The 43,895-nt window shown below is 64.8% G+C and carries 40 protein-coding genes, 3 tRNA genes and 1 pseudogene; 11 read left to right on the top strand and 33 right to left on the bottom strand.

Annotated elements, in window-relative coordinates:
* From QE494_RS12175 to QE494_RS12160, 4 genes and pseudogenes are all read right to left on the bottom strand, one after another.
* A pseudogene (locus QE494_RS12175) lies at nucleotides 1–210 on the bottom strand (RDD family protein); the annotation flags it as partial.
* 14 nt (nucleotides 211–224) lie between these two features.
* Entirely contained in the window at nucleotides 225–830 is a 606-nt protein-coding gene (locus QE494_RS12170) for a DUF3106 domain-containing protein (RefSeq protein WP_300043657.1), read from the bottom strand.
* A 128-nt stretch (nucleotides 831–958) separates the two neighbouring features.
* A complete protein-coding gene (locus QE494_RS12165) occupies nucleotides 959–1,408 on the bottom strand; it encodes a DUF3619 family protein (RefSeq protein WP_300043652.1) in 450 nt (149 codons plus the stop codon).
* Entirely contained in the window at nucleotides 1,405–1,974 is a 570-nt protein-coding gene (locus QE494_RS12160) for an RNA polymerase sigma factor (RefSeq protein ID WP_300043651.1), read from the bottom strand. Before QE494_RS12160 ends, QE494_RS12165 begins: the two co-directional genes overlap by 4 nt.
* 319 nt (nucleotides 1,975–2,293) lie before the next feature.
* Here QE494_RS12160 and QE494_RS12155 point away from each other — a divergent pair, with 319 nt between their 5' ends.
* The 6 genes from QE494_RS12155 (at nucleotide 2,294) to QE494_RS12130 (ending at nucleotide 9,677) form a co-directional block, all read left to right on the top strand.
* Nucleotides 2,294–4,066, top strand: a complete 1,773-nt coding sequence (locus QE494_RS12155; protein WP_300043650.1) for an acetolactate synthase 3 catalytic subunit — start codon at nucleotides 2,294–2,296, stop codon at nucleotides 4,064–4,066.
* 100 nt (nucleotides 4,067–4,166) lie between these two features.
* Nucleotides 4,167–4,658, top strand: coding sequence for an acetolactate synthase small subunit (gene ilvN, locus QE494_RS12150; RefSeq protein ID WP_300043649.1), 492 nt, complete (start codon nucleotides 4,167–4,169; stop codon nucleotides 4,656–4,658).
* 47 nt (nucleotides 4,659–4,705) lie between these two features.
* On the top strand, nucleotides 4,706–5,722 hold the full coding sequence (gene ilvC, locus QE494_RS12145) for a ketol-acid reductoisomerase (RefSeq protein WP_336619438.1): 1,017 nt from the start codon (nucleotides 4,706–4,708) through the stop codon (nucleotides 5,720–5,722).
* Nucleotides 5,723–5,791: 69 nt separating this feature from the next.
* Nucleotides 5,792–6,610 (top strand): CDP-diacylglycerol--serine O-phosphatidyltransferase, encoded by an 819-nt coding sequence (gene pssA, locus QE494_RS12140; protein WP_300043647.1) that lies wholly within the window; start codon nucleotides 5,792–5,794, stop codon nucleotides 6,608–6,610.
* Nucleotides 6,611–6,792: 182 nt separating this feature from the next.
* The gene (locus tag QE494_RS12135; RefSeq protein WP_300043646.1) at nucleotides 6,793–8,331 is read left to right on the top strand and encodes a 2-isopropylmalate synthase; all 1,539 of its coding nucleotides are present in this window, start codon (nucleotides 6,793–6,795) and stop codon (nucleotides 8,329–8,331) included.
* A 152-nt stretch (nucleotides 8,332–8,483) separates the two neighbouring features.
* Nucleotides 8,484–9,677: a serine hydrolase gene (locus QE494_RS12130; protein ID WP_300043645.1), complete on the top strand. Its 1,194-nt coding sequence runs from the start codon at nucleotides 8,484–8,486 to the stop codon at nucleotides 9,675–9,677.
* Between the two features lie 118 nt (nucleotides 9,678–9,795).
* On the opposite strand, the gene QE494_RS12125 is transcribed toward QE494_RS12130, so the two are convergent.
* Genes QE494_RS12125 through QE494_RS12110 form a run of 4 tightly spaced genes read right to left on the bottom strand, consistent with a single transcriptional unit; the run spans nucleotide 9,796 to nucleotide 12,872 of the window.
* Nucleotides 9,796–10,581: an IclR family transcriptional regulator gene (locus tag QE494_RS12125; RefSeq protein WP_300043643.1), complete on the bottom strand. Its 786-nt coding sequence runs from the start codon at nucleotides 10,579–10,581 to the stop codon at nucleotides 9,796–9,798.
* Between the two features lie 49 nt (nucleotides 10,582–10,630).
* Nucleotides 10,631–11,395: an arginyltransferase gene (locus tag QE494_RS12120; protein WP_300043641.1), complete on the bottom strand. Its 765-nt coding sequence runs from the start codon at nucleotides 11,393–11,395 to the stop codon at nucleotides 10,631–10,633.
* Nucleotides 11,392–12,165, bottom strand: coding sequence for a leucyl/phenylalanyl-tRNA--protein transferase (aat, locus tag QE494_RS12115; RefSeq protein WP_300043640.1), 774 nt, complete (start codon nucleotides 12,163–12,165; stop codon nucleotides 11,392–11,394). Before aat ends, QE494_RS12120 begins: the two co-directional genes overlap by 4 nt.
* The gene (locus QE494_RS12110) at nucleotides 12,162–12,872 is read right to left on the bottom strand and encodes a 4'-phosphopantetheinyl transferase superfamily protein (RefSeq protein ID WP_300043639.1); all 711 of its coding nucleotides are present in this window, start codon (nucleotides 12,870–12,872) and stop codon (nucleotides 12,162–12,164) included. Before QE494_RS12110 ends, aat begins: the two co-directional genes overlap by 4 nt.
* Nucleotides 12,873–12,962: 90 nt before the next feature.
* Between QE494_RS12110 and QE494_RS12105 the strand changes: the two genes are divergently transcribed.
* Nucleotides 12,963–14,948, top strand: a complete 1,986-nt coding sequence (locus tag QE494_RS12105; protein WP_300043638.1) for a radical SAM protein — start codon at nucleotides 12,963–12,965, stop codon at nucleotides 14,946–14,948.
* Between the two features lie 113 nt (nucleotides 14,949–15,061).
* Here the strand turns inward: QE494_RS12105 and QE494_RS12100 are convergent.
* From QE494_RS12100 to QE494_RS12045, 12 genes are all read right to left on the bottom strand, one after another.
* Nucleotides 15,062–15,137: transfer RNA gene (locus QE494_RS12100), tRNA-Asn, on the bottom strand.
* 87 nt (nucleotides 15,138–15,224) lie between these two features.
* Nucleotides 15,225–16,328, bottom strand: coding sequence for an NAD(P)/FAD-dependent oxidoreductase (locus QE494_RS12095; protein ID WP_300043637.1), 1,104 nt, complete (start codon nucleotides 16,326–16,328; stop codon nucleotides 15,225–15,227).
* A 22-nt stretch (nucleotides 16,329–16,350) separates the two neighbouring features.
* Nucleotides 16,351–16,680 carry a ferredoxin FdxA gene (fdxA, locus tag QE494_RS12090; RefSeq protein WP_300043636.1) on the bottom strand — a complete coding sequence of 110 codons (330 nt, stop codon included), beginning with the start codon at nucleotides 16,678–16,680 and terminating at the stop codon, nucleotides 16,351–16,353.
* Between the two features lie 190 nt (nucleotides 16,681–16,870).
* A complete protein-coding gene (locus QE494_RS12085) occupies nucleotides 16,871–18,211 on the bottom strand; it encodes a sulfate adenylyltransferase subunit 1 (protein ID WP_300043635.1) in 1,341 nt (446 codons plus the stop codon).
* Nucleotides 18,211–19,143, bottom strand: a complete 933-nt coding sequence (cysD, locus tag QE494_RS12080; RefSeq protein WP_300043634.1) for a sulfate adenylyltransferase subunit CysD — start codon at nucleotides 19,141–19,143, stop codon at nucleotides 18,211–18,213. The genes QE494_RS12085 and cysD overlap by 1 nt, the downstream gene beginning before the upstream one ends.
* Nucleotides 19,140–19,946 carry a phosphoadenylyl-sulfate reductase gene (locus tag QE494_RS12075; protein ID WP_300043633.1) on the bottom strand — a complete coding sequence of 269 codons (807 nt, stop codon included), beginning with the start codon at nucleotides 19,944–19,946 and terminating at the stop codon, nucleotides 19,140–19,142. The genes cysD and QE494_RS12075 overlap by 4 nt, the downstream gene beginning before the upstream one ends.
* Entirely contained in the window at nucleotides 19,943–20,347 is a 405-nt protein-coding gene (locus tag QE494_RS12070) for a DUF934 domain-containing protein (RefSeq protein WP_300043632.1), read from the bottom strand. The genes QE494_RS12075 and QE494_RS12070 overlap by 4 nt, the downstream gene beginning before the upstream one ends.
* Nucleotides 20,347–22,158 carry a nitrite/sulfite reductase gene (locus QE494_RS12065; protein ID WP_300043630.1) on the bottom strand — a complete coding sequence of 604 codons (1,812 nt, stop codon included), beginning with the start codon at nucleotides 22,156–22,158 and terminating at the stop codon, nucleotides 20,347–20,349. The genes QE494_RS12070 and QE494_RS12065 overlap by 1 nt, the downstream gene beginning before the upstream one ends.
* 37 nt (nucleotides 22,159–22,195) lie before the next feature.
* Nucleotides 22,196–23,422 (bottom strand): FAD-dependent 5-carboxymethylaminomethyl-2-thiouridine(34) oxidoreductase MnmC, encoded by a 1,227-nt coding sequence (gene mnmC / locus QE494_RS12060; RefSeq protein WP_300043628.1) that lies wholly within the window; start codon nucleotides 23,420–23,422, stop codon nucleotides 22,196–22,198.
* 14 nt (nucleotides 23,423–23,436) lie between these two features.
* On the bottom strand, nucleotides 23,437–23,709 hold the full coding sequence (locus QE494_RS12055; RefSeq protein WP_300043627.1) for an oxidative damage protection protein: 273 nt from the start codon (nucleotides 23,707–23,709) through the stop codon (nucleotides 23,437–23,439).
* A gap of 88 nt (nucleotides 23,710–23,797) precedes the next feature.
* Nucleotides 23,798–24,772, bottom strand: coding sequence for a D-2-hydroxyacid dehydrogenase family protein (locus tag QE494_RS12050; protein ID WP_300043626.1), 975 nt, complete (start codon nucleotides 24,770–24,772; stop codon nucleotides 23,798–23,800).
* 13 nt (nucleotides 24,773–24,785) lie between these two features.
* Nucleotides 24,786–25,784, bottom strand: coding sequence for a tripartite tricarboxylate transporter substrate binding protein (locus QE494_RS12045; RefSeq protein ID WP_300043624.1), 999 nt, complete (start codon nucleotides 25,782–25,784; stop codon nucleotides 24,786–24,788).
* A 217-nt stretch (nucleotides 25,785–26,001) separates the two neighbouring features.
* Here QE494_RS12045 and QE494_RS12040 point away from each other — a divergent pair.
* Both QE494_RS12040 and QE494_RS12035 read left to right on the top strand, forming a co-directional pair.
* Nucleotides 26,002–26,078, top strand: a tRNA-Pro gene (locus QE494_RS12040).
* A 22-nt stretch (nucleotides 26,079–26,100) separates the two neighbouring features.
* Nucleotides 26,101–26,177: transfer RNA gene (locus tag QE494_RS12035), tRNA-Arg, on the top strand.
* A 92-nt stretch (nucleotides 26,178–26,269) separates the two neighbouring features.
* Here the strand turns inward: QE494_RS12035 and QE494_RS12030 are convergent.
* From QE494_RS12030 to QE494_RS12005, 6 genes are all read right to left on the bottom strand, one after another.
* Nucleotides 26,270–28,093, bottom strand: coding sequence for a class I adenylate-forming enzyme family protein (locus tag QE494_RS12030; protein ID WP_300043623.1), 1,824 nt, complete (start codon nucleotides 28,091–28,093; stop codon nucleotides 26,270–26,272).
* Nucleotides 28,090–29,034 (bottom strand): nitronate monooxygenase family protein, encoded by a 945-nt coding sequence (locus QE494_RS12025; RefSeq protein WP_300043654.1) that lies wholly within the window; start codon nucleotides 29,032–29,034, stop codon nucleotides 28,090–28,092. The genes QE494_RS12030 and QE494_RS12025 overlap by 4 nt, the downstream gene beginning before the upstream one ends.
* A 93-nt stretch (nucleotides 29,035–29,127) precedes the next feature.
* Nucleotides 29,128–30,102, bottom strand: coding sequence for a tripartite tricarboxylate transporter substrate binding protein (locus tag QE494_RS12020; protein WP_300043621.1), 975 nt, complete (start codon nucleotides 30,100–30,102; stop codon nucleotides 29,128–29,130).
* Nucleotides 30,099–30,854, bottom strand: a complete 756-nt coding sequence (locus tag QE494_RS12015) for an alpha/beta fold hydrolase (RefSeq protein ID WP_300043619.1) — start codon at nucleotides 30,852–30,854, stop codon at nucleotides 30,099–30,101. The genes QE494_RS12020 and QE494_RS12015 overlap by 4 nt, the downstream gene beginning before the upstream one ends.
* Before the next feature lie 56 nt (nucleotides 30,855–30,910).
* Nucleotides 30,911–32,395: a carotenoid oxygenase family protein gene (locus QE494_RS12010; protein WP_300043618.1), complete on the bottom strand. Its 1,485-nt coding sequence runs from the start codon at nucleotides 32,393–32,395 to the stop codon at nucleotides 30,911–30,913.
* Between the two features lie 23 nt (nucleotides 32,396–32,418).
* Nucleotides 32,419–33,609, bottom strand: coding sequence for an acetyl-CoA C-acyltransferase (locus tag QE494_RS12005; RefSeq protein ID WP_300043617.1), 1,191 nt, complete (start codon nucleotides 33,607–33,609; stop codon nucleotides 32,419–32,421).
* 242 nt (nucleotides 33,610–33,851) lie between these two features.
* On the opposite strand from QE494_RS12005, the gene QE494_RS12000 reads away from it, so the two are divergent.
* Nucleotides 33,852–34,769 (top strand): helix-turn-helix domain-containing protein, encoded by a 918-nt coding sequence (locus QE494_RS12000; RefSeq protein ID WP_300043616.1) that lies wholly within the window; start codon nucleotides 33,852–33,854, stop codon nucleotides 34,767–34,769.
* Nucleotides 34,770–34,861: 92 nt separating this feature from the next.
* Here the strand turns inward: QE494_RS12000 and QE494_RS11995 are convergent, their stop codons facing one another.
* Nucleotides 34,862–37,027, bottom strand: coding sequence for an ATP-binding protein (locus QE494_RS11995; RefSeq protein ID WP_300043615.1), 2,166 nt, complete (start codon nucleotides 37,025–37,027; stop codon nucleotides 34,862–34,864).
* 257 nt (nucleotides 37,028–37,284) lie between these two features.
* On the bottom strand, nucleotides 37,285–37,731 hold the full coding sequence (locus QE494_RS11990) for a hypothetical protein (RefSeq protein ID WP_300043614.1): 447 nt from the start codon (nucleotides 37,729–37,731) through the stop codon (nucleotides 37,285–37,287).
* Between the two features lie 103 nt (nucleotides 37,732–37,834).
* Between QE494_RS11990 and QE494_RS11985 the strand changes: the two genes are divergently transcribed.
* Complete coding sequence (locus QE494_RS11985; RefSeq protein ID WP_300043612.1) at nucleotides 37,835–39,100, top strand: MFS transporter; 1,266 nt, start codon at nucleotides 37,835–37,837, stop codon at nucleotides 39,098–39,100.
* A 61-nt stretch (nucleotides 39,101–39,161) separates the two neighbouring features.
* Here the strand turns inward: QE494_RS11985 and QE494_RS11980 are convergent, their stop codons facing one another.
* The 5 genes from QE494_RS11980 to QE494_RS11960 all read right to left on the bottom strand — a co-directional run bounded on the left by QE494_RS11980 (nucleotide 39,162) and on the right by QE494_RS11960 (nucleotide 43,882).
* Entirely contained in the window at nucleotides 39,162–39,797 is a 636-nt protein-coding gene (locus tag QE494_RS11980; protein ID WP_300043611.1) for a glutathione binding-like protein, read from the bottom strand.
* A gap of 23 nt (nucleotides 39,798–39,820) precedes the next feature.
* Nucleotides 39,821–41,095: an acyl-CoA dehydrogenase family protein gene (locus QE494_RS11975; protein WP_300043610.1), complete on the bottom strand. Its 1,275-nt coding sequence runs from the start codon at nucleotides 41,093–41,095 to the stop codon at nucleotides 39,821–39,823.
* 64 nt (nucleotides 41,096–41,159) lie between these two features.
* On the bottom strand, nucleotides 41,160–42,251 hold the full coding sequence (locus tag QE494_RS11970) for a phosphotransferase (RefSeq protein ID WP_300043608.1): 1,092 nt from the start codon (nucleotides 42,249–42,251) through the stop codon (nucleotides 41,160–41,162).
* Nucleotides 42,252–42,315: 64 nt separating this feature from the next.
* On the bottom strand, nucleotides 42,316–43,044 hold the full coding sequence (locus QE494_RS11965) for a Crp/Fnr family transcriptional regulator (protein WP_300043607.1): 729 nt from the start codon (nucleotides 43,042–43,044) through the stop codon (nucleotides 42,316–42,318).
* Nucleotides 43,045–43,102: 58 nt separating this feature from the next.
* Entirely contained in the window at nucleotides 43,103–43,882 is a 780-nt protein-coding gene (locus QE494_RS11960; protein ID WP_300043653.1) for an oxepin-CoA hydrolase, alternative type, read from the bottom strand.
* Nucleotides 43,883–43,895 lie beyond the last annotated feature (13 nt).

The raw sequence follows: 43,895 nt of genomic DNA, 5'->3' as shown, positions 1-43,895 counted from the left end.
CCAGAACCAGGCGAAGTAGATGCCGAAGACGACGAACAGAAAAGCCTGAAGGAGGGGGCGGCGTGCGTCCATGGCATCACGCATCTGCCCCAGCGTGCTAAAGAGCCAGCCTGCAATAAAAACGACCGCGAAAAGCAACATGCCCTCGTAAAGCCAGCAGGCCATACGACGGCGCAGGCTGGGTGCCTTGAGCGGCATGTCTGGCGCCATGGACGCCACAGGGCTCAACGGCTGTTGCCGGCTGGAGCCGGCGCTAGCACGGGGGCAGAGGCGGCGCCAGCCTCTGGCGGTGCTGCCATCACGATGCGTGCGGGCTTGGCCTCTGACCCGACGCTTCGAGGGACGCTGGCCAGCTTCTCGGAGGGGACAGGCCGAATCGCCGCTGCGGTCGACGGCGGCTTGGCCACCGCGCTGGCTGCTAGCTTGCGCTTTTCTTCAGGCGGGAGGGCCTGATAGGCCTCCCACTTGGCTTTTTTCTCGTCGCCAGAGAACTGCTGGGTTTCGCCGAAATTAAGCCTGGCCTCGGTGCGCTGGCTTGGGCTGAGTGCAATCCACTCTGCCATTCGGCCGTGCATCTTTGCCTGCTCGGCCGGGGGCAGCTTGGGGAAGTTGGCGGCCAGTGCCACCCATTTGCGTTTGTGGGGCTCAGAGAGGGTTTCCCATTGGCCTGCCAGCGGCGCCAAGGCCTTCTTCTGGGACTCACTGAGCTCGGACCATACTGGTTTGGCAGGTGCGCGGGCCGCGCGGCTGGCTGGCGCCCTGGCTGAAGCGGATGCCGAAGCAGATGCATTTGGCTGGGGCTGCTGCTGCGCCTGGGATTGGGCGCTCACCGCTTGGCAGACAAATAGCGCCGCCAGCCCAAGCAGCGCCAAGCCGCCGGCTGACCGGGTCAGCAGGCGCCAGCGAGGCGTTTGATCGGCAGAGACAGCCGCTTGGAGGAACAACGGGCTCCCCTCGGTCAGCGGTCGGACTTGAGGAACTGCACGAATCCCGCATCGGCATAGGCCTCAGGCGGCAGGTCGTCGGCGAGTAGCGCAGCGTCGACCTCGGCCACTTCGTTGGCGCGGCGGTCGGCCTCCAGGGCCTGAATGCACACCAGGCCAGCGGCCAGCACCAAGACCGGCAGGCCCGAGGCGAGTCGGCTCCAGAGGCCAGGCCCTTGACCGAATTGCTGGCCGATACCGGCGGCAGCGAGCTGGGGCAGGGCCATAGCCACCCCCGCTTCGCGCTTGCGTTGACTGATTGCACGCACCCGCGCAGCGCGCAAGCGCTCGCTGATGTCGTGCGGCAGCTCCTGGCTGCCCTGCTCAAGGCGGATGGCGATCCGGCGACCGAACCGGTCCTGGGCCTGGCCGGCCTCACCAGAACCTACGCCCGCCGTACCGCGGAAGGTATTGATGTAGCTCATAGTTCTAATCCCTTTGCCTTCAGTGCTTTGCTGAGGGCCTGAACCGCCCGAGAACAGTGTGTTTTGACACTGCCTTCGGAGCAGCCCATGGCTGCGGCCGTTTCAGCCACATCCATCTCCTCCCAGTAACGCATCATGAAGGCTTCCCGTTGACGAGGGGGGAGTTGGAGGATCTCGACCTCTATCTCGCGCAAGGTCTGGGCCCGTCTCACCTCATCCTCTGCGCTCTCGACTCTATTAGAAAGATCCCCTGGCAAAAAGGTTTCCAGCAAATCGAAGTCCGACCCCTCAGAAAGGTCGGACTCGAACTCGCCCATGCTGGAGAACAGCGCATTGCGGGTCTTTTGGCGCCTGAACCAGTCCAATGTGCAGTTGGAAAGGATGCGCTGGAAGAGCATGGGTAGCTCCGCGACCGGCTTGTCGCCGTAGTGTTCGGCGAGCTTCATCATGCTGTCCTGAACGATGTCCAGCGCCGCCTCTTCGTCACGGACGTGGTAGGCAGATCTTTTGAAAGCGCGCTTTTCTACGCTCCGCAAGAAGTCGGACAGTTCGCGTTCGGTGGCCAAAGGGGGGGCGCGATGTAGTCGGTAAAACAGGTCTTCGCACGCTTTCAGCGGCGCAGGGGCGCTGGGGGCCCCCGACCGGTTACGCAGAAGCGATCCCGGCACGAAACGGGGGGATTATGGCATCGCCACTTCACGAGCTGGCACAAGCCTGTGCTGCGATGCGATAATCTTGGGTTGCAAGTCAAAAGGCAAACGAGTCCTGGTCCGGCGGCGCATCCATGCTGCCCATGGCCAGGTGCTCTAAGTTCCGACGCGGCCCCACAAGGGTTGGCAAGGAGCACCCCACATTTTTCGTCAGAGAAAAATCGAAAGGTTGATCATGGAAATCACTAAAGCCGAGCTCACCTCGGCAGCTGCGGCTAATGCCGCCTCTCAAGATCTGCGCGGCGCGGAAATCCTCGTCAAATGTCTTCAGGCCGAGGGCGTGAAGTTCATTTGGGGTTACCCCGGCGGTGCCGTACTGCACATTTACGATGCCCTCTACAAACAGGACACCATGCAGCATGTGCTGGTGCGCCATGAGCAGGCCGCTGTGCATGCGGCCGATGGCTATGCCCGCGCCACCGGTGACGTCGGCTGCGCGCTGGTGACGTCGGGCCCGGGCGTCACGAACGCCGTCACCGGGATCGCGACCGCCTACATGGACAGCATCCCGATGGTGATCATCACCGGCCAGGTGCCCACTGCAGCGATTGGCCTGGATGCTTTTCAGGAGTGCGACACCGTGGGCATAACCCGCCCCATCGTCAAGCACAACTTTCTGGTCAAGGACGTTCGGCAGATGGCCGACGTCATGCGCAAGGCCTTCCACATCGCGCGCTCCGGTCGCCCCGGCCCGGTGGTGGTAGACATTCCGAAAGATGTCTCTTTCAACAAGACGGCCTGGACCGGTTACCCCGAATCCGTCGAGATGCGCTCCTACAACCCGGTGCGCAAGGGACACAGCGGGCAGATCCGCAAGGCCCTGCAACTGCTCATGACGGCCAAGCGCCCTTACATCTACACAGGCGGCGGGGTCATCCTCGGCGATGCCACCGCGGAGTTGCGTGAGCTGGCAGACATGCTGGGCTTCCCCTGCACCAACACGCTGATGGGGTTGGGCGCGATCAAGGGCAGCGACCCCCGGTTTCTGGGCATGCTCGGCATGCACGGCACGCTGGAAGCCAATAACGCGATGCAGAACTGCGATGTGCTGCTGGCTGTCGGTGCCCGGTTCGACGACCGTGTGATTGGCAATCCCAAGCATTTCGCCCAGAACGAGCGCAAGATCGTTCACATTGACGTCGACCCCTCCAGCATTTCCAAGCGGGTCAAGGTCGATATTCCCATCGTGGGCGATGTGAAAGAAGTCCTCTCTGAGCTCATCGCCATGATCAAGGAGTCCGGCGTTAAGCCCGACGCCGCGGCCCTGGCCGGCTGGTGGGAAACCATTGAGGGTTGGCGCAAGCGGGACTGCTTGCGCTACGACCGCGGTAACCAGGATGTCATCAAACCTCAGTATGTGATTGAGACTCTCTCGGCCCTGACCCGCGGCGTCGACACCTACATCACGTCCGATGTCGGTCAGCACCAGATGTGGGCCGCTCAGTACTACAAGTTCGACGAGCCACGCCGCTGGATCAACTCGGGCGGTCTGGGCACCATGGGCGTGGGCATCCCCTACGCCATGGGCATCAAGCTGGCCAAGCCCGAGTCCGAGGTTTACTGCGTCACCGGCGAGGGCTCTGTCCAGATGTGCATCCAGGAGTTGTCGACCTGCCTGCAGTACAACACGCCGATCAAGGTGCTGGCGCTGAACAACCGCTACCTCGGTATGGTGCGTCAGTGGCAAGAGCTCGACTACGAGGGACGCTACAGCCACAGCTACATGGACGCGCTACCCAATTTCGTGAAGCTGGCCGAGGCCTATGGGCACGTGGGCATGCTGATCGAACATCCTCGCGATGTGGAGCCCGCCCTGCGCGAGGCGCGCAAGCTCAAGGACCGCACCGTGTTCATGGACTTCCGCACGGACCCCACAGAAAACGTGTTCCCGATGGTCCAGGCCGGCAAGGGCATCACCGAGATGCTGCTGGGGTCTGAAGATCTCTGAGCCCATTCACCCTTTTCCAAACTCTGAACGAATCTATTGACCGCCAAGCCTGCGCATTACCGTGCGCGGGGGAGGGCGGCAAAAAGAGGAGTCGAAAAAAATGAAACACATCATCGCAGTGCTGCTTGAAAACGAGCCTGGTGCTTTGTCCCGTGTCGTTGGCCTTTTTTCAGCCCGCGGCTACAACATTGAGTCGCTGAACGTAGCGCCCACCGAGGATCCCTCCCTTTCGCGCATGACCATCCAGACCCACGGGTCGGACGACGTGATCGAGCAGATCACCAAGCACCTCAACCGCCTGATTGAAGTCGTCAAAGTGGTCGACCTCACCGAGGGGGCCTATACCGAGCGCGAATTAATGCTGGTCAAGGTGCGCGCCGTAGGCAAAGAGCGCGAAGAAATGAAGCGCATGGCCGACATCTTCCGCGGCCGAATCATCGACGTCACCGAGAAGAGCTACACCGTCGAGCTCACCGGCGACCAATCCAAGAATGATGCCTTTCTCGAGGCGATCGACCGTACCGCCATCCTTGAGACGGTGCGTACCGGCGGCTGTGGCATCGGCCGCGGCGAGCGCGTGTTACGCGCCTGATTCGGCAAATTTTCTTTCCCAACCAATATCAACCTGAGAGAAGAACCATGAAAGTTTTCTACGACAAGGACTGTGACCTGAGCCTGATCAAGGGCAAAACCGTGGCCATCATCGGCTACGGCTCTCAAGGGCATGCCCACGCCCAGAACCTCAACGACAGCGGCGTGAAGGTGGTGGTCGGTCTGCGCAAGGGCGGCGCCTCCTGGGATAAGGTCGGTAAGGCTGGTCTCAACGTCATGGAAGTCAACGACGCAGTCAAGGCGGCGAACGTGGTCATGATCCTGTTGCCCGACGAGCAACTCGCCGAGGTCTACAAGAACAACATCGAGCCCAACATTGCCAAGGGCGCGTCCTTGGCATTCGCTCACGGGTTTAACGTGCACTACAACCAAGTCGTGCCCCGCGCCGATCTGGACGTGTGGATGGTTGCCCCTAAGGCGCCCGGCCACACCGTGCGCTCCACCTACGCCCAGGGTGGCGGTGTTCCCCACCTGGTTGCCGTGCACCAGGACTGCAGTGGCAAGGCCCGTGACCTGGCCCTGTCCTACTCCATGGCCAACGGCGGCGGCAAGGCCGGCATCATCGAGACCAACTTCAAGGAAGAGACCGAGACCGACCTGTTCGGAGAGCAGGCTGTTCTGTGTGGCGGCGCTGTCGAGCTGATCAAGATGGGTTATGAAACCCTGATCGAGGCTGGCTACGCCCCCGAGATGGCCTACTTCGAGTGCCTGCACGAGCTCAAGCTGATCGTCGACCTGATCTACGAAGGCGGCATTGCCAACATGAACTACTCGATCTCCAACAACGCGGAGTTCGGTGAGTATGTGACCGGCCCCGAGGTGATTAACGAGCAGTCGCGCGCAGCCATGCGCAACGCGCTCAAGCGCATCCAAAATGGCGACTACGCCAAGATGTTCATTCAGGAAGGGCGCCTGAACTATCCGAGCATGACCGCCCGCCGGCGCAACACTGCAGAGCACTCCATCGAGAAGGTGGGTGCCCAGCTGCGCGCGATGATGCCCTGGATTGCGAAAAACAAGCTGGTCGACCAGACCCGCAACTGAGCGGTTTCGCTCGTACCGCCCAGGCCACCTTCGGGTGGCCTTTTTTTCTTCCTTGGTTACACTGCCGCCATGCACGATGGAAACGATAGCCAGCCGTCCGCCGACACCGAGGTGGCGGTGACCCCCAGGCGCCCCAAGGGAATCTACGTCCTTCCCAATTTGTTCACCCTGGCGGCGCTCTTTGGCGGCTTCTACGCGGTGGTCATGGCCATGAACGGCCGCTTCGACCTCGCCGCTGCGGGCGTCTTTTCCGCCATGGTGCTCGACAGCCTGGACGGCCGTGTGGCCCGGATGACCAACACCCAGAGTGCCTTCGGTGAGCAGATGGACTCCCTCTCCGACATGGTCTCCTTTGGCGCTGCGCCCGCCCTCGTGGCTTACGAGTGGACGCTCAGAGGCTTGGGTCGCTGGGGCTGGATCGCCGCTTTTGTGTATTGCGCCTGTGCCGCCCTGCGGCTGGCCCGATTCAACGTGAACACTGCCGTGGTGGACAAGCGGTACTTTCAGGGGTTGCCATCGCCAGCTGCCGCGGCCCTGCTCACCGGCTTCATCTGGCTGATGAATGAACAGTCGGTGGAGCCTGCAGGCGTGGCCTGGGTCACCTTTGGTGTGGCGCTCTTTGCTGGTCTGACCATGGTCACCAATGTGCCGTTCTACAGCTTCAAGGACATCTCGATGAAGCGCAGCGTGCCTTTCGCTGTCATCGTGCTGATCGCTCTGGGCATTGCGGTCATCAATATCGATCCGCCCATCGTGCTGTTTTCGCTCTTCGTTGTCTACGGTCTTTCAGGCTACTTTGTTTACGGCTGGCGCAAAGCCAAAGGGCAGCCCACCAGCGTGATCAGTACCTCGACCGATGAACCCGACGAGCAGGGCTTGCATAAGTGATCAGCGCCTGTGATACATTTCGGGCGATGTCGCGCCTCGTGCTGCCCCTACTGCTATCCCCCCACGGGCGGAGTAGGTAGCGCGCGCGCGACAACCTCTCACGGCCCGTATGCCACCAGCAGCGGGCCGTTTTACTTGGGGAACTGCTGGGACCTGACCTCGGAAACCTAGGAAACCGCAACATGTCCGACAAGATCATCATTTTCGACACCACCTTGCGTGACGGTGAGCAATCGCCCGGCGCGTCGATGACCCGCGACGAAAAGCTGCGTATCGCGCGCCAGCTCGAGCGCCTGAAGGTGGATGTGATCGAGGCGGGTTTTGCCGCCAGCTCAAACGGCGACTTTGAGGCGGTTCAGGCGATCGCCAATGCGATCAAGGACTCCACCGTTTGCTCGCTGGCCCGGGCCAATGACCGTGACATCGCCCGCTCGGCCGAGGCGCTCAAAGGTGCCAATCGCGCCCGCATCCACACTTTCATTGCCACCTCTCCGCTGCACATGGAAAAGAAGCTGCGGATGACGCCCGACCAGGTCTTCGAGCAGGCAGTGCAGTCGGTGCGCTTTGCCCGCAACCTGTGCGCTGACATCGAGTTCTCCGCCGAGGACGGCTCGCGCAGCGAGATTGACTTTCTTTGCCGGGTGTTCGAGGCGGTCATTCGCGAAGGCGCCACCACCATCAACGTGCCTGACACGGTGGGCTACGCGGTGCCCGAGCAGTACGGCGAGTTCATTCGCAGCCTGCGTGAGCGAATCCCCAACTCCGACAAGGCGATCTGGTCGGTCCACTGCCATAACGACCTGGGCATGGCGGTGGCCAACTCCCTGGCCGGTGTGAAGATCGGTGGTGCCCGCCAGATTGAGTGCGCGATCAACGGTCTGGGCGAGCGCGCCGGCAACTGCTCGTTCGAAGAAGTGGTGATGTCGCTCAAGACGCGCCGTGACTTCTTCGGCCTCGACGTGGGAATCGACACCCAACACATCGTCGCAGCCAGCCGCATGGTTAGTCAGACCACCGGCTTCGTGATCCAGCCAAACAAGGCGGTGGTGGGCGCTAATGCCTTTGCGCATGCCTCGGGCATTCACCAGGACGGCGTGCTCAAGGCCCGCGACACGTATGAAATCATGCGTGCTGAGGATGTGGGCTGGAGTGCCAACAAGATCGTTCTGGGCAAGCTCTCCGGTCGCAATGCCTTCAAGCAGCGCCTGCTGGAGCTTGGCGTGGAATTGCAGAGTGAGGCCGAGATCAACGCCGCCTTCACTCGATTCAAGGACCTCGCTGACCGAAAGAGCGAAATCTTCGACGAGGACATTCTGGCTTTGGTCAGCGGTGAGGCTTCAGGCAGTAGCGCCGAGACGTATGGATTCGTCTCGCTGGCCCAACATAGTGAGACCGGCGAGCGCCCCCAGGCCCGGGTGGTTTTCACCGTGGCCGGTCAGGAGGTGCATGGGCAGTCCGATGGCAACGGCCCGGTCGACGCCTCGCTCAAGGCCATCGAGAGTCATGTCAAGAGTGGCGCCGAGATGGTGCTTTATTCGGTCAACGCGATCAGCGGGTCGACCGAGAGCCAGGGCGAGGTGACCGTCCGTCTGCAGAACGCTGGCCGAGTGGTCAATGGCGTGGGTTCCGACCCCGACATTGTGGTTGCGTCCGCCAAGGCTTACCTGAGTGCGCTCAATAAGTTACAGAGTAAAGCTGAGCGGGTGGCGGCTCAGGGCTGATGAGGCAACCTATAATTTCAGATGAGTCTTAGGAATCGTTTCTAACTCATTGAATTTGTGAAGGTTTGCGGTTTTAATCGGGTCTTGATCGTGGAAATTTGCACGATATGGACCCGTTGAGACGCCGCGGAGCCTTTCTGCCGGAATCGAGAATGCCCCTCAAGCCCTGCGTTTCTGCTGTTGCCCTGCCATTCGCCAGCGTTGCTGGCTACGCTACACATTGGCGTGCGATGCTGTCGGCCGTGACCTTGGTGTTTGCCGCCTCCGCCTTGGCTCCCGCGGCCCAGGCGGCCGGCAGTTCGGAGGCGGGCCAGAGCAAGCCCGGGGTCAATGCGCCTAAGTCGACCAAATCCGCCAACTCGGCCAAATCGGGAGAATCGGGCAAATCGGCTAACACCGGCAAATCGGCTAACACGAGCAAATCGGCTACGGCCAGGGCTGGCTCCAAGGCTTCCCCCAAGGCCAAGCGCCGGTCCGCAATGTCTGCTGCGCCTGCCCGACCGTCCTACGGTCAGATCGCTGGCCTGCACGCTACCCCGGATGACCTTGCTCTCAAGTCGAGCGTTGCCCTGGTGATCGACCAGGACACCCAGGAGGTCTTGCTCCAAAAGAACCAGCGAGCGGTGTTGCCCATTGCCTCGCTGACCAAACTGATGACGGGGACCATCATTTCCGAAGCCAAGTTGCCGATGGACGAGATGATCACCATCACGCAGGATGATGTGGATACCGAGAAGGGAAGCGGTTCGCGCCTTCGTGTCGGTGCCGCGCTCACCCGAGCTGAAGCCATGCATCTCGCCTTGATGGCCAGTGAAAACCGGGCTGCCCATGCGCTGGGCCGCACCTACCCGGGAGGCCTCTCGGCCTTTGTGAGCGCAATGAACGCCAAGGCGCGCCAGCTTGGCATGCAGGCCACGACCTATGTCGAACCCACTGGCCTGTCGAGCCGGAACCAGTCCTCGGCCCAAGACTTAGCAATTCTGGTCGCGGCGGCTGCGATCGATCCGATGCTCCGTGAGTACTCCACCTCTCACGGCGCCCAGGTGGCTGTCGGCAAACGCGTCCTCCAGTACAACAACACCAATCGCCTGGTGAAAAATCCCGATTGGGACATCGGCTTGCAAAAGACCGGCTACATCTCCGAGGCAGGCCAGTGCCTCGTGATGCAGGCCCGTATCGCGGGTCGCAAGGTGATCATTGTTTTTCTCGACTCCGCGGGTAAGCTCAGCCGTCTTGGCGATGCAGAGCGCGTCCGTCGCTGGGTCGAGCACAACGCCGGCAGTCTGAGGCCTACGGGCGCGCTGCCGACGCGCACCAGTAGCGCCGTTCCCGGCACCAACGGCTGATCGGCTACCGGCTCGATCCTCTAAGCCCTGCGCGCTGTACGCTCAAAGAAACGGCTCCTGGGGGAGCCGTTTCTCTTGAGGCACATGCACAAGCCATGCGGTGGCTTTGGGGGCAGCCCTAGGCAGATTCCAGATGGTGTCCTAGCGCCGCAGATATCTCGGCTGCGGTGGCTTGCAGGCGGATCAGCCAGGCCTCATCGAGGCGGTCGGCTGGCGCGGAGATAGACAGGCCGGCCACCAGACGATCCTGGTCGTCGTAGATGCCAGCCGCCATGCATCGCACACCCAACTCCAGTTCCTCGTTGTCACGTGCGATACCGTGTTGACGTGCCTTGTATAGCTCCCGCTCGAGCACGGGCAGCTGCGTGATGCTGTTGCGGGTGTGACCGGCCAGGCCGGTGCGTGTGGCGTAGGCGCGCACCCGCGGCGCGTCGTCGGCCGCCAGAAACAGTTTGCCGGTGGAGGTGAGGTGCAGGGGCGCCCGGGCGCCGATCGCACGCACCACCTGCATTCCGGAGCGTTCGCTGTAGGCGCGCTCGATGTAAACGATCTCGTCGCCTTGCCGCATCGAGAGGTTCACCGGTTGCTGGATCTGCTTGTGTAACTCTCGCATCGGCAGCAGGGCGGCGTCACGCACGTTCAGGCGGCCTTTGACCAGATTACCCAGCTCGAGCAGACGCATGCCGAGCCGATAACTGCCGGGCTCCGGTCGGTCGACGAAGCGACCCAGCGTCAGATCATTGAGGATGCGGTGGGTTGTAGAGGGGTGCAGCCCGGTGCGCTCGCTGATTTCCTTGAGCTGCATGGAGTCCTCTCGGGAGGCCAGCACGTCAATCAACGCGAACATCCGCTCAATCACCTGGATGGTTGGCTTGGGTGCAGCCCCGCCTGCGGTCTTTTTCATGGGCATCCCTCCTGAGAGCCCATTTTATCTGATGAAATCCCCGTCGCCCTCAAGCCGGGGTCGCCGTCTTGCTGAACTCGGTCGGGTCAACCCACCGCCCGTCGGCCAGTACCTCGTAGGGTCGGAAGCGGGACTTGTAGTCCATCTTGGGGCTCTCGGCGATCCAGTAGCCCAGGTAGACGCGTGGCAGGCCCAGTTGGCGTGCCTGGGCGATTTGCCAGAGCACGCCGTAGGTGCCGTAACTGGCGCCGGCTTCGGGCTCGTAGAAGGTATAGACGGCCGACAGGCCGTCGGTCAGGACATCGAGGATCGACACCATGCGCAAGGGACCCGGGCTGCCATCGGGCAGGGTCTCGCGGAACTCTACGAGGCGAGAATTGACCCGACTCTGCAAGAGGAACTGGGTGTACTGGTCGATGCTGTCCTGGTCCATGCCACCACCGCTGTGCCTGCCGGCCTGGTAGCGAAGGTAGAGCTGGTAGTGCTCGGGCATGAAGCACATGCGAAGGACCCGGGCCTGCAGGTTGGCGTGCTGGCGCCAGGCCCGTCGCTGGCTCCGGTCTGGCGTGAAGTCGTTGACCCGGACCCGCAGTGCGACACAGGCCTGGCACCCATCGCAATAGGGCCGGTAGGTGAACATGCCGCTGCGCCGGAAACCCCGCGCCACCAGGTCGGAGTAGGCGTCGTTGTGAATCAGGTGGCTCGGGGTTGCCACCTGCGAGCGCGCTTGGCGCCCGGGCAGGTAGCTGCAGGGGTAGGGCGCCGTTGCATAGAACTGCAGCGTCTGTAGCGGGAGGTCCTGGAGATGGGTCACGCGTCCGTCGAAGAAGTCGGGGAGGAATGCAGGAGTTCGCGCCAGTATACGGAGTCAAACTGCCAGGCCAATGGCCCGGCGGCAAGCGCTTCGGGCAGCCCCGCCAGGAACTGCGTCCGAGGCACAGGCCTGGCCCCCAGGGAGGCCAGGTGCCGGGTCTCTTGCTGGCAGTCGATACGCTCGACGCCTTGGGCACGGGCCAGGGCCACCAACCCCGCCAGGGCGATCTTGGAGCTGTCCGGCTCGCGGCTGAACATCGATTCGCCGAACACAGCCCGGCCAATGGCGACGCAGTACAGGCCGCCGACCAGTTGCCCCTTGCGCCAGGTCTCGATGCTGTGGGCCAGCCCTGCCCGGTGCAATGACCGGTAGGCCTCGACCATCTCCGGAACGATCCAGGTGCCTGTTTGGCCCTCCCGTGGACTGTCCGCGCAGGCCTGGATGACTGCATCGAAGGACTGGTCCACCCTCAGCTCGCAGGCGGGATCGCTGATGAACTGCTGCAGGGTTTTGCGGAGCGATCGGTGGAGTCGGAACTCGGCGGTGTGCAGCACCATCCGCGGGTCGGTGCTCCACCAGAGAATAGGCTGACCCTGACTGAACCAGGGGAAGATCCCCCGGCTGTAGGCCTGCCGCAGTGTTTCTGTGTCCAGGGCGCCGCCGGCCGCAAGCAGGCCGGGGGCAGGGGCCTGTGGGCCCCAGGCCTGCGCCGGGTCCGGAAAGGGCTGTCCCGGCTCCAGCCAGGGCAGTGGAGGGGAGCGCCGGGTCATGCGTGCCGCCCCGCGTCCGCGCGGGCAGCGTCCTCGGGCCAGCGCAGCCACTCGACTGTCTCCGGCGCGCCGGGCCAGGCCACGGCGCCGGTCCATGCCCCGCTGTGTTCTTGGGCGGCCAATTGCCAGTGGCCAGGCTCGTATTGGGAAATGGCGCTACCAAGTAGGCGCGGCGACTCGTCACAGGACACCGACAGCGCAGCCGGCGCAAGCGCCAGCCCGTGGCCACTCGCTTTGAGCAGAGCCTCCTTGCGTACCCAGCAGCGCAGCGCGGCAAGACCGCGCGCGGTCTCCGGCAGGGCGGCGATGGCCTGGGTCTCCTGTGGCGACATCTGCCCGGCGAGGTCTGCCGCGAACTCCTGCCCCGGTGGCAGGAGTTCGAGGTCAACCCCGACGGGATGCTCCCCGCTGATCGCCACAAGTGCGTGGTCCCCGGCGTGGGAAAGTGAAAAATGCAGGGCCCTACCGGGTCCGGGCCGGAGGCGGGGCTTGCCGCCTGGATCCCGGGCCAGAAGGACCTGCGCTGGTGGGCAGTGCAAGCGATGCCCCAGCACCCGGCGCAGCCCAGCATGCGCGGCCGCATAGCGATGCCGCAAGGTGCTGCTGGCCAGGCGGTCGCAGCGTGCCCGCTCTTGCGGGTCCAGCAGGGCGCAGGCACGGTGGAAGGTGCTGCGGTCGAGTCTGAGATCAAGGTGCCAGATCTGCATGGCGACATCTTGGCATGAGTCGGCCCCCCTTGAACGAGGCGGCACTCGATGGGGCCACCTCTGCAGCCAGCTAGACTGCGGTACCTCGCCATGTCCAGCACCCGCGCCCTTCGCGTGTTGAGCCTCATCCCACCGATGACGCAACTCAACACCCCGTACCCCTCAACCGCCTACCTCACCGGCTTTTTACGCTCGCGTGATGTTGAGGCCGCGCAGGCCGATCTGGCCCTGGGACTTGTCCTTCGTCTGCTCAGTCCATCAGGGCTGGAGGGCCTGCGCACCGCCGCCATGGCAGTGCCAGAGGACGCCCGCAGTGCGCCGGTCAATTGCTTCCTCGACCACTATCCCCGCTACGCCAGGACCATCGGCCCGGTGATTGCATTTCTCCAGGGGCGTGATGACACTCTGGCGCACCGTATCGCTGGCCGTGGCTTGCTGCCGGAGGGGCCTCGCTTTGCATCGCTTGATGTCTATCTTGGCCAGGACGACAGTGAGGCAGGCGATGAAGGGGATGCGGGTGATGCGGGCGACGATGGTCTGGCCTGGGCCTTCGGCGCCCTGGGCACCACCGACCGGGCTCGGCATCTGGCGACCCTGTACCTGAATGACCTGGCCGACGTGGTGCGTGATGCGGTAGACCCGCGCTTTGAGTTCGTGCGCTATGCGGAGTCGCTGGCTGCGGCCCAGCCGAGTTTCGAGCCGCTTTCCCAGGCACTGGCCGCGGCGCCCAACCTGCTCGATCGCCTGCTCGCGGAGCTGACCTTGGAGGCGGTCGATACACACCAGCCCGACCTCGTTTTGCTCTCGGTGCCGTTCCCGGGCTCCGTCTATGGCGCGCTGCGTATTGCCCAGGTGATCCGGAGCCGGCACCCCCAGGTGCGCATTGCCCTGGGCGGCGGTTACGTCAACACCGAGTTGCGTGAACTGTCCGAGCCGCGCCTCTTTGACTTTGTCGATTTCGTCACCCTCGACAGCGGTGAAAGGCCGGTGCTGGCCTTGGTGGCGCACCTGCGCGGCGAGCGCGGACGCGAGCGCTTGGTGCGGACCTTCATCCGTGACGAGGTCGCCAACCCGGGCGCGCCCGGCGGCGCGGTGCGGTTCGTGAACTGGCCCGAGCCCGACATCCCTTTCGAGGAGGTGGGTACGCCTACCTGGGATGGTTTGCCCATCGACCGATACCTGAGCTTGCTGGACATGCTCAACCCCATGCACCGCCTCTGGAGCGACGGGCGTTGGAACAAGCTCACCGTCGCCCACGGCTGCTACTGGAAGAAGTGCAGTTTCTGCGACGTGAGCCTGGACTACATCAGCCGCTTCGAGACGGCTTCGGCCAGCACCTTGGTCGATCGTATCGAGCGCATCGTCGAGGAGACTGGCCAGACGGGATTCCATTTCGTCGACGAGGCCGCCCCGCCGAAGATGCTCAAGGCCCTGGCCGAGGAGTTACTGCGCCGGCAACTGCCCATTTCCTGGTGGGGCAACATACGCTTCGAAAAGACTTTCACCCCCGACCTGAGCGAACTGCTCGCCGAGAGCGGCTGCATCGCGCTGTCGGGTGGATTGGAGGTGGCTTCCGATCGGTTGCTGGCCCTGATGAAAAAGGGCGTCACGGTGGACCAGGTGGCAAAGGTGACGCGTGGCATGGCCGACGCGGGAATCCTGGTGCACGCCTACCTGATGTACGGCTTCCCGACGCAGACGGTGCAGGACACCGTCGACGCGCTGGAATATGTGCGCCAGTTGTTCGAAAACGGCTGTATTCACAGCGGCTTTTTCCACCGCTTCGTCTGTACCGTCCACTCGCCGGTAGGCAAGGACCCGGCCGCTTACGGCGTGGAGCTGGTGCCACTGCCGCCGGGCAATTTTGCGAAGAACGACATCGGCTTCATCGACCGCACACCGATGCCCAAAGGTGTGGACCACGACCTCCTGGGTCGTGGTCTGAAAAAAGCGATCTACAACTACATGCACGGCGTGGGCTTGGAGCAGGATGTGCGGGCTTGGTTCGAGCTGCCAAAGGGGGCCGTGCCACGGCCGGCTGTGCGCAAGGACCGGATTGCGCAGGCCTTGCTGTGAGGCCCTCCTGAGCCCTGCCGCTTTGCTTGCCACAGTGCCCTGGGCGACGGCGCTCGAAACGACTGCCCAAAGCAAAATGCCCCGCACTTTCGTGCGAGGCATCTCGACTTTTTTGGCTCCCCGACCTGGGCTCGAACCAGGGACCTACGGATTAACAGTCCGGCGCTCTACCGACTGAGCTATCGGGGAATAAGCCTCAAATTATAGCCAGAAAAATCGGGGCTCCCTGCAGCCTCCGCCCTGAAACGTCTGAGGCGCAGATGCGCTGTCGCAGCCTCAGTCGAAGACCGGTGACTCCACGCCCAGCACCTTGTGCAGCTTGGGCGATGTGGTGGTGTATTGCAGGTGGATCTTGCCCTTCTCGGGGAAGACAATCGCCGCCGCCGCGAAGGCCGCCAGCGCGCACTCATGGAAGCCCGACAAAATGAGCTTCTTCTTGCCCGGGTAGGTGTTGATGTCGCCCACCGCAAAGATGCCGGGCACACTGGTGGAGAACTTCTCGGTGTCGACCACCAATTGTTTGCGCTCAATGGCCAAGCCCCAGTCTGCGATCGGGCCGAGCTTGGGCGAAAGGCCGAAGAAGACCAGGAGCAGGTCCATCGGGACCACACGGGTCACACCGTCGGCGCCGGTGACCTTGGCGCCCACCATGCGGCCCTCGCGCTCTTCGTAGCCGGTGACCTGGCCAACGATGAACTGCATCTCGTACTGCTCGCACAACTCGTGCATCTTGGCGACCGACGCGGGTGCTGCTTTGAATCCGTCGCGACGGTGCACCAGGATCACGCTCTCGGCCTTGTTCGGGCCTTCGGCCGCGAAGTTGAGCGTCCAGTCGAGTGCGGAGTCGCCACCGCCGACGATGAGGAGGTTTTTGCCGGCAAAGTCGGCCGGGTTCTTCACGCGATAAAACAGTTGCTGATCTTCGAAGGCGTCCAGGCCCTCTACCCTCAGTCTGCGCGGCTCGAAGGCGCCGACACCGGCGGCGATGAAGATGGTCTTGGTGAGGAAACGGGTGCCCTTGCTGGTTTCGACAAAAAAGCGCCCGTCTTCCTGCTTACGCACCACGTCGACCGTCTGCCCGAGGTGGAAGGTCGCACCAAAAGGCTCGATCTGCTTCATCAGGGCGTCGGTGAGCTCCTTGCCAGTGCAGACAGGGATCGCCGGGATGTCGTAGATGGGCTTGTCCGGATACAGCTCGATCGGCTGGCCGCCTGGGTAGGCCAGGGAGTCAATCACATGGGCCTTGAGCTCGAGAAGGCCGAGTTCGAAGACCTGAAACAGGCCGACCGGTCCGGCGCCGATGATGACGGCGTCTGTCTCGATCGGGCCCTCGTGGGCACCGGCGGTATCAATCACTTCTGGGTTCGCGTTGGGCTGCATGAAGGCGTGAGGCACAGTAGCGTCAGCGCACCAGCTCGGAGAGCTTGCCGGTCTTGTCTTTCCACTCGTCGGCGTCGGGCAGGGAGGGCTTGCGCTTGGTGATGCTTTTCCAGCCGGGTGCGCGGGAGAGTTCGGTGTTGAGCTTGACGAGCGGGATCTGGTCGGCCGGCACATCCTCTTCGGCATAGATGGCGTTGACGGGGCACTCCGGGATGCACACCGCGCAGTCGATGCACTCGTCCGGGTCGATCACCAGCATGTTCGGCCCCTCGCGGAAGCAGTCCACAGGGCAGACGTCAACGCAATCGGTGTATTTGCAGCGGATGCAGGATTCGGTGACGACGTGGGTCATGGTGAAAAGCTTGTGCCGAACAAAGATTTGATTTTAACGGGCTCTGCGAGGGGCGAAACCGGTGGGGGGATAGGGGCGCCGAGTCAGTCGAAGGGCCACAGGATTCGTTGCCGCCTGGCCCAGGCCCTGCGCGGGGCGACTTGGCCCTAGGCCCGGCCTGTGGCAATCGGCCTGTAGGGGCAAAGTGCAATCAGCGCACCAGAACGGCCCCCGCAGTCTTGTGGGAGGAGGTGTCTACCAGAACCAGGCTGCCGCGCAGGCGCGAACGGGCAAAGGGCAGGGTGGGCAGCGCTTCCTGGAGCGTGAGCTCAATATGGCCTATCGCATTGGGCTCGAGTTGGCTGGCGTCGGCTTCCTGCAGTGTCTGGATGTCCAAACGGTGCACCACCCGTCGCACCTTGGCCTTGACCCAGCGGTGACCATGGAGGGCCCAATAGATCCGGCCAGCGACCAGCGGTTCATCGTCCAGCCAGGCGACGGTGGCCGAGATCTCCCGCGAGGGCTCGGGCGAATGTGCGCCTTCTGCGAGCAGCCAATCACCGCGAGAGACGTCGACCTCGCGGTCCAGCACGATGCCGGCGCTGTGGCCTGCGGCCACCGGGGCCGGGAGACGCACATGGTTCAGGACCTGGGCGATCACCGCTTGCTGCCCTGAGGGCAGCACACGGACCGACTGGCCGACCTCGGGCTGGCCGGTAGCCACCCGACCCCAAAAGACGCGGCGGCCCTGGGTGGTGTCGGCGCTGCCGGAGAACTTCTCCACCCACTGCACGGGGAAGGCCAGGTCTTCTGAGGTTTCGGCGGCGGTGACATCGAGAGTCTCGAGGAGCGCCAGCAGGGAGGGTCCCTCGTAGCCGCACCAGCCCGGCATGGCGGCCACCACGTTGTGGCCCTTGAGGGCGGAGATCGGCACGATCGCCCGCACTGCGACACCTGCCGCTCGGGCGAACGCCTTGAGCGAGCCGCTGATATGGGCAAAGGCCAGAGCCGGGTCTGCCACCGCATCGAGCTTGTTCACCGCAAACACGAGGGAGGGAACACGCAGCAGGTGCGCCAGCAGGGTGTGTCGGCGGGTTTGGGGGAGCAGGGCGAGCGCGGCGTCCTGCCAGTCCAGTTTGGTGGCGTCGACGAGAACCACTGCCGCGTCGGCACTGGAGGCGGCTGTCACCATGTTGCGGGTGTATTGCTCGTGGCCCGGAGCGTCGCCGATGATGAACTTGCGTTTGGGAGTGGCGAAATAGCGATAAGCCACATCGATCGTGATCCCCTGCTCGCGTTCAGCAGACAGGCCGTCCGTGAGGAGGGCCAGGTCGGTTTCGCCGGAACGAGAGACGCTGGCCAGTTGGTCTTGCATCACGGCGCGGCTGTCGACCAGCAGGCGGCCAATAAGGGTGCTCTTGCCGTCGTCGACGCTGCCGCAGGTGATGAAGCGCAAGGCAGTGGCGTGGTCACCCGCGGCCGAGCCCAGTGCCGACACCGGGGCCTCAGTAGATGTCGGTGTGGGCAGGTGTTCCAAGGTGGCGTCGGTCATCAGAAGTACCCGTCCTTTTTGCGTTTTTCCATCGAGGCGTCGGAGGTCTTGTCGTCCATCCGGGTGGCGCCGCGCTCGGAAACGTTGGCTGAAATCGTTTCGATCACCACCTCGGCGGCGGTGGCGGCCGGGCTTTCCACCGGGCATGTGCAGGTGATGTCGCCCACGGTGCGAAACCGCACCCTGCGGGTTTCGACCGTCTCGCCCTCGCGCGCCGGGGTGAGATCCGTCACCGGCACCAGCAAGCCGCGGCGTTCCACCACCTGGCGGGCATGGGCGTAGTAGAGGGAGGGCAGCGCCACGTGCTCGCGGGCGATGTACTGCCACACGTCGAGCTCGGTCCAGTTGGAGATCGGAAAAACCCGGAAATGTTCTCCTGTCTGCAGGCGGGTATTGAACAGGGTCCACAGCTCGGGACGCTGGTCCTTGGGCTGCCACTGGCCGAAGCTGTCCCGGTGGGAAAAGATGCGCTCCTTGGCGCGGGCCTTTTCTTCGTCACGGCGGGCGCCACCGATCAGGGCGTCGAAGCGAAATTCCTCGATCGCCTCCAGGAGCGTGACCGACTGGTGCACGTTGCGCGACTCACCCGCGTGCGCCAGGCGCACGGTGCCCCGCTTCATCGAGTCTTCGACGCTGCGTACGATCAGCTCGGCGCCAAGTTCCTGGGCGCGGAAGTCGCGGAACTCGGTGACCTCGGCGAAGTTGTGGCCGGTGTCGATCATCAGCAGCGGGTAGGGAATGCGGCCGCGGCCGAAGGCCTTCTCGGCGCATTGCAGAAGCACCAGGGAATCCTTGCCGCCAGAAAAAAGCAGGGCGGGGCGCTCGAAAGTGGCCGCGACCTCCCGCAGGATGAAGATGGTCTCCTCCTCCAGAGCGTCCAGGTGCTGGTTGCTCAGTGTCTGCAGGTATTGCGACTCGGTACGCGCATTCATGCGGGGCTTTCTTCGTGGGTCTGGGGGGCTGGCGATCGATCGTCCGCCGGCGGCTTGACGTGCAGGCCGCACTCCTTGAGGTCATTGCTTTCCCACCACCAGCGACCCGCGCGGAAGTCCTCGCCCAGGCTGATCGCCCGGGTGCAGGGCTCGCATCCGATGCTGGGGAAGAAGCGGTCGTGCAGGGCGTTGTAGTCCACGCCCCGGGTCGCGATGTAGTGCCAGACGTCGCCCCAGGTCCAGTCAGCCAAGGGGTTGAACTTGAGTCGGGGCTCGCGGGTGTCGATGGCAGGCACGTCGGCGCGGGCGTTGGATTGCTCGCGGCGCAGCCCGGTAATCCAGGCGCGTTGGCCTTCGAGGGCGCGGGCCAGGGGCTCCATCTTGCGGATTCCGCAACAGGCCTTGCGCAGGTTGACGCTGCGGTACATCGCGTCCCGCCCTTCGCGGGCGACGAACTGCACCACCGCCTCCGGTACCGGGCGATAGACATTCACCGGAGCGCGCGAGTTGGCACGGGTGCGCGCCAGCAGGGCCAGTGTCTCGGCATGCAGGGCGCCGGTGTCGAGCACGAAGACGGGAATTGGCAGGGCTAGCGCGTTGACGATGTGCGTGATGACCACGTCCTCGGCGCCCAGGCTCGAGGCCTGCGTCACCGGCGCGGCTTCAGCGGCGGCGTGCCGCAGCAGGGCCTGGGTGGCCGCCAGTTTGGCGTCGAAGTCGGCGCTGGGTTTCGCATGCACTTGCATAGCCCGGGCAGCCGGGGCTGCCTCGTCTGGAACGCTGGCTGCCTGAGGGACGGTCATGTCGCAGCCGCTTCTTGGAAGCGCGGTGCCCGGGTGACCGCGTCACCCTGATAGTAGCGCTCAAAGCGCGCGAACTGGCGCGCGGCGTGGGCCGGGTTCTGGTCGGCCCTTAGCACCGCGCTGTTAAAGCCGGTCCGCTGCATTTGCACCAACTGGTCAATCAGCACGTCACCGGTCGCCCGGATCTCGCCCGCAAAGCCTCGGCGGCGGCGCAGTTGAAAGGCCTGGCTGAAGGCGCGGCCGTCGGCAAAGCTGGGGAAATGCAGGTCGATGCGCTCAACGCCTTCGAGGGATATGCCTGCCACATCGATGTCATTGGCCAGGGCCAGCACACCCGGGTAGGCAGCGGCGGCCTGGGCTTGGTGGTCGGCCGCAGTGATCAGCAGGAGGTGCAAGTCCATCACGCGACCTCCTTCGCGCTGTCCTCGGTCACGCCAAGGCGCGCGCCGTTCGCAGCGGACTTGAACGGGTCCAGGCCAATCCGCCTGAGGGTGTCAATGAAGGCCTCGAAGCGGTCGCCTTGGCTGATCCGCTCGCGCCGGTAGGTGTCCAGGACCGCTTCGATGACCTCGGGCACCTCAGCGGCGGAGAAAGAGGGGCCGACCACCTTGCCAGGGGTGGCTGCGCCTGACAGCTGCGACCCATCGGACCCGCCCAGGGTGACCTGGTACCACTCCTTGCCGTCCTTGTCGACGCCCAAAATTCCGATGTGGCCGCTGTGGTGGTGACCGCAGGAGTTGATGCAGCCGGAGATGTGCAGGTCGACCGGGCCGATGTCGTGCAGCTCGTCGAGGTCTTGGTAGCGCTGGGTGATGGCTTCGGCAATCGGCAGCGACCGGGCGTTGGCCAGGTCGCAGTAGTCACCACCCGGGCAGGCGATCATGTCGGTGATCAGGCCGATATTGGCCGATGCCAGGCCGAGTGCGCGGGCCGCCTCCCAGAGCGCGGGCAGGTCGGACACGCGCACCCAGGGCAGCAGCAGGTTTTGGCTGTGGGTGACGCGGGCTTCGCCGGCCGAGAAGCGGTCCACCAGGTCGGCGGCGGCATCGAGCTGGTCGGCGGTGGCGTCGCCTGGCGCCTGGCCCAGGCGCTTGAAGGACAGAGTCACCGCGCGCAGGTGCGGATCGCGGTGTGCGGCCACGTTTTGCTGCAGCCAGCGCTGGTAGGCCGGGGACAGGTCGGTCTGCGGCAGTTCGGTGGCCGCACCGGCCTGAACGGCTGGCGCGCGGAAGCAGGCGCTGATGCGGTTGATCTCGGCGGCAGTGACGGTATGCGGTGCGCCGTCCTGCGACACGATGGCCTGGTACTCCGCCTCCACTTCGTCGGTGTAGCGCTGGCCTTCTGCCTTGACCAGAATCTTGATTCGGGCCTTGTACTTGTTGTCCCGGCGGCCCCAGCGGTTGTAGACCCGCACCACGGCTTCCAGGTAGTTGAGGATCTGGTCGGCCGCAATGAATTCGCGGATCACCGAGGCGATGACCGGTGTGCGGCCCATGCCGCCACCGACTAGAACCCGAAAGCCCAGGCTGCCAGCCGCATCCCGAACCAGTTGCAAACCCACGTCGTGCCAGGCGGAGGCCGCGCGGTCCTCGGCGGCGCCGGTGATGGCGATCTTGAACTTACGGGGCAGGAAGGCGAACTCCGGATGCAGGGTGCTCCACTGGCGAATGATTTCGCACCAGGGCCGAGGGTCAGCAGCCTCATCGGGGGCGATGCCGGCGAGCTCGTCGGTGGTGATGTTGCGGATGCAGTTGCCGCTGGTCTGGATGCCGTGCATGTCGACGCTGGCCAGCAGGTCCATCACATCGGCGCTTTTTTCCAGCGGGATCCAATTGAACTGGACGTTCTGGCGGGTGGTGAAATGGCCATAGCCCACGGTCAGTCTGGAGTGCGCGAAGCCGCCGCCTGGCAGGGGCACTGGGCCCAGTGAGTCCTGGCGCTGGCGGGCTCCGTCGAACACCTCGGCCGAGGGCTGGTCGTACTCGCGGGCGATGCGGGCCAGAACCCGCAACTGGCGACTGGCGATCTCGCCGTAGGGGACCGCAACCCGCAGCATGGGCGCAAAGCGCTGCACATACCAGCCGTTTTGCAGGCGCAGGGGGCGAAACTCTTCCTCGGCCAACTGGCCGCTGAGGCGGCGCTCGAGCTGGTCGCGGTATTGGTCAGCCCGTGCGCGGACGAACTGACGGTCGAATTCGGTGTACTGGTACATGGGGCGCGACTCTAGGCGCGCACCTTATGCATCCCAACTAATTTTTAGTTGGCGTCTTATCCGGATAAGCAAATTCGCCAGCATTGGCGCGGCTTGGCGGGCTGTTGTCGGCGGAGGCCGGTGAAGCAGCCGCGCCCTGCCGCGCCAAGTCGAGGGCGGCCGCCAAGTCGGCAGGCAGAGGCAGGCCCTGGCCCGCCACCCGTGAGGTCAGCAGCGCCGCACACAGCGCAGCAAACGTCAGACCGCGCGATCCCAGGGCGGTCAGCGTCCATAGGCCGGGGGCCAGCAGGCCCACCAGCGGCCTGCGGTCGGTGCTCGCGCAACGCACCCCGGTCCAGGCCTGCACGGTGCCATCGGCGAAGGCGGGCGCCAAGGCCTCGGCGGCGGCTGGCAGCAAGGCGCGAATGCGGGCGAGGTTGGCGGCATGGTCCTCTTGCCGGGGTTGGGTATCGCGCTCGCCGTGGCCGTAGCTCGAGCCCGTGAGCCAGGCCAGGCCCTCGCCCAGCGGCACGCCAGTCAGCAGATGGCCGCTGCCGTTGACCGGAAAGGGCGGGAGCGTGTCTTCCGTACTGCGCAGGCCCCAGGACACCTGGCCGCGCACCGGCTGGAGTCTCAGCCGGCCCTCGGCCAGCGCGGCGCTGCCCAGTGCGGCTGCTATCACCACCAATTGCGCTTCCGCGACGACGCGGCCGGATTCGTCTTGGGCTTGCCAGGTCGGGCGGGTATCTGCCTGATCGGCCTGGCCAGGCACCAGGCGTTCGACGCGAGTGCTGCCCTGGAAGTGGACCCCCGGCTCCGCCAGCCAGGCGCGAACCAGTGCGCTGGGCCGCACCCATCCGGCCTGCGGGTGCCAAATCGCCGTGGCGTCGGCTGGCAGACCGGCCGTAGCCAACTCCTCGGGGTGCGCGGGACGGCTTGCGCCCGCGCCCTGCTCGGGCAAAGCCACCGGCCGGCTGTGGCGCACGCGGTGCTCCAGGGTGCCGTCTGCCTGCCAGTCCAGGCCTGGTCGCAGTCGACCTGTCGCGCTAAGACGATCGAGCTCGACACGCGTTGCCAGGAGCCCCTGGCGCGTCAAACGAGAAAGCAAGCCATCGTCTGCCGAAAGGTGGGGCGCCATCAGCCCCGCGGGCAGGGAGGAGGCGCCCAAGGCAGGCGCTGGGGCTGCGTCCAGCACCTGCACCTGCCAGCCCTGGCGCGCGAGGGCCGAGGCCGCGGAGGCACCGGCCAGGCCGGCACCAATCACCAGGGCGTGCGGTGCAGGCAAGGAGAGGGTAATGCTCAGGCAGCAGGCGGTACGTAGCCGGCCGCCTGGTCGGCACCACCACCGAAGAAATGGCTTTCCATTTGACGCTTGAGGTACTCACGCGCGCGCTGGTCGGCCAGGTTGAGGCGGTTCTCGTTGACCAGCATGGTCTGGTGCTTGAGCCAGTCGGCCCAGGCCTGCTTGCTCACGCTCTCGAAGATGCGCTTGCCGAGCTCGCCCGGGTAGGGCGGAAAGTCGAGGCCGTCGGCCTCTTGGCCGAGCTTGATGCATTGGACGGTACGGGGCACGGGGACTCCTGGATGGGTATGCGAGGACTTTATCAAGATTCATCCGACTGCCGCTGTGCGCTTGGCGAGGCGGCGCACAGGGCAACAGTTAGCGCCCCCGCGACAGTGCCTCGGGATTGACCAGACCTTGTGGCGTGCCTGCCGCAAAGGCGACGATGTTGCGGAAGGCGGTGCCGTAGTAGTTCTCGTAGTTGTCCTGCTCGACAAACCCCAGATGCGGGGTGCACAAGGCATTGGGCAAAGCGAGCAGTGGGTGGCTCGCCCCCAAAATCGGCTCGTCCTCGAAGGTGTCAACCGCGGCGAAACCAGGCCGGCCGGCCTTCAGGGCATCGACCAAGGCGCCGGGCTCGATCAGCTCTGCACGGCTGGTGTTGACGATCAACGCTGACGGCTTCATTCGCGCCAGGTCCTCCCGCCGCACGATGCCGCGGCTGGTGGGGCTGAGGCGAATTTGCAGACTCAGGACGTCGGTTTGTTCGAAGAAGGCATCGCGCGAGGGCGCCACCTCAAAGCCGTCGGAACGTGCCCTCGCAGTCGAGTCGGGACCACCCCAGACCCAGACCTGCATGCCAAAGGCCCGGCCGTACTCGGCCACGCGCTTGCCAATGCGGCCGTAGCTCCAGACGCCCAGGCGCCGACCCTGCAACTTGTAGCCGACATGGCCCTGCCACTGTCCGCCCTTGAGTCGGTTGGCCTCGTCGACCAGACGCCGGGCGCTGGCCAGGATCAGACCCCAAGCCAGCTCGGCGGTCGCAGTGCCGGCGCCTTCGCCGGCGGCCACCGCGATGCCGCGCTCGGTGCAGGCCGCCACGTCCAGGTGCGCCGCAACGGCCCCCGTCTGGCTGATGATCCGAAGCTGTGGAAGGCGATCCAGCAGGGCTGCAGTGATCACGCTTCGCTCGCGGGTCAGGACGATGGCCTCGGCCTGCGCGAAGCGCTCGGCGAGGGCGTCCACGCCCTTGACGGTGTCGTGGTGCACAGTGACCTCCTGCCCTTGAAGGAGCTGCCAGCAGTCGAGGCGACGAACGATATCTTGGTAGTCGTCGGGGATGACGATGCGCATGAGGCGGTGTCCTTCAGTCCAGTTTGATTTGTAGTCGATCGACCAGCGTTTTCCATTTGACCAGATCGTTGCGGATGATTTCGCGGTATTCGGCAGGTGGCATGCCGCCCGCGTCGACTGCCGCGCCGCGGAATTGCTCGCGCACTTCGGGTGTCGCCAGGGCGATGCGAACCGCGTTGTGCAGCAAGTTGACCATCGGCTCGGGCGTACCGGCGCGGGCCAACAGCCCGTACCAGCCATGGACGTCGAAATTGGGATAGCCCTGTTCGGCAACCGTGGGTACGTCGGGCAGGAGGGCGATGCGTCGCCGCGGCGCGGCCGCCAATGCGCGCAGCTTGCCGGCGCGGATCTGGGGTATCGCAGAGTTGGTGTCCAGGAACATGCACTCCACTTGACCTGAGAGCAGGTCTGTCAGGGCGGGACCTGCGCCCTTGTAGGGCACGTGCAGCATCGAGACTTTGGCCTCGGAAGCGAGCAGCGCGGCTGCCAGGTGCGCCGAGGTGCCGTTGCCCGAGGATGCATAGGTGACCGAATCGGGCTTGGCGCGGGCGGTGGCCACCAAGTCGGCCAAGCTCTTGGCTGGATGGTCGGTGCGTACAGCCAGCACGTGGGGGATGAAGCCCACCACCGTCACTGGCGTGAAGTCACGCAGGGTCTCGTAGGGATACTTGGGCATCAGCGCCGGGTTGGTCACCGCCAGGATGGAGGGGAAGGCCAGGGTGTAGCCGTCGGCCGGCGCGCGGACGACGTCAGCGAAAGCGACCAGGCCACCCCCGCCAGGCTTGTTGTCGATCACCACGGGCTGGCCCAGCGTCTGGCTCATGCTCTTGGAGATGGCCCGGGCCATCATGTCGGTCGGGCCTCCGGGAGCGAAGGGCAGGACGATGCGCAGGGGCTGGGTGTAGACCGGCGCCGGCGCTTGCGCCTGGGTGCGGGCGGGCAGCAAGGCGGCACCCAGTGCGGGCAGCGCCAGCAGGCTCAGGCAGTCGCGTCGGGTGGGCATGTGTGGCATGTCTGTCTCCTGGTTATTGGGAAATCGCCGGGCGATTGTCCTCAGCAGGGCGAGGGCCCGTCATCGGTAAATTCCATTGGATGGAATCGGCGTCCCCGGCGGTGCGCTGAGCGCTCTGAGGGCCATGCGGCGCTGCATTCGTCCTGAGGCATCAGTGCGGGGCCGGAATGCAGTGAAATTCCCGCGGCACAGGCCCAGGCCGTAGAATCAGCGCCGGCGGAGCGTAGCGCAGTCTGGTAGCGCATCTGGTTTGGGACCAGAGGGTCGTAGGTTCGAATCCTATCGCTCCGACCATTTCTTTCTTTTCGGCCTTCGGCTGCCCGTAGCTCAGTTGGATAGAGCAACAGCCTTCTAAGCTGTGGGTCGGGGGTTCGATTCCCTCCGGGCAGGCCAGCAGCTCCAGGATCCCCAGCCCGGTATCACGGCCAGATCCTCTATTCCCCTTGACCTAGCCAGTGGCCCCCCCGCGGCGCCACTCTTGCACATTAGCTTCTGGATCCGCGCCGCTCCAACGAACCATCGCTGCTAGAAGCAGCTTCTTGCACCTGTTGACGCAGGGCCGACTTGATCACCTTGCCGGCCGGGTTGCGTGGCAGGCTTTCCACCCGTAGCAAAGCCTCTGGGCACTTGTAGATCGCCACCGACAGCGTTTCCTGCAGGTAGCGTGTCAGCGCTGGCAGTTCCAGGGCCGTACCCGGCGCGAGCACCACGACCGCGCAGACGATCTCTCCCAGCCGCTCGTCGGGCAGGCCCACCGCCGCCACCTCCCGAACGCCCGGTACCTGGGCCAGCAGGCCCTCGACCTCCAGGGCGGAGATGTTCATCCCGCCACGGACGATGATTTCCTTGCGCCGACCCACGAACCGGAGCCACTGACCGCGATCACCTGCGATCTCGAACAGGTCGCCCGATCGGTACTCTCCTCGCCGGGTGAATGCCGCCCGAGTGGCTTCGGGCATGTTCAGGTAGCCGGTGAACATCGTAGGGCCGTCGAAGCAAAGCTCGCCCACCATGCCGGGTTGCTCAATCGTATCCTCTGTTTCCGGATCAATCAGGCGCGTCTCTACATAGCGAGCTGTGCTGAGCGTGGACGTGCAGTGGGCCGCGCCGAAGCGGGCGAAATAGCGCGCCCTTGCGCCCAGGTCGTCCATGTCCCGCGGCGTTGCAGACAGGGATCCGCCCTCGCTGGAGCCATAAAAGTTAAGGATGTCGATGCCGCATTCCTGTTTGAACCGCAGCATGACTTCCTCGGGGAGGGCGGCCGAGCCGCTGGAGATGCAGCGCAAGGGGCTGTTGGCCAGCAGGCGCATCGCCTCAGGGTCTGCCATCAGGGTTTGCAACAGGGCCGGCGGGCCGCTGGTAAAGACTGGGCGCTCGTTGGCAATTTGCTGCAGGAACACCGGCAGATCCAGGGGTTGGTGCAAGACGACCTGAGCCGCGCAGTCCAGCCAGGTCACGACCGTGCCCGCGAATCCCCCCATCGTATTGAGCAGGCGGGGCGAGAGCATGCATTCGCCGATTTCCAGAGCTGCGGGCTCCGTCATCAACTTGCGCGAGACCAGGCAGTGGTTGTGTGTCCTCGGCACGGGCTTGGGCAGGGCCTCGGTACCCGACGTCCACAGGATCAGGCAGACATCATCCGCGGTCACCGGATTTTTTTCCGTTGCTTGATGGACCCGTACGCGCAGGGTCGGGTCTTTCGCCTGGCGGTCCATCTCGGTGCCCAGATTCACAGCGCCCTCGGGGAGATTGTCGCCCCAGAGCATGACCTGTTGACCGCCAGCCTGACGGGCGACCTGCACCAACAACTGCCCGTGGTCGAAGGTCGCGACACGGTTCATGCCGAGCAGAGCTTTTACCTGGCCCTGCGGAACGATGTGGTTCAGCTCATGGGCGCGGTAGGCGAGGGGGACCGGCGATGCCACCAGTCCCAGGCGGAAGCAGGCCAGGTAGGCCACCAGAAACTCATGGACGGACGGGAACTGCAACAACACCACGTCGCCACATGCCAAGCCCCTGTCCAGCATGACGCCGCACAGCGCTTGGACTTTGGCGTCGATCTCCAGCCAGCTGAGACGGCATGCGGCTCCGCTGGTAAAGCGGTCGCGGTTTGGCGGGTCGACCACACTGCAAGCTTGCGGCCGCGTCTTTACCCAGTGGTCAAAAAGATCCTGAAGGCGTGTCTCGCCCCACCAGCCTTGCTCGCGATAGTGGCGCTGGCGATCTCGGGCGGTGGTGCCCCGCTCGGTGTCGTCGGCTCCCTTTGCCTCGGCGCTGTTCGCTGGCTTGGGCTGCTGTGGCTTGCTCACGTGTTGCTCGCCTGCTCTGCTTGAGCCGCGATAGCGGCGGCCCGCCAGCGCGCTGCCCAAGGATCTTGGTCGAGGCGCGCCAAGCATTGGACGTACTCTCGCCCCAGCGTCTCGACGACCTCGGCCACCGTTTCGATCTCGTGGACGCTGCCAACGCCATGCCCGGCAGACCACAGGTCCTTCCAAGCCTTGACCTCTTCTTCGGGCCGGTTCAAATCAAACCGATCGCGGGCCACCAGCTTGTCCGGATCCAGGCCGGCCGCCACCAGGCTGGGTCGCAGCTTGTTGGCCCAGGCCCCGGTGAAGGCATTGGTGCAGATGATGTCGGTGAAGTCGCTGTCGACGACCATGCGCTTGTAGGCGTCTACCGCGGCGCTCTCCCGTGTGGCGATGAAGCGGGTACCCAGGTAAGCAAGGTCCGCTCCCATGGCCTGGACCGCGCGGATGCCATTGCCGTCAACGAGCCCGCCACCGACGATCAGGGGACCATCGAAGAATTCCCGAACAGCGGCGACAAAGGCCGTGGGTGTCATCGGCCCCGTATGGCCGCCGGCCCCCGCGCAAATCAGGACCAGGCCGTCCACCCCGGCGCCGGCCGCCTTTCGGGCCAGTTGGGGGGTGTTGACGTCTGCAAATACAAGCCCGCCATAGCCATGGACCGTCTCGACCACGGCACGCGGGTTTCCCAGGGCCGTGATCACCCAGGGAACTCGATGGCGCACACACACCGCCAGATCGGCGGCCAGACGCGGATTGCTGCCGTGGACCACCAAGTTGGCTGCCCAGGGGACCCGCCGTCCCAGGGTTGCGTGCTCCGCTGCGAGCCGGCCTGCCCATTCATCCCAGATGTCCGGGCTGCGCGCATTCAGCGTGGGCATGGCCGCTACTGCCCCCGAAGCCATGGATGCCAGCATCATTTCGACCGATGTCACCAGGAACATCGGCGCCAGCACCAGGGGCAGGGCCAGGCCCTGGGCCACTTCTTCCCGAAGCCGGGAGGGGGGCGGGCGAGCGAGAGAGGCCGTCACGCGCGCTTATTCCAGGACGATTTTGAGTTCCTTGTTCAGTTCCTTGAGCTCGTCAACCTCTCGCTTCACGCGGGCGGCGAAAGCGTCCCCGCTCAGTGTGCGCGGCTCCATGCCGGCTTTGACAAAGTTGGCTCCGATATCGGCGTCTCGCGCGGCGGTCGCAAAGGCATTCACCAGCTTCTCGCGTACCGCAGCAGGGATCCCAGCAGGGGCAGCAAAGCCCAGCCAGCCAGAGCTCACATGGGGAATTCCCATCTCCTTGGCAGTGGGCACGTTGGGCATCAGGGGAGAGCGGGTCTCGCCGGTATATGCCAGCATGACCAGCTTGCCGGCCTCGGCCATCTGGCGGCTGGATACCGATGAAAAGGCCAATTCCACCTGGCCACCGGTGAGATCGACCAGCAGTGGGCTCTCGCCCTTGTAGGGGATGTGCTGAAGTTGGATCTTGGCCGCCCGCAGGAACTGCTCGGTCGACACATGGAAGCCGGTACCGATGCCGGTTGATCCAAAGCGCAGCTTGTCAGGGGTTGCGCGCGCGCGGTCGACCAGTTGCTTGAGACTGGTGATACCCGAGCCCGGGTGAGTGTTGACCAGGTAGTGGGACTCGAATCCCATCGACAGGTAGGTCAGGTCCTTGATGGGGTCATACGGGATGCCGGTGCCCAGAGCGGGTCCGGCCACCACCCCCGCATTGGTCACGACACCGATGGTGTACCCGTCCTTGGGGGCCTTGGCCAGAGCGTCGGTGCCGATTCGCTGACCCGCTCCAGCGAGGTTCCTGACCACGATGGGCTGACCCAGAATCGCGCTTGCCTTGGTGGCGAGTACTCGGGCATTGCTGTCTACGATGCCGGGAGGGAAAGGAATGATCAGGGTGATCGGCTTGTCGGGGTAAGCCTGCGCAAACGCGCTAGTGGCCATGAAAACCGAGATGAGGGCGGAGAGTGCACGGGCCCAGGGCTTGGATTGAACTGCTTTCACGAGGCGCTCCTTGAGGGGAAGTGGTCGGACAGGAATTGCAGAAGTAGCTGGTTGAATGCATCGGGTTGCTCGGCCCAGCCAAAATGACCGACACCCGGGAGTGAAACGAATTGGGCACGCGGCAACTTGGTCGCCATTTTGGCCATGACCTCGGCTGGAGCGGTTCGGTCCAGCTCGCCAGCGACACAAAGCACCGGCACGTGCATCGTCGGCAGCAGGGCGCGGCCTTCAAAGGTCGCGATGGCTGCTACAGCGGCGCGGAAGGTTTCTTCCCGCATCAGGCTGACTGTGGCGATCAACAGGTTGACGGCGGGCCCCGCAGCGCCGGCTGCCATCATGGTGCGCAGCATTCCCGGCGCATGGTCCGGCAATGTGCGGCCAGCGTCTAGTGGGGCGACCCGCTGCCGCACGAATTCTCTTTGCCAATCCCCATCCGACTTTCCGAACGCTGCGCTGGTCGCCGAGAGGACATAGCCTTGAATCAATTGTGGGGCGTAGGCCCAGGCACGCTGGGCGATCATGCCGCCCATGCTGTGCCCCAGTACCACGTTGCAGGCGCCGCCCTCCCGGCGCAACAAGTCGCAGAGTGCGGTGGCGCAGAAGTCGATGCTGAAATCTGGCGGCAGCGGCGAGAGGCCGTAGCCTGGTGCATCCCACGCCACGACCCGGTGTCCGTCGCGGACCAAGGCTTGGATTTGTGCGCGCCAGTATTCCTTGGCGCCGAACGCACCATGCAACAGGACCACGGTCACGCCAGACGGCTGGCCCTGCGGGTGGGTGATGCTGAAGTCGGGACAGGTCTGCATACTCATCCGCCGCGGCCCTGCAGGTCGGTCAGGGGCATCCAGTAGGCGTGCGCTCCCAAGGGGATGAAGCCAGGCAGTGCGACACGACACAAAGGCCCCCGATCAATCGCCTTGGCATCAAAGATCACGCATTCGGCGCGTTGGTGGGTGGCGTCGTTCATGAATGTCAGCACATAGCCGTCATCTTCGCTTTGGGCGCCGACACGGGGCGCAAAGGGCGCCTCGCTGATGTAGCAGCCGGGTGGGCAGCGCCAGCTTTGGGTGTGGCCGGTCTGCAAGTCGTACTTCTTGAGGCCATCGAGCAGCCAAAACCCCGGGACCATGTAGGCGGTATAGACGTACCGGTTCGGTCGCCCCTTGTAGCGGCCGTTGACCATGGGGAACTCGGTCACTTCGTCGTCGAGATCTTCCTCGTGTGTCTGGCCCGTCTTCAGATTGAAGCGCCAGCGGTGCATACGGGTTTCCTGCAGGTGCGTGTCCAGCAACGCTTTCATGCGCTCGTAGCCTTCTTTGGGCAAGGCGCTGATATCCGGCACCGGATTGGTCTGTATGCAGCCCTCCATCACCACCTCATCCCCCAACTCGTAGCTGTTGGACAGGTGCAGGATGTAGCAGGGCTGGCCCTCGAACCAACGCACATCACGGTTGTGCCCCATCCTGGGAACGATGCCAAAGCGGGCCGGTACGTCGCGATGGAATTTCAGCCGGTGCTGCCCCTTGGTCAGGGCCACCTGATCAAAGAACATCGGAAGGTCGTGGAGGATGCAGTAGTTCTGGGTCATGCCCAGGTCATGCGGCCAGCGTGGCCCAGGCAGTTCGATCGGCGTGTAATGCACCAACTCGTTTCGGGCATTCACCACACCGTAGTTGAAGTAGGGGGCATGTTCACCGTAGTTGAAGAACATCATGTCGCCCGTATGCTCGTCAATCTGGAAATGCGAGCAGATTCCGCGCTCGCCCAGGGCCCTTGACCAGGCGGCGTCCGGGCCGAGGGTCTCGAGCGTGATCGGATCAAGCCGGTAGGGTTCGCTGCATTGGCTCATGGCAACGATAGCCTTGCCCGCATGCACGATGATGTCGGTGCCGGCGTTGTCCTTCATCGCGCCGATCGACCCCCAGCCGCGCCGTACCGCCTTGCGCGGCTCGATGATCCCAGGCCACAACGAATGGCCAGCGGCCGCCTCGGCCAGGAAACCGGTGGTGCGAGTCCACCGGTTGCGGTAAGTCATTTGGCCGTTCTCGAAGTGCGCCGCATGCACCATGCCGTCGCCGTCGAAGGGGTGGTACTTGCCGATGGGCGCATGGACCTGGTTGTGCCCATTGCGCATGTACACACCCTGCAGGTCTCTGGGTATTTCCCCCTGCAGCACTTTCAGCGTGGGCGTGCTGGCAGTCCACTCGGTAGCACAGGGCTCCCAGGCTCCATTGAGGTAGGGGTTGTCGCCCTCCAGGCAGGTGAGCGTCTTGCGGTCGTGAATTTCAAGCATTGAGGGCTTCCAGGGTTCGGGGGTCAGCAGCGTTCGATCACTGCGGCAGTGGCGACGCCGGCTGCACCCGCGATGGCCACGATGCCGCGGCGCAGGTCGCGGTGCTCTAGTTCGTCAAGGAGGCAGCTGACCAGCATGGCCCCGGTGGCACCCATCGGATGCCCCAGGGCGATCGAGCTGCCATTGACGTTGAATCGGGCCAGGTCCAGACCCAGGGTCTGGATGTAATGCAAGGTGATCGCAGCAAAGGAGTCGCGCACTTCCCAAAGGTCGATATCGGCAACGTCGAGCCCGGCCCGGGACAGCGCTCGCCGCGTGGCATCGACCGCTCCGGTCTGGACCAGCGGCACACAGGCTTCGGCCATGGCCAGAATCCTTGCGCGTGGTTGCAGCCCGTGCCGGCTGAGCGCACCTGCACTGCCCACGATCACGGCTGCGGCGCCGTCGGCCATGCAGGGTGCGTTACCGGCGGTGTGCACATGGACGACGGTGCCTAGCTGCGGTTCACGCGCCAGCGCCCAGGCATCCAGATCGGGGGCTCCCCCCTCATAGACGGCCTTGAGCGTAGCCAATTTTTCTGCGGTGCTTCCCTCGCGAATGTTCTCGTCTTGAGCCAGGAGTACCTCGCCCGCATCATTGACCACCGGCAGCATCGAGGGCATGGGTCGCTCCCTGCGGGCCTGGGCGGCGCGGGCTTGCGATAGCGCCGCGTACTCGTCGCAGGCTGCCCGGCTGAATCCGTTGCGGGTGGCCACCAGGTCTGATGTCCAAGGCGGAGGCATGAAGCCGATCACCTCGCTCAAGGCCTTGTCCGAATAGTGGGGAGCTGCATCACCGAACATCGGGACCCGCGACATCATCTCGACGCCGCCCGCCAGCACCAGGCTATCCCCCTGCAGGGCCTCCAGCGCCGCAAGGTTGACGGCGCTCAAGCCGGACGCGCAGTACCGATTGATCGTCAGCGCAGACATGTAGGGGCTCCACCCGGCCAGCAGAGTGGCGACCTTGCCAACGTTGCCGCCTTGTTCGCCCGTTTGAGTCACACACCCAATGAGCGCGTCCTCCACCGCCTCGCAAGCGGAGCCCACCCGCTCGCGAACGGAGCGCAAGTGGCTGCCGAGCAAGCCAGCTGGTGTCAGTCCATGCAGGCTACCGCTGGACTTGGCGGCGCCGCGTGGCGTGCGGAATGCGGCTGCGATCAGAGCCTGGGCCATGAAGAATCCATGCGGAACGAACTGCTGCAGAGTCTCATACTGAAAGGCAGTTACTTGTATAGACAGACCAAATTTATCCTCTCCCACTATCCAGACGCCATCCCGTAAACTCCAATAAGCAGATCAAAAAAATTGTGATAGGGCGAACCTCTGCCTCGGATGCTGGCGGTCACCCCGCGGCCTCGTCAAGTGGCGAACACCCAAGCGCCAGCTCGCCCCCTCCACAGGGCCAGCGGCGCCAGTTGCAGGCCAGTGGCGCGGCGCTGGCCCTCGATTTGCTGGGGGATGCATGGGTCCTGCGGTTGTTGCGATCCCTCTTCCGGGGCCAGCGCCGTTTCAGCGGCCTGATCAAGGAAACCGGGGTTTCCCGGGCGGTACTCGCCGACCGCTTGGAGCGGCTGTGCGGAGCAGGACTCATCCGGAAGGCGGAGTCTCCAGGGCGGCATGCCCAGTACTGGCTGACCGATTGCGGCTTGGATTTTTGGCGTGTGCTGCTGGCGATGTGGCAATGGGAGTCGCGTTGGGGAACCGGTCTCGTACGTCCACCCATCCCGTACGACCGGCCCCGTGAGGAGCCGGTGCATATCGACTGTGGTGAAGTTGCCGATCCACGGCCGGTTTGCGACTGTTGTGGCGAAGTCGTGACGGCTTTCGAGACCCGCGGTGAAATCACGAGCGTGACGCCTACCAGTGGGCCTTTGACCGATTCAGCGCCTGCGGGAGACACCCAACGGCGCTTCCGACAATCCCACAGTGCACGCCGTGACGACTTGCCGACCTTGATGCGGGTCTACGGCGACCGATGGAACTCCAGCGTCATGGCCGCTGCGCTTCAAGGCGCGCGTACCTTTACCGACTTCAGTGAAGCCACCGGGATCGGGGCCGGCCCCCTCACGCGCCGGCTGCAGGAATTGCAGGCTGTTGGATTGCTCCGTAGCCGTGCCTATGCAGGCTCGCGCAGCGAATACCGCCTCACCAGTGCCGCAGTCGCGATGTTCCCGATCACACTTGAAATCATTCGCTGGGGAGACCGTTGGCTGTGGCAGGGACAGCCACCGATGACGATCCGTCACCTGCGCTGCGGCCAGGCCTTTCGCCTGCGTTGGCAGTGTGCTCACTGCCAGCAGGCTCTGGAGCGTTCGAAACTGCGCTTCGACTGACCTACCGCCAAAGGTAACGTCCTTGCCCAAGCGACTGACACCGGCCCATCGACAAGGCCTGAAAGCGTTGCGCTAGTCTGCACCGCAGTGCCTCAAGACACACCAGGCCGCGGCAGGCTGTCGATCACCGCCGCCAGCCGGCTGGGGTCGGCCGGCTTCACAAAGTGCTGGTCAAACCCAGCTTCCTTGGATTGCAAGATGTCCTGCGCCTGCCCGTAGCCGGTGAGGGCGATCAGGGTGGCGTCCCGGTTACGCGGGTCCTCGCGCAAGCGCCGCGCCAGGCTGTTGCCGTCCATGCCCGGCAGGCCAATGTCGAGTACGTAGACCTTGGCTGGCCTGACATGCGCGGCGGCCAGTGCCTCCAGCGGGTCCAGGCATACCCGCACCTCGTGGCCCTGAGACTCCAGCCAGATGCCCATCAGATCGGCTGCGTCTGCGTTGTCGTCGACCACCATCACGGCCAGGCCAGTACGCGTTTTCACTTGGGGTTGATCCGGGGCCAGCGGCTGAGAGAGGATCCCGGGCTCCAAAGGGGGCGGCTGCGCAGCTGCTGGTGCGTAGACCGCAGAAGGTGGCGTGGGCACCGATGAGTCCTTCGAGGCCAACACCCCGACTGGGGTCTCGCCGCCCAGCGGGGGTTCACGGTTCCCTGCCTCCTCTGCGAGAGGCAGGTACACAGTGAAGGTGCTGCCCGTGCCCGGACCGTCGCTGTGGGCCTGGATGGTGCCGCCATGCAACTCCACCAAGCTGCGCACCAGGGCCAGCCCGACGCCCAGGCCGCCCTGGGCGCGGTCCGGCATGCGCTCGGCCTGGGTGAAGAGGTCGAACACATGGGGGAGCAACTTGGCGTCAATGCCGATGCCGTTGTCGCTGACCTCAATGGACACTCGCTCACCGCAGATCTCCATCTTGACCTTCAGCTGCCCGCCCTCAGGGGTGTACTTGGCAGCATTGCCCAGCAGGTTCGCCAGCACCTGCACCAGGCGGACCGAGTCGCCGATGACTGTGAGCGGGGCGGGTGTTTCCGGCGGCTCCAGGTGGTGGTGGCGAGCTTCGATCTGGGGCCGGGTCTGTTCGAGTGCATCGTGGAGCACTTGGCGCAAATCCACCCGCTCCTGGCTGATCCGCACCAGACCCCGGGTGACCCGGGAGACGTCCAGCAGGTTGTTCACCAGTTCAGTCATATGCCTCACTTGCCGTGCGATCAGCTCGCTGGTCTTGCGAACCCGCTGCGGGTCGTCTGCGCTGAGCTGCAGGAGCTGCGCGGCGGTACTGACGGGCGCGAGCGGGTTGCGCAATTCATGGGCCAGCATGGCCAGGAACTCGTCTTTCTGCCGGTTGATCTCTATCAGGTCTAGCTGGGCCTGCTTCTGCGTCTGTATGTCTGTGAGGGTGGCGATCCAGCGAACGATGCGGCCGCTGTCGTCGCGCATCGGCAGGGCGCGGGCCAGGATCCAGTGGAAGCCGCCGCTGTGGTGCCACAGTCGGAATTCTTGCTCGAAGGGCCGGCCACTCTTCAGGTGGTGCGCCCAGACCTTGCGCAGATTCTCCTGATCGTCGCCATGGACCCGAGCCATCCAGGCCCCCGGGCGGCCACTGGCGCTTTCTCCGGTGAAGTCCAGCCATCGCTGGTTGAACTCCTCCTGCTCGCCCTGGGCATTTGCCGACCAGATGATTTGGGGCAGCAACTCGGTGATCGCGTGCCAGCGCGCTTCGCTCTCCCGCAGCGCGCGTTCGACCTTCAGTCCTTGTTCGAGGCTGCGCTCGTTCTCGCGCAGCAGCAGCACGCGCACCACGTTCTGGGCCATTTTGATCAGGTGCTGGCGTGCGCGCTCGTCCAGCCGGCCGGGCCGGTCGCCGATGACGCACAGCGTCCCGATGCGTTCGCCGCTCGGCATGACCAAGGGCGCGCCGGCGTAATGCGTGACAAGGGGGCTGCCGGTGACCAGCGGGTTGTCGGCAAAGCGGGGGTCAAGCCGGGCATCCTCGACCTCGAACAAACCCTCGCCGGCGATCGCATGGCCGCAGAACGAGATCGCCCGCGGTGTCTGGCTGCCTTGCGGCAGTCCTACCGCCGATTTGAACCACTGCCTGTTCCGGTCAACCAGGGTGATCAAGGCAATCGGCATTCCGGTGATGGCGGCGGCCAGCTCGGTGAAGGCGTCAAGAAGCGCCTCAGCCCCCGTATCCAGCATGCCCAGTTGCTGCAGGCGGTGCAGCCGCTGGGGTTCGTTCTCGAGCACGGGTGGAGCTTGCATGTGGCCGGCCTGACAGTGCCACGCGCTGTGATTTGACGGAATGTGTTGCGCGGCCGATCACCTTAGCACGCAGGTGCGTGCGAGATGTTGCGCTTGCAGTTGCTTGCATTTCCGAGTGTGACGGGCCGCTCTCGTGCGGCCCTCGTGCGGACCTCGACGGGCCCCGGTGCAGGCACGTCCGGGCGTGGCATGACGCGCCATGCCCTGTTCGGCAGAAGACCTTGTGCGATGACCTTGCGCGATGACCCCGCTGGGGTTTACAGGGGTCCGAGCATCAGCGCCTCGGCCATGGCCAACCGGCGCGACGGCGACAGGTCGAGGCTGGTCAGTAACCGGCGCGCAGCCTGGCTGAGGGGCAAGGGCAGGGCGCCTTGTCCGGGGACCGATGCGCCCAGTGCCAGGCCTCGGCAGATGGACAGCCAGGTGGCGGAGGGCACCCGGCCGATCCGGTCGGAAATGTCCAGCAGCAAGGCGCAGAAATGACCGGGAGCGATGCGCGGCCCCCCGGCTTGCTCTGCGAGTAGCCGGGCGGTGGGTATCAGCTCGGAGCTTGGGCTGTGGCTGCTGGAGATGAGTTCCCCCAAGCGGCCCAGCGCCTCGTGCGCGGGTGCCAGGGCGTCGGTGACTGCCGCTGCTGCAGGCGGATTGCCGACGGACGGCGATGAAGGGGCAGGCAGGACATCTGGGCGAGGTGACTGGGACATGAGGGCAGTGCTCGGTCAAGGTTCGAAGGGGGGAGGCGCGGTGGATGATCCCTGCGCGACAGCGCAGAAAGGCGCCCATAAGCTGACAAGCTAAAGTCCCCGCATGCATTCAACGGAGCCGGCCCAAGCCCACCTCGCCGCCGACACCCGCGGCACGGTGCTCTTGCTGGCCGGCGCTGCCTTCTTCAGCGCTGTCGCCTTGCGCATCTGCGACGGCCTGATCCCGCGGCTGGCGAGCGACTTCTCGATCACCGTCGGCACCGCGGGCCAAGTCGTGCTCGCGTTTTCAGTGGCCTACAGCCTGATGCAACTGGTTTCAGGGCCTTTGGGAGACCGCTTCGGCAAGGCTCGCATGGTGGCGCTGGCGCTGTCGGGATGCGCTTTGATGTCTGCCGTGGCCAGCCTGATGCCCCGGTTCGAGCTCCTGCTGGGGGTTCGAATCGCCTGGGGCATTGCCGCTGCCGGGATCATTCCCATGGCCATGGCCTGGATCGGCGACAACGTGCCCTATGCCGAGCGACAGGCCACGCTGGCCCGTCTGTTGGTGGGGACGCTGTCCGGGATGGCTGCGGGGCAACTGGCAGGTGGACTTTTCGGCGACGCTGCGCCCGGATGGCGTGGCGCTTTCCTTGCCCTCGCCCTGGGTTACACCCTCATCGCCGCGCTGCTGGTGTGGCGCTTGTCGCGATCGGCCTCGGCGCAACGCGCAGCGCTTGCAAGTCGTCACACGGGTGCTGCCGCCGCCGAGCCCCTTGCGACGGCCGAAGGCGCTCTGACGCGCGCTCGCAGGCAGACCCTCGCTGTGGTGGCTGCGCCTTGGAATCGTCTGGTTCTGGCAGCCACCTTTTTGGAAGGCCTGTTTCTTCTGGGCCCCCTGGCTTTCGTTCCGACGATGCTGCACCGCGAATTCGGGCTAAGCCTGTCGGCCGCTTCCGGGCTGATCGCCTTCTACGCTCTGGGGGGGTTGATCTACGCCTTCATGGCCCGCCGCGTGGTGCTGGCCCTGGGCGAGCGCCGGATGGTGCTGATCGGTGGCCTGCTGATGGGCTTGGGCATGGCCGCCTGGTGGCTCTCGCCCCTGGCCTGGACGGCTGCGCCCGTGGCGCTGTTGGTTGGCTTTGGCACCTACCTCTATCACAGCACGCTGCAAACGCTGGCCACGCAGATGGCTCCCGAGTCCCGGGGGACAGCCGTCTCGCTGTTCTCGTTTGCATTTTTCTTCGGCCAGGCCTTGGGGGTGACAGGGGCCGGTTGGGCCTTTGACCATTTGGGAGGCGGCGTCATGTTGTCCGCCTCGGTGGTGGCCCTGCCCCTGGTTGCTTGGCAGTTCTCCCGCGCGCTGGCGCAGCGGGCGGGCTCTGCCGGCTGAGGGGCCCAGTGACCCCAGCAGCTTGCACGTCTGCAGGCGGCGCCTGGCGCCCCTGGGACCTTCAGGGCTTGCGCAGGTCTGCCAGCACCTGAACGCCGCGCCGCACCGCAGGCCGGGCTTCAATGGCGTTAAACCATTTCTGCACCGCCGGGTAGTCGCTCATTTGCACCCCTTGGCGCTCCCAAGTGCGCAGCCAGGGGAAAACCGCCATGTCGGCGATGGTGTAGTCGCGGCCGGCCAGGTAGCGGCTTTGCGACAGACGCTTGTCCAATACGCCGTAGAGGCGCTTGGCCTCCTGGGTGTAGCGCTCGATGGCGTAGGGGACTTTTTCAGGGGCGTAGAACCGGAAGTGGTGGGCCTGTCCCAGCATGGGGCCGAGCCCGCCCATCTGGAACATCAGCCATTGCAGCGTCTCGTAGCGGGCGCGGTCGGTCTTGCCGAGGAACCGGCCTGTCTTGCCTGCCAAATAGAGCAGCATGGCGCCAGACTCGAACACCGACATGGGCTTGCCGTCGGGGCCCTCGTTATCGACCATGGCCGGGATCTTGTTGTTGGGGCTGATGGCGAGGAACTCGGGCTTGAACTGCTCGTTGGCCGAGATGTTGACTGAATGCACGCGGTAGGGAAGGCCGCATTCCTCCAGCATGATGTGAATCTTGTGCCCGTTGGGCGTGGGCCAGGAGTAGAGGTCGATCATGGGTACTGCCAGTGGGTTTGAGTTCAGCCGCCGCGGGTGACAGGGACGGGTTCCTGGCGGCCGACGCTGCCCCAGCGACCCAACTCCCACTTGGCGATGGCATTGCGGTGCACCTCGTCCGGGCCGTCGGCAAATCGCAGGGCGCGCGCCGCCACGTAGGCGTAGGCCAGCGGGAAGTCGTCGCTCATACCGCCGCCGCCGTGGGCCTGAATGGCCCAGTCGATGACCTGGCAGGCCATGGTCGGCGCGACCACCTTGATCATGGCGATCTCGCTCTTGGCGGTTTTGTTGCCGGCGACGTCCATCATCCAGGCCGTCTTGAGCGTTAGCAGGCGCGCCATCTCGATGCGGCAGCGGGCCTCTGCGATTCGCTCCTGGGTCACTGTCTGGTGGGCGATCGGCTTGCCGAAGGCCACGCGGGAGATCACCCGCTTGCACATGTACTCTAAGGCGCGCTCGGCCAGGCCGATCAGGCGCATGCAGTGGTGGATGCGGCCGGGGCCCAGGCGACCCTGGGCGATCTCGAAGCCGCGTCCTTCGCCGAGCAGGATGTTCTCGGCCGGAACGCGCACGTTCTCGAAGTACATCTCGGCGTGCCCGTGCGGCGCGTCGTCGTAGCCCATCACCGGCAGTGGCCGCACGATGCGGATGCCGGGGGTAGTGGCAGGCACCAGGATCATGCTTTGCTGCGAGTGCTTGGGCGCATCGGGATCGGTCTTGCCCATGAGGATGAAGATCGCGCAGCGCGGGTCGAGCGCGCCAGAAATCCACCACTTGTGGCCGTTGATCACGTAGTCATCGCCCTGGCGCTCAATGCGGGTGCAGATGTTGGTGGCGTCAGACGAGGCCACCTCGGGCTCGGTCATCACGATGGCCGAGCGGATTTCACCGCGCAAGAGGGGGAGCAGCCAGCGCTGGCGTTGCTCGGGCGTGCCGTAGCGTGCGATGGTCTCCATGTTGCCGGTGTCTGGCGCGCTGCAGTTGAAGACCTCCGACGCCCAGGGCACACGGCCCATGGTCTCGGCCAGGGGCGCGTACTCCTGGTTGGTGAGGCCCGCACCTTCCACCCCGGCAATGGCGGCGGTATCCGCCGGCAACCAGAGGTTCCACAGGCCGGCGCGCTGGGCCTTTTGCTTGAGTTCCTCGATGACGGGGATTGGCGACCAGCGCTTCCCGGCAGCCGTCTGGGCTGCGAGTTGCTCGTCGAAGATCTTTTCCGAGGGGTAGATGTGGTCCTCCATGAACTGGATCAGGCGGGCTTGCAGATCCTGTGTGCGCTGGGAGTATTGGAAGTCCATGGTGGTCTCGCTGGGGTGGTGGTCTGTGAGGGGAGGGCGTGTTTTGAGGGACGTACTCGGGTCGTCAATGCGCACGTTGGGCAAAGGCCCAGGCTAATTCGGCCAGGCCCCGAGCGCCGGCGCCGGCGCTGCCCGCTTGTGCGCTGGAGGCGGTGCCGTCCAGTGCCCGCTTGGCGATGCCCTGGAGGATCGCTGCCAGGCGGAACAGGTTGTAGGCCAAGTAAAAGTTCCAGTCCTGGGCCAGCCCTTCGGGTGTGGCGATGCGGGTGCGTTCGCACCAGCGGCGGATGTAGTCGGCCTCCGAAGGAATGCCCAAGGCCGGCAGGTCCAGGCCGCCGATCCCACGGAACTGCCCGGGCGGGATGTGCCAGGACATGCAGTGGTAGCTGAAGTCGGCCAGTGGGTGACCCAGGGTCGACAGCTCCCAATCGAGCACCGCGATGACCCGCGGCTCGGTCGGGTGAAAGATCAGGTTGTCCAGCCGGAAGTCGCCATGCACGATCGACACGCAGGATTCGTCCCGGGCGGTGGTAGGCATCTGGGCCGGCAGCCAATCGATCAGGCGGTTCATTTCGGCGATGGGCTCGGTCACCGAAGCCAGGTACTGCTTGGTCCAGCGCCCAATTTGCCGCTCGAAGTAGCTACCTGGCCTGCCGTAGTCCGACAGGCCGCGGGCGGATACATCCACCGTGTGCAGGGCGGCAATCACACGGTTCATCTCGTCGTAAATCGCGCCGCGCTCGGAGGGCGTCATGGCGGGCAGAGACTGGTCCCACAGCACCCGGCCTTGCTTGAACTCCATCAGGTAGAAGGCGCGGCCAATGATGGACTCGTCTTCGCACAGGCACAGCATCTCCGGCACCGGAACGTCGGTGCCGGCCAGGCCCCGCATGACCTTGAACTCCCGTTCGATCGCGTGGGCAGAGGGCAGCAGCTTGGCAACCGGGCCAGGCTTGGCCCGCATCACATAGGACCGGCCAGGCGTGATGAGCTTGTAGGTGGGGTTGGACTGCCCGCCCTTGAACATTTCGACCGTGAGCGGGCCCTGGAAATCGGGCAGTTGACCAGCGAGCCAGGCCGATAGGGCAGCGGTATCGAACGCATGCTTGTCTGCGACCGGTCGGGTGCCCTCGAAGGAGGAAAAATCGGTGCTCATGGCAGGGGCTCGCTCTCGGGTGTCAAAGGGACGTCGCTGCCGAGCCTGCGGCCGTGATGGGCACTCAGGCCCGGTCGCTGTCGGCCTCGACAATGCGCAGCAGGGCCGGCCGGTCCCGAACCACCAGGCCGCCGGGCTCGATGCGGATGGCGTTCTCCCGCTCCATTGCCTTGAGCTCCTGGTTGACTCTTTGACGCGAGGCGCCCAGGAGTTGGGCCAGTTCTTCCTGCGCCAGTTGCAAGCCGATACGCACCTCGCTGCCGTCGGACAGACTGGTGACGCCGTAGCTTCGCACCAAATGCAGCAACTGCTTGGCCAGGCGCGCGCGCAGGGGAAGCGTGTTGAGATCCTCGATCAGCCCGAACAGTTGCCGGCTGCGCCGCGCCTGCAGGCGCAGCAGTGCCGCATACAGCTCGACATGCTGAGCCAAAATTTTGTGGAAATCGGCCTTGGCGACACACAGCAGGGTGGTTTCCCCATGTGCGTAGGCGTCGTGGGTGCGGGCGTCGCCGTCGAAGATGGCGATGTCGCCGAACCAGATCCCCGGCTCGACATAGGTGAAGGTGATCTGCTTGCCGGTGATCGAGGTCGATGACACCCGTACCGCGCCTTTGGCACAGGCAGTCCACTCCTCGCCCGGGTCGCCCCGGGCGACGATCAGGTCGCCGTCCTTGTATCGCTTGACGTAGGCACATCGAAGAATGTCATGTCGTAGCGAGGGCGATAGGGAGCTGAACCAGCGGCCCGCATTGATCGCCTCGCGTTCCTCGATGTTAAGAATCGGTTCGTCCATGTTCTGTCATGTCAGCGACTGAGCGTCGCGCGATTGTCGCCTGCGAGACCGGGCGCTCTCATTCAAAGCGGGCGGTCTGCTTGTTAAGGAAGGCGTCGATGGCGATGCCGGCGTTGCGGTGGTGCAGGTTGCGGACAAAGTGATCGCGCTCCCGCGTGAGATGGCTGTGCAGATCGCTCACCGTTGCCTCATTGAGCAGCTCCTTGATGCTGGCCAGGGCATTGGGTGCCTTGGTCTGCAAGCGCTCGGCGAGTGCCAGGGCCTCGCCCAGCGCCTGCCCAGGCGGGGTCACGCGATTGGCCACGCCTAGCGCTTGCAGCCGTGGCGCGTCGATGCGCTCACCCATCATCAGCAGCTCGCTGGCCAGCGCACGGGGCAGGGCGCGCCCCAGGCTCCAGCTGCCACCTGCGTCTGGTGAGATCCCGACGGTGGCATAGGCCATGACAAAGACCGCGTTCTCGGCAGCCACCAGAAAATCGCAGGCGAGGGCCAGGGAGAAACCTGCGCCCGCCGCCGCGCCCTCGACTGCAGCGATCACCGGCTTGGGGCAGGTACGGATTGCCTCGACCCAGGCGTGCAGGCTCTCCAGTGCCTCGGCCTGCACCGAGGGCGCCAGCTGCCGGTTGGCCTGCAGACGCTGCAGTTGTCCGCCGGCGCAGAAGGTGGAACCTTCGCCAGTGATGATGATGGCGCGCACATCGGGCGATGTTTCGGCAACCGAGAGCGCCTCAACGCCGGCAGCGTAAACCTCCGGCGAACCGGCGTTGCGGTGCTCGGGGTTGGAAATGGTGAGTACCAGGGTGTGGCCCTGGCTGCTGCTTTTGAGTTCGGCGGGCACGCTCAGGCCTCCT

This window comes from Ramlibacter sp. (assembly GCF_029866045.1).
Lineage (GTDB): Bacteria > Pseudomonadota > Gammaproteobacteria > Burkholderiales > Burkholderiaceae_C > Ramlibacter.
The sequence above is the reverse complement of the archived record's forward strand: the minus strand, read 5'-3'. Positions and strand labels throughout refer to the sequence as shown.

Excerpts from the sequence above, each read along its gene's own strand:
- QE494_RS12165 (WP_300043652.1), bottom strand. The coding sequence starts at position 1,408 with ATGAGCTACATCAATACCTTCCGCGGTACGGCGGGCGTAGGTTCTGGT.
- QE494_RS12155 (WP_300043650.1), top strand. The coding sequence starts at position 2,294 with ATGGAAATCACTAAAGCCGAGCTCACCTCGGCAGCTGCGGCTAATGCC.
- ilvN (WP_300043649.1), top strand. The coding sequence starts at position 4,167 with ATGAAACACATCATCGCAGTGCTGCTTGAAAACGAGCCTGGTGCTTTG.
- ilvC (WP_336619438.1), top strand. The coding sequence starts at position 4,706 with ATGAAAGTTTTCTACGACAAGGACTGTGACCTGAGCCTGATCAAGGGC.
- pssA (WP_300043647.1), top strand. The coding sequence starts at position 5,792 with ATGCACGATGGAAACGATAGCCAGCCGTCCGCCGACACCGAGGTGGCG.
- QE494_RS12135 (WP_300043646.1), top strand. The coding sequence starts at position 6,793 with ATGTCCGACAAGATCATCATTTTCGACACCACCTTGCGTGACGGTGAG.
- QE494_RS12130 (WP_300043645.1), top strand. The coding sequence starts at position 8,484 with ATGCCCCTCAAGCCCTGCGTTTCTGCTGTTGCCCTGCCATTCGCCAGC.
- QE494_RS12125 (WP_300043643.1), bottom strand. The coding sequence starts at position 10,581 with ATGAAAAAGACCGCAGGCGGGGCTGCACCCAAGCCAACCATCCAGGTG.
- aat (WP_300043640.1), bottom strand. The coding sequence starts at position 12,165 with ATGACCCGGCGCTCCCCTCCACTGCCCTGGCTGGAGCCGGGACAGCCC.
- QE494_RS12110 (WP_300043639.1), bottom strand. The coding sequence starts at position 12,872 with ATGCAGATCTGGCACCTTGATCTCAGACTCGACCGCAGCACCTTCCAC.
- QE494_RS12105 (WP_300043638.1), top strand. The coding sequence starts at position 12,963 with ATGTCCAGCACCCGCGCCCTTCGCGTGTTGAGCCTCATCCCACCGATG.
- QE494_RS12095 (WP_300043637.1), bottom strand. The coding sequence starts at position 16,328 with ATGCAGCCCAACGCGAACCCAGAAGTGATTGATACCGCCGGTGCCCAC.
- fdxA (WP_300043636.1), bottom strand. The coding sequence starts at position 16,680 with ATGACCCACGTCGTCACCGAATCCTGCATCCGCTGCAAATACACCGAT.
- QE494_RS12085 (WP_300043635.1), bottom strand. The coding sequence starts at position 18,211 with ATGACCGACGCCACCTTGGAACACCTGCCCACACCGACATCTACTGAG.
- cysD (WP_300043634.1), bottom strand. The coding sequence starts at position 19,143 with ATGAATGCGCGTACCGAGTCGCAATACCTGCAGACACTGAGCAACCAG.
- QE494_RS12075 (WP_300043633.1), bottom strand. The coding sequence starts at position 19,946 with ATGACCGTCCCTCAGGCAGCCAGCGTTCCAGACGAGGCAGCCCCGGCT.
- QE494_RS12070 (WP_300043632.1), bottom strand. The coding sequence starts at position 20,347 with ATGGACTTGCACCTCCTGCTGATCACTGCGGCCGACCACCAAGCCCAG.
- QE494_RS12065 (WP_300043630.1), bottom strand. The coding sequence starts at position 22,158 with ATGTACCAGTACACCGAATTCGACCGTCAGTTCGTCCGCGCACGGGCT.
- QE494_RS12050 (WP_300043626.1), bottom strand. The coding sequence starts at position 24,772 with ATGCGCATCGTCATCCCCGACGACTACCAAGATATCGTTCGTCGCCTC.
- QE494_RS12045 (WP_300043624.1), bottom strand. The coding sequence starts at position 25,784 with ATGCCACACATGCCCACCCGACGCGACTGCCTGAGCCTGCTGGCGCTG.
- QE494_RS12025 (WP_300043654.1), bottom strand. The coding sequence starts at position 29,034 with ATGTTCCTGGTGACATCGGTCGAAATGATGCTGGCATCCATGGCTTCG.
- QE494_RS12010 (WP_300043618.1), bottom strand. The coding sequence starts at position 32,395 with ATGCTTGAAATTCACGACCGCAAGACGCTCACCTGCCTGGAGGGCGAC.
- QE494_RS12005 (WP_300043617.1), bottom strand. The coding sequence starts at position 33,609 with ATGGCCCAGGCTCTGATCGCAGCCGCATTCCGCACGCCACGCGGCGCC.
- QE494_RS11995 (WP_300043615.1), bottom strand. The coding sequence starts at position 37,027 with ATGCAAGCTCCACCCGTGCTCGAGAACGAACCCCAGCGGCTGCACCGC.
- QE494_RS11990 (WP_300043614.1), bottom strand. The coding sequence starts at position 37,731 with ATGTCCCAGTCACCTCGCCCAGATGTCCTGCCTGCCCCTTCATCGCCG.
- QE494_RS11985 (WP_300043612.1), top strand. The coding sequence starts at position 37,835 with ATGCATTCAACGGAGCCGGCCCAAGCCCACCTCGCCGCCGACACCCGC.
- QE494_RS11980 (WP_300043611.1), bottom strand. The coding sequence starts at position 39,797 with ATGATCGACCTCTACTCCTGGCCCACGCCCAACGGGCACAAGATTCAC.
- QE494_RS11975 (WP_300043610.1), bottom strand. The coding sequence starts at position 41,095 with ATGGACTTCCAATACTCCCAGCGCACACAGGATCTGCAAGCCCGCCTG.
- QE494_RS11970 (WP_300043608.1), bottom strand. The coding sequence starts at position 42,251 with ATGAGCACCGATTTTTCCTCCTTCGAGGGCACCCGACCGGTCGCAGAC.
- QE494_RS11965 (WP_300043607.1), bottom strand. The coding sequence starts at position 43,044 with ATGGACGAACCGATTCTTAACATCGAGGAACGCGAGGCGATCAATGCG.